Raw genomic sequence first — 56,998 nt, forward strand, 5'->3', positions numbered from 1 at the left:
AATCGAAATCGATTTTCGGAAAGCACGATGCGTAGATCAAAGAAGATAGAGCGTCCTTTGTGCGTCCAATAGGACGCACGGCGCTCTAGTCTGATCAGTTCGTCGGCATCGGTGCCGCAGGTGCATTCGGATCCGGCAGCGGGGCCGGATTGTCGGAAAGCGTGCGCAAATAGGCGATCAGATCGGCGCGCTCTGTTTCCTTCTTGATGCCTGCAAAGCCCATGGCCGTGCCAGGAACGTGCTTTTTCGGTGCTTCGATGAAGTAGCTCAAGTGATCGTAGTCCCACTTCTCAGAGCCACCCTTGGAGAAATCCTTCATGCCAGCGGAATAGCTGAAGCCTGCGTGGCTGGCGATCGGGCGGTTGACCACGTCGAAGAGGTTAGGGCCGACTTTATTGGGGCCGCCCTTGTCCCCGGTGTGACAGCTCGTGCATTTCTTGAACACGGTTTCGCCCTTGGCGGCATCGGCAGTTGCAAGAAGCTTGGCAATCGGTGTTGCAGGCGCCTCGGCTGCGCCTCCGGCGGCCTCACCTGCACCGGATGTCTCTGCAACGATCGTATAGCCTTCCTTTTCCGGGGCAGCGGAATGGAAAATTGCATCCGAGGCTATCGATACCGTCATAAGGACGAAGATCGTGCCAAGAAACGCACCGACCGCCATGTTAACCCGTGAATTCATTGATTTGCGCTCCCTCACAACCGTTTGCATGAAACGGGCATCTTGAAATTGCGTGAAAGCTATGGCTTTTGCACAGCCTGCGCAACTTGAATATGCTCTCCGCCCCCGTGACGTATTGCCACTTTTCCGGCGGAATTTGAAGGGTGTCGGATGAATAATCGAAATTTCGAAAAAGCTATCGTGCTTATTCCCGCACGAATGGCCTCGACCCGCCTTCCGGGCAAGCCTTTGGCCGACATTAACGGCAAGCCGATGATCGTTCAGGTTGCCTTGCGCGCCCGCGAAGCAGGTGCCGAACGCATCGTTGTCGCGGTGGATGACGAGCGCGTTTTCGACGCGGTCAAAGCGGCCGGTTTCGATGTCATCATGACCCGGAACGATCACCAATCCGGCTCCGACCGCATCTACGAAGCCTTGCAGAAGGCCGATCCGCAAGGCCGCGCCGAATTCGTCATCAATGTTCAAGGCGATCTTCCGACCATCGAGCCGGAAACGATTCGCGCCTCGCTGCTGCCGATGGACAATCCGCAGGTCGATATCGCCACTCTGACCGTGCCGATCACCGACGAGGACGAAAAGACCAATCCGAGCATCGTCAAGATCGTCGGCAGCCCGCTTTCGCAAACCCGTCTTCGTGCGCTCTATTTTACGCGCGCGACGGCGCCATATGGCAACGGACCGCTCTACCATCACATCGGGCTCTACACCTATCGGCGTGCCGCGCTGGAGAAATTCGTGTCGCTAAAGCCATCCGTGCTCGAGCTGCGCGAGAGCCTCGAACAGCTACGCGCGCTGGAAGCTGGCATGCGGATCGATGCGGAGATCGTGCGCTCCATTCCGCTCGGCGTCGATACCCAGCCGCAGCTTGAGACCGCCCGCAAGATCCTTGCCAACAGACAGAATTGAAGATCGCACCATGACCAGCAGCAATCGCATCGCCTTCCAGGGCGAATATGGCGCAAATTCCGACATGGCCTCCCGCGATGTCTTTCCAGATATGGACCCGCTGCCGTGCCCGACCTTCGAAGATGCGTTCAACGCGCTGGAAAATGGCGATGCCGATCTGGCGATGATCCCGATCGAAAACACGCTGGCCGGACGCGTGGCCGATATTCATCACCTGCTTCCGGAATCACGCCTGCACATAATCGGCGAGTATTTCATGCCGATCCGCTTCCAGCTGATGGTGCTGCCCGGTGTGCAGAAGGATGAGATCAAGACGGTCCACAGCCATATCCACGCGCTCGGCCAGTGCCGCAAGATCATCCGCTCCAACGGCTGGAAGGCGGTTGTCGCAGGCGATACCGCCGGCGCTGCAAAGCTGGTGTCGGAAAAGGGCGATCGCAGCATGGCAGCCCTTGCGCCCCGCTTGGCCTCGTCGCTCTACGGACTGGATATTCTTGCTGAGAATGTCGAGGACTCTGAAAACAACGTCACCCGATTCGTGGTCTTGTCGCGTGATGAGCAGTGGGTGAAGCGCACCACCCCACAGGACGTGATCGTCACCACCTTCGTCTTCAATGTCCGCAACATTCCGGCAGCGCTCTACAAGGCCATGGGCGGCTTTGCCACCAACGGCATCAACATGACGAAGCTCGAAAGCTACCAGATTGGCGGCAAATTCGTTGCAACGCAGTTTTACGCCGATATCGAAGGCCATCCTGAGGACGAGCCGGTTCGGCATGCGCTGGAGGAGCTGAAATTCTTCTCTGAGAAGGTCCGCATTCTCGGTGTCTATAAGGGCCACGCCATGCGCGGCAATTTCAACACCGTCTAACAGTCGATGCAAGGATGCCGTTGGCGCCTGCAAATGTCAGACCAGCGGCAATTCCTGAACAGACTGTAATCATCTTTGGTCGGGCGGAGAGCGCTTAAGCCGCGCCGTCCCATTCGATCCAGTCGCGCATCAGCCGATGGGCTATGGCACCTTTCGGTGGCGGCAACTGACCATTGGCTCCCGTCATCTGCAGAAGTTCCGCCACTTCCTCACGGGTAAACCAGCGGCAATCCTCCAGCTCCGCATCGTCACGGCTGATATCGAAGGACAGCGCTTCGGCAAAGGAGCCGATCATCAGCGTATGGGGCATCGGCCATGGCTGTGAGGCATGGTAGCGAACGCGCCCGACCTCAATGGCGGATTCTTCCCGCGTCTCGCGACGCACGGCGTTTTCGATCGTCTCGCCAGGCTCCACGAAGCCCGCGAGGCAGGAATACATGCCCGGCGGAAAATGCGCGCCGCGACCGAGCAGGCAAAGGTCCCGCTCCAGATCGATCGTCAGCATGATGACGACGGGATCGGTGCGTGGAAAGATCGTGTGGCCGCAGCCGGAACAGATGCGCTTATAGCCACCGATCCGAAGCTCCATCTGGTCGCCGCAGCGACCGCAGAATTTGTTGTCGGCGTTCCAGTTCACAAGGCTGACAGCTTGCGCCACTTCGCCCAGCAGTTCCTCGCCGATCAACTGGTCGCGATAGAGCGTGCGCGCATCCGCTGCCTTGTAGTGGCCGGCAAGCGCCTCTTCGGCAATCTTGACCGGAACGGCGACCCGCGGTTCGCCATTTTCTCTGTAGCCCAGCAAAATCGCCTGATCGAAATCGGGATCGAGCTCCGCCAGTTCGTAGGCGGCAAACAGGGGATCGAGAACCTGGTCGTCATGCTTGAGGATCAGCTTGTTGCCGGCAAAGGCCAGAAGATGGGCGCCTTCCACCTTCAAGGCATCGGCCACACAGGTCTCGTTGCGATTTTCGGCAAGGCGGTCAAGATCGTTTTGCGCAAAGGCCGTCAGAGCGGAGGGTTCGGGATGTGGCGAGGTCGTATCGAAAATGCGATTTGAAGTCATCAGAGTGCGCCAGCCAGTTTCTTTATGAAATCCTGTTTGTCGTGTTCGGCGTAAGGAACTGGGGTTCCCTGTCCCCAGATCGGCCCAGGCCAACACGGATCGCCTTCGTTGCGGGCAATGATATGCACATGGAGTTGGCGGACGATGTTGCCAAGCGCACCGACATTGATTTTGACAGCTCCCGTCAAATCCTTCAGCGCCGAAGCGACGAGGTTAGTCTCAAACGTCAGCACGGCCTGATCGAGTGGGGTGAGGTCGAACAATTCGCTGACATCGTTGCGTTGAGGGACCAGCACCACCCAGGGCCAGCGGCAATCGTTCTGCAGCCGCAACTGGCAAAGGCCAAGCGTGGTAATCAGGACGCTGTCGCGCGCCAGTCTTTCGTCCAGGTGGAATGGGCCCAAGGCATCCTCCCTAAAATGGTCCGCGGTCTTGCGCCGCAGTTCGCGCTTAATAACGAACTGTTTTCACAGAGATAGCAGTTTTTTCAAGGCCTGACTTGCATTTGCTTCTATTATTGCCGATATGTGGCGCCGGGAGGTTGGTGGTGGACGAGCCACTCGCCAACCGGGTCAGGTCCGGAAGGAAGCAGCCCTAACGAGCCAGGCACGGGTCGCCGTGCCAGCCTCCCACCCTTCTTTTTAAGACACGCTCTGCTTCGCCGGGCCAGTTGAGCCTGAAGCGGGCCCCACTTCGAAAACTGGCGAGGCGATGAGCGACACCGGAACCAATATGCCCCAGACAAAAGAGCAGGGTACAGGTTACCGGGTTTTGGCGCGCAAATACCGCCCCAAGGATTTCTCCGATCTGATGGTCGGGCAGGAGCCGATGGTTCGCACGCTGACCAATGCGTTCGAAACCGGCCGTATCGCCCAGGCCTATATGCTGACCGGTGTGCGCGGTGTCGGCAAGACCACCACTGCCCGCATTCTGGCGCGGGCTTTGAACTACAAGACGCCCGAAATCGACAAGCCCACCATTGATCTGCGCATCCCCGGCGAGCATTGCCAGGCGATCATGGAAGGTCGCCATGTCGACGTGATCGAGATGGACGCCGCCTCGCATACGGGTATCGACGATATTCGCGAGATCATCGAGCAGGTGCGTTATCGCCCGGTCTCGGCGCGCTACAAAGTTTACATCATCGACGAAGTGCACATGCTCTCAACGCAGGCGTTCAACGGCCTGTTGAAGACGCTCGAAGAGCCGCCGGAGCACGTGAAGTTCATCTTCGCCACCACCGAAATCCGTAAAGTTCCGATCACCGTTCTGTCGCGCTGCCAGCGTTTCGATCTTCGCCGCATCAGCGCCGCCGACCTTGTTGGACTGTTCACGGCGATCGCATCCAAGGAAGGTTTCGAGGCAGAGCCGCAGGCGCTGTCGATGATTGCGCGTGCAGCCGAAGGCTCGGCGCGTGACGGTCTGTCGCTGCTCGATCAGGCGATTGCCCATGGCAGCGGCCGCGTCGAGGCCGATGCGGTGCGTGGCATGCTCGGTCTTGCCGATCGCGCCCGCATCGTCGATCTCTTCCAGCACATCATCAAGGGCGATGTGGCGTCCGCGCTCTCCGAATTCAACGCGCAGTATGAAGCGGGCGCAAGCCCCGTGGTCGTCCTGAACGATCTCGCCGATTTCACCCATCTCGTGACGCGCATGAAATATGTGCCGGATGCGGTAGAAGATCCGTCGCTTTCGGAGGTCGAGCGGGTTCGCGGTGCCGAATTTGCCGAAAGTGTCGCCGTCTCCACGCTGTCGCGTATCTGGCAGATGTTGCTGAAGGGGATTCCGGAAGCGGAGAATGCCTCGCGCCCTGCCGGTGCTGCCGAAATGGTATTGATCCGCCTATCGCATGCCGCCAATCTGCCGGCGCCGGAAGACGCGGCCCGCCGTCTGGAAGAACTCTCAAACGGTGCTGGCGCCATGCCAAATGGCGGTCCCGCCGGTGGTGGCGGCAATGGGAATGGTGGCGGCGCGCGCGCCTATGGCACGACGCAGGCCGTCGCCTCGGCGCAGACATCGCCTCAGATGCAATCCGCACCCCAGCCGACGGCCGTGCTGCGCGCCGTGCCCGATAGCCGCCCGCAGGACATGCAGGTTGCAGCGCCTCGTACCGAAGAGCGGCCCGAGCCCAAGGTGCCGGTCACATCGGTGCAGGACATCGCCGATCTGGCGCAGAAAAATCGCGATCCCGTCATGCGCGCCAAGGTTCGCAACTTCGTGCGTCTGGTGAAGATCGAGCCTGGCCGTCTCGACATGCGCCTTGGCGAAGGTGCACCGGGCTCGCTTCCCGGCGAACTCGGCGTCAAGCTGAAGGAATGGACGGGCATCCACTGGATCGTCAGCCTCAGCAAGGACGAGGGCGAGCCGACGCTCGTGGAAGCGGAAGGCAATGCGCGTAATGCTCGCTTGGTCGACGCGCGGCAGGATCCGGATGTTGCGGCAATCCTCGCTCAGTTTCCTGGCGCGAAGATCACAGATGTGCGCATTCGCGCCCCCGTGCAGGAAGAGATCGAAGATACCGCGCCGCCTTCCGTGGCTGAATCCAGCGAAGGCGACATTCTTCCCGGCGACGATATCGAGTTTTGAACAAAGCGGCGAAGGTGACGAAGCCGACCGTGTTCGGATCATCCGCCCCAACAACAAAAAACAGGAGTTTCAGCCATGCGTGACATTATGGGCATGATGGGCAAGGTCAAGGAAATGCAGGCCAAGATGGAGAAGGTGCAGGAAGAAATTGCCGCACTCGAAGTCCATGGCACGTCCGGCGGTGGCCTCGTCACCGTGACCCTCAATGGCAAGGGCGAAATGCGCGGCTTGAAGATCGATCCGTCGCTCTTCAAGGAAGACGAAGTCGAAATCCTCGAAGACCTGATCGTCGCGGCCCACAAGGATGCCAAGGAAAAGGGCGAAGCCCAGGCACAGGAAAAGATGGCTGGGCTGACCGCTGGCCTGCCGATCCCGCCTGGCATGAAGTTCCCGTTCTAAAAACCTGCGTCGGCCTTGGGCGACGCAAGCCAATAAGACTTAGGCGATCATCTCGCGAAAGCGGCTGGCAAGGGGCGTGTCGAGAAAAGCGGCGCGCTCTTCCTGCGTCAGGCGGTTGGGCCGAAAACGCTGCAGGATGACCGGGATCGGCAGTTTCGTTCCATCATAGGGTGTGAATGTCACGCTCTCTCCGGCTTCCATCATGCCTGATTGGAGCACCCGGCAGTAAAATCCGGGATGGCCGGCATCGCGAAAGCGCCGGGCAAATTGCGGGTCGCCAACGCGCGCTGTGAGCGTGGCGCAGGGTATGCGCGCGGCGGTGACTACCAGCGTGACCTGTTGGAGCCCTAGCCGATCGCCGACGCAGAGCGTGGCGCTGTCGATGCCTTCGATCACAAGGTTCTCGCCGAAGAATCCGGGCTCGACGGCGTGGCCGAGATCATTTGCCCAGAAGTCGAGATCGCCCGAACCCATGGCATAGATCGCCTGGTCCGGCCCGCCGTGATGCTTGCGGTTACAAACGGCATCGCCAACGATCCCTTGCACATCGACCATCACAGGCCCACTTAGCGCGTGCTTGAAGATGCCGGTCTTGGATGTCTTGCCGGGGAGCGTTTGCGCATCCGCGCGACAAATCGCCTGAATTTTCATGAGATGCCTTTCGCGCTTCGCGATTCCCGTTCAACGATTAATGCAGTAGAAACGCTCCATGGCAAAACGAGTCACCGGTCCTGAAATCGAAAAACTGATCCAGCTTCTGGCAAAGGTGCCGGGACTTGGCCCCCGCTCTGCGCGCCGCGCGGCACTGCACCTTATCAAGAAGAAGGAGCAGTTGCTGGGTCCGCTTGGACATGCCATGGACGAAGCCTATCACAAGGTCAAGATCTGCTCCTGCTGCGGCAATGTCGATACGATCGATCCCTGCACGGTCTGTTCCGATGTGCAGCGCGACCAGGCGGTGATCATCGTGGTGGAAGACGTGTCCGACCTCTGGGCACTGGAGCGGGCAGGGGCGATGAACACGGCCTACCACGTGCTGGGCGGTACGCTCTCGCCGCTGGATGGCGTCGGCCCGGAAGATCTCAACATCAAGGGCCTGATCGACCGGGTCAGTGTCGGCGGCATTCGCGAGCTGATCATCGCCGTCAACGCCACCGTCGAGGGTCAGGCGACCGCGCACTACATCACCGACCGTTTGACGGATCTTGGCGTCAAGATCACCCGCCTTGCCCACGGCGTGCCGGTTGGTGGCGAGCTGGACTATCTCGACGAAGGTACGTTGACCGCGGCGCTTCGCGCCCGCACGGCAATTTGAACTCACATAAAGACTAAGGAGACCGAATGCGCGCTCACACCATCGGCCTTGCACTTGCCGCCGCTATTTCTCTTCTCTCATCTGGCACCGCCTCTGCGCAGGCTGTTCCGACGGGGGCTGCTGCCGCGAAATATGACGCGGAGTTCAATGCCTGGCTGAAGCGGGAAATCTGGCCGGAGGCGCGCAAAGCCGGCGTGTCGCAAAAAACGCTCGAGACAGCGCTCACCGGCCTGTCGATCAACTGGAAGCTGCCTGACGTCCTGGTGCCGGGTCAGAAGCCGCCGATGGAGCAGGCCCAGAGCCAGGCCGAGTTCTCTTCTCCCGGCGCATATTTTTCTGAAAAACGTCTGCAGGGTCTGGCAGCAACGGGTCGCTCGCTTGCTGCCACCCACGCGGCGACGCTTAAGCGCATCGAAGCCACCTATGGCGTTCCGGGCAACATCGTCGTTGCGATCTGGGGCCGCGAGTCCGGTTTCGGTCGCGCGAAGCTGCCAAATTCCGTCATCGATGTACTGGCGACCAAGGCCTACGCCTCGACTCGCAAAGAGATGTTTCGCGCCGAGCTGATCGACGCGCTGAAGATTGCCGAAAGCGGTGACGTGCCGCCCTCGCGGATGATGGGCTCATGGGCCGGCGCTCTCGGCCAGCCGCAATTCATGCCGTCGAGTTATCTGAAGTACGCGGTCGATTTCGATGGTGACGGTCATCGCGATATCTGGAATTCGGTACCCGACGCGCTGGCATCCATCGCCAACTATCTATCCAAGCGCGGATGGCAGAGAGATCGCGATTGGGGCTTTGAGGTTTCCATACCAGACAATGTTTCCTGCGCGCAGGAAGGCCCGGATCTGGCAAAGCCAGTCTCGCAATGGGCGAAGATGGGGATCACCCGCGTCTCTGGAAAAGGCTTCCCCGCCAATGACTTGAGCGCTGATGGAATGATGCTGGTGCCTGCCGGTCGCCATGGCCCGGAATTCGTCGTGACGCCGAATTTCTACGTCATCAAGGAATACAACAACTCCGACCTCTACGCGCTTTTCATCGGCAATCTCGCCGACCGTATCGCCTATGGCGCGGGCCCGTTCCAGGCGGAATGGGGCAATGTCGGCTCCATGCTACGCTCCGACGTGCTCGCCATGCAAAAGGCTCTGGTCGCCAAAGGCTATGATGTCGGCAAGGCGGATGGGCTTGCGGGCTTCAAGACCCGCCGTTCATTGGGCGACTGGCAGGCCAAGAACGGATTGAAGCCCACCTGCTTCCCGGACGCATCATTGAAGGGGCGTCTGCGTTAGGACGAAAAGTCGTTGGCGGACCTATCGTGTCGCCACGTATACAGCGCGTCCGGCAGCTTTTCCTCGCAGCCGGAGCCATCCGTTTCGCTCACTTTGACGAAGCCATTCCGCTCATAAAAACGAATGGCACGATCGTTTTGCTGAAACACCCACAGACTGAGTTCCGCTTGTCCTTCTTTTGCTTTGTTGAGCAGTTTGGTCCCTGCTCCACGACCGACATATCTGGGCAGGCAATAGAGGTGATCCAGCCACCGATCTCTAAACGCGCAGAAGCCAACAAGGGTGTTGTGCTGCTCGGCGCACCACACCTCGCTCTCTCTGAGAACGACATTGCTGAAATATGCGACGTCTTCCTCAATGCTGTGGAGGTCTGGAAGATAGGGTAGAAAGTGTTGACGCGATGCTCGTGACACTCTCGCGATTTGCTCGCACTCCGAGAGATCGGCCCTTCTCAGGATGATTTCAGGATTATCCACCGACAACTCCGAGATTTTCGTAAGCGGGCGTATCTCAATGCGGATCGATATGGGCCTTGTGGAAAATATCGTCCTGCGGCGGGATGGCCTGCCGTTCGATCATCCGGTGGACGCGCGGGCGGGTCTTGCCCTTGTGCAGCGTTAGAATGCGATCCCAGCTTTCCGCATCGGCCTGGGTTCGCCGGTGGTTGTGGCGGACATATTCCACCCATGTCGGCACGTGATAGATTTCCGTCCAGACATCCGGGTTTTCCAAATCCCGCATCAGGCTCCAGTTGCGCGCGCCATCCCGAATGCGGATGCGGCGGCGCTCGGCCATGATCGCCATGAACTCCGGCAGATCGGCATCGTCGATCTCGTAATCCACCATGATCGCGATCGGGCCGCTACGCGGCTTCACATCCAGTCGCAGCGGCGGCTCGACGAAGCGGTTCAGCGGATCGAGGTTCAGCGAGGCGAAGGCCGGCATGGTGAGCTTGAAGCCGACGACGACACCAAGCAGCATCAGCACGCAGGAACAGAGAAGAGAGAAGGTCAGCCCATGGTCTTCCGCAAGCGAACCCCAGAGCCAACTGCCGACGGCGATGCCGCCGAAGGTCAGTGTCTGGTAGAGCGAGAGTGCGCGACCCACCACCCAGCGCGGGGTCGAAAGCTGTACGATCGTGTTGAAGAGCGATAGCGCCAGAACCCAGCTTGCACCCGAGATCGTCAGGAAGATGCTGGTGATGATGGCGTTGGTGCTGATTGCCGTCACACCGGCACTCAGCGCGAAGCCGAGAAAGGCGACGCGGACGATCCACTCGCTGCTCAGCATTTCGCGCAGCCGCGCGCTGATCAGCGCGCCACCAATCGCGCCGACGCCGAAGGCACCGAGCATGATACCATAGGTCAACGGACCGCCTTCGACGAGATCGCGCGCCACAAGCGGCATCAGTGCGAGGATGGCACTCGCCGAAAGGCCAAAGAGAAAGCCGCGCACCAGCACCTTGCCGATATTGGGCGACATCGCCACATAACGCATGCCAGCGGAAATGGCGGCCAGGAGCTGCTCGCGCGGCAGCGTGGAATTGTTCTTCGGCGGCTGCCATTTGAAGAGCGCATAGATCAGCGTGAAGTAGCTGAGCGCATTGACGAGGAAGGCAGCGGCAGCACCCGCCGCCGCAACGATCACGCCGCCGATGGCGGGGCCGACGCTGCGGGTGATGTTGAAGCCGACGCTGTTGAGCGTCACCGCCGCTGGCAGGTCTTCCCGGGGAACCATCTCGCCGACCGATGCCTGCCAGGACGGGTTGTTCAGCGCCGTTCCGCAGCCGATCATGAAGGTAAAGAACAGGAGCAGCCAGGGTGTCAGCAGATCGGCCCAGGCAAAGACCGTCAGCATTATCGAGGCGATCAGCATCAGGAACTGCGCCGAAAGCATGATCCGGCGACGGTCGAAGCTATCGGCAAGCGCACCGGAGATGAGCGAGAACAGCATGATCGGCAGCGAGGTGGAGGCCTGCACCAGCGCGATCATGTTTTCCGAGGTCGAAAGCGCGGTCATCATCCACGCGGCCCCCACCGCCTGGATCAGTCCGCCGAAGTTGGACGCGATGCTGGCGAACCAGATGCGCTTGTAGGTCGGGTGCCGGAGTGGCGCGAGTGGCGATTGACGGTCGGGCACGAGCGATCCAATTGATTTCAACTGCTCTTCAGGCAGAAAGTACTATAAAGGTCGATGGTGGTGACACCACCCATTCAAACGCCGCAAAGGTAAAATTGTGGCGGAAAAAATCGAATATTCGGATTTGCGCCGCAAACCTTGCAATTCCGGCCCGAAGGGTTTATATCCCGGTTCAAATTCTTGATCGTCTGATGAAGAGTGGGGTCCCCAAGGCCCCGCTCTTTTTCGTTAGGCGGATTGTCAAACCGGAGCAGATGTTCCGCTTGAGGAAGACCGGAAGAGCATTATGGCAGCAGCCGAACCAAGACTGATAACCGAAACAGGCATCGACCAGCGGATCGCCGAAATCATCGAGCCGATTCTGACCGGAATGGGTTTCGTGCTTGTCAGGGTCCGGCTTTCCAGCCAGAATGGCTCGACACTGCAGATCATGGCCGAACGTGAAGACGGCACCATGACCGTGCAGGACTGCGAAGCCGTCTCGATGGCCATTTCGCCGGTTCTCGATGTGGAAGATCCCGTCGAAAAGGCGTATCATCTGGAAGTGTCCTCGCCCGGCATCGACCGTCCGATGGTTCGCAAGTCCGATTTCGTTCGCTGGCAGGGACATCTCGTCAAGGTCGAGACTTCGATCCTGGTGGACAACCGCAAGCGCTTCCGCGGCAAGATCGCGGAAGTCGACGCGGACAGCTTCAAGCTTGAGCGCGACCAGATCGGTTATGGCGAAGAGCCTGTGGTGACGATCCCGTTCAACACGCTGTCGGATGCCAAGCTGGTTTTGACCGACGACCTTATTCGTGACGCGCTGAAGGCGGACAAGCAGGCCAAGGCCGCTGCTGCCAATCAGAACGAAGAAGCAGACGAAGATTGATTTTTTGAGGGGCCCTTTGGGGCCTTACCCCACGCAAACATGCGACTTACGGAGACAAAAAAATGGCAGTGAGTGCTAACCGGCTTGAGCTTCTGCAGATCGCCGATGCTGTGGCGCGCGAAAAGGTCATCGACCGCGAAATCGTGCTTGCCGCAATGGCCGATGCCATTCAGAAGGCCGCCCGTTCGCGTTACGGTTCCGAGACCAACATCCGCGCCGACATCAACTCCAAGACCGGCGAAATCCGCCTTCAGCGTCTTCTGGAAGTGGTCGAGAAGGCCGAAGATTATTCGACCCAGATCCCGCTGGAACTGGCACGCGACCGCAACCCGGATGCCAAGCTCGGCGACTTCATTGCCGATCCGCTGCCGCCCATGGATTTCGGCCGTATCGCTGCCCAGTCCGCCAAGCAGGTCATCGTCCAGAAGGTGCGTGAAGCCGAGCGTGATCGCCAGTTCGACGAGTTCAAGGATCGCATCGGCGAAATCATCAACGGTACGGTCAAGCGCGTCGAATATGGCAACGTCATCGTCGATCTCGGCCGCGGCGAAGGCATCATCCGCCGTGACGAAATGATCCCGCGCGAAAACCTGCGCTACGGCGATCGCGTCCGCGCTTATGTCTATGACGTTCGTCGCGAACAGCGTGGCCCACAGATTTTCCTGTCGCGTACCCATCCGCAGTTCATGGTCAAGCTCTTCACCATGGAGGTGCCGGAAATCTACGACGGCATCATCCAGATCAAGTCGGTTGCCCGTGACCCGGGTTCGCGCGCCAAGATCGCCGTGATTTCCAACGACAGCTCGATCGATCCGGTCGGTGCCTGCGTCGGTATGCGCGGTTCGCGCGTTCAGGCCGTTGTCGGCGAGCTTCAGGGCGAAAAGATCGACATCATTCCGTGGAGCCAGGAGCCTGCAAGCTTCATCGTCAACGCTCTGCAGCCTGCGGAAGTGGCCAAGGTCGTTCTGGATGAAGAGTCCGAGCGTATCGAAGTGGTCGTTCCTGACGAGCAACTGTCGCTTGCGATTGGCCGCCGCGGTCAGAACGTTCGCCTCGCCTCGCAGCTGACCGGCTGGGATATCGACATTATGACGGAGCAGGAAGAGTCCGAGCGTCGTCAGAAGGAATTCAACGAGCGCACCAACCTCTTCATGGAAGCGCTCGACGTCGACGAAATGGTTGGCCAGGTTCTGGCATCGGAAGGCTTCGCTCAGGTCGAGGAACTGGCCTATGTCGAGCTGGATGAAATCTCCTCGATCGACGGCTTCGACGAAGACACCGCCGTCGAAATCCAGACGCGCGCCAAGGAATATCTCGACCGCGTCGAAGCGGAGATGGATGCCAAGCGCAAGGAACTCGGCGTTGCCGACGAACTGCGCCAGATCGACGGCCTGACATCGCAGATGATGGTGGCTCTCGGCGAAGACGGCATCAAGACGATCGAGGATTTTGCCGGCTGTGCGGCCGACGACCTCGTCGGCTGGACCGAGCGCAAGGATGGCGAAACCAAGAAGTTCGACGGCATCTTCTCCAAGCTCGACGTATCGCGCGTCGAAGCGGAGAACATGGTTCTGCAGGCCCGCCTTCTGGCTGGCTGGATCACCGAGGAAGAACTGGCTGCTGAACAGCAGGCTGCCGAGGAGGCGGATACCGCCGTTGAGGAATGATATCGCAGGCGCATGAACCCGATGCCGGCTCCGATGAGGATCTGGCAGAAGGCAACGTCAATGGACGGATGTGCATTGTAACACGACAGAGCGGATCGCCAGATGAGCTGATCCGCTTCGTCGCAGGCCCGGACGGCAGTGTGGTGCCGGACCTGAAACGCCAATTGCCGGGGCGCGGTTGCTGGGTAACAGCCGAACGCGCTCTGGTGGAAAAGGCGATCGCAAAGAAGCTCTTTGCGCGCGCCTTGAAAACGGACGTCAAGGCTGGGCCGGATCTCCTGGAGATGCTGGACCGGCTGATGACGCAGCAGGTAACGGGCATGATGACCATGGCGCGCAAGGCGGGCCAGTTCATCAGCGGCGCAATGAAGGTCGATGCGGCCGTCCGTTCGGGACAGGCGCTGGCAGTCTTCCACGCCACCGATGCTGCCGCCGATGGCGTCCGCAAACTGGATCAGGCTCGCAAGGCCTGGGCACTCGGTACGGGTGCCGACGAAATACCGTCCTTCAAGCTCTTCACCGGGGCCGAAATGGACGAACTAATGGGCCAGAATGCTTTTATCCATGCCTGCGCGCTTGCAGGACAGGCGGGTGAAGGTGTAGTGAAGCGCGCAAAGATGCTCGAGCGATATCGCCATGGCGAAAAAGCTCCAGCGGACATTGGCGCTGCCCGGACGGAACGACAATGACGCGGTTATCGGACAACACCGGCCGCCGCGTTCGGATGCAGCTATTGAAAGACAGGGCCTGATGGTGTCATCCGGCTCTCGTCTGTAGGAACGGGAACGGAATGACCGATAACAACGACGACAAGACACTCAACGCACAACCTAAAAAGACTCTTACCCTCAAGCCGGGCGGGTTGAACCAGGGTACCGTGCGTCAGGACATGGGTCGTGGTCGCACCAACGCAGTTGTCGTGGAGACACGCAAGCGTCGCCCCATGCGTCCTGAAGACGAGAAGCAAGCTGGTGCAGCCGCAGCCGCAGCACCGGTTGCGCAGCAGCCACGCGCAGCAGCACCGGCCGCCGCGCCAGCCCAGCCACGCCCACAGCAGGCGCAGCCCGCACCTCGTGTTCAGCAGAGCAATAACCAGCAGCGTCCGCAGCCATCGGCTCAGCCACGCCAGCAGGATCGTCCGCGCGGCAACGTGCTGCACGATCTCTCGGCCGGTGAAATGGAAGCGCGCCGCCGCGCTTTGATGGAAGCCCAGGCGCGTGACGTTGTCGAAGCCAAGCAGCGCGCCGAAGACGAAGCCCGCCGCAAGGTGGAGGAAGAGCGCCGCCTCGTCGCCGAGAAGGAAGAGGCCGTCCGTCGCGCCGCCGAAGAAGCGGCTGCTGCAAAGGCTGCTGAAAATGAAGCCCCTGCAAGAGCGGAACAGCCGGCAGCGCCGACAACGACAACCGCACAGCCAGTGCGCCGTGATGTTCGTCCGCAGTCCACGCGTCAGTCGCCCGTAGCAGCGGCTCCCGCGCCAGCACCGGAAATGCCCGGTCGTGGTGTTCCGGGCGTTCGCCGCACCGAGAAGGATGATGAGGACGATCGTGGTGCACGCCGTACCGGCATGCCGATGCGCGGCAAGGCGCCGGCACCGGCACCGGCAAAGCCTGCTGCCCGTTTGAAGACGGAAGAAGAGCGTCGCCGCGGCAAGCTGACGGTTACGTCGAACCTCGACGAAGAGGGTGCACAGCGCGGCCGTTCGCTGGCCTCCATGCGCCGTCGTCAGGAGAAGTTCCGTCGCAGCCAGATGCAGGAAACCCGCGAGAAGATTACCCGCGAAGTCATCCTGCCGGAAACCATCACCATCCAGGAACTGTCGCAGCGCATGTCCGAACGTGCGGTGGATGTCATCAAGTACCTGATGAAGGAAGGCCAGATGATGAAGCCGGGCGACGTCATCGACGCCGATCTGGCCGAACTGATTGCCGGCGAATTCGGCCACACCGTCAAGCGTGTGTCGGAATCCGATATTGAAGAAGGTATCTTCAACGTCGCTGACGTTGCTGGCGACATGGTTTCGCGTCCTCCGGTCGTCACCATCATGGGTCACGTCGACCACGGCAAGACCTCGCTGCTCGACGCCATCCGTCAGGCAAATGTGGTTGCTGGTGAAGCCGGTGGCATCACCCAGCATATCGGTGCCTATCAGGTTGAACAGAACGGCCAGAAGATCACCTTCATCGACACCCCCGGCCACGCCGCCTTCACGGCCATGCGTGCCCGTGGTGCGCAGGCAACCGACATCGCCATTCTGGTGGTTGCGGCTGACGACAGCGTGATGCCGCAGACGATTGAATCGATCAACCACGCCAAGGCGGCCGGCGTGCCGATCATCGTGGCGATCAACAAGATCGACAAGCATGAGGCCAATCCTGAAAAGGTTCGCCAGCAGCTGCTCCAGCACGAAGTCTTCGTGGAATCCATGGGCGGTGAAGTGCTCGACGTGGAAGTGTCGGCCAAGAAGAAGCTCGGTCTCGACAAGCTGCTCGAAGCCATCCTTCTTCAGTCCGAAATTCTCGACCTGAAGGCAGACCCGACCCGTACGGCCGAAGGCACGGTTATCGAAGCCGAGCTCGACCGTGGTCGCGGTGCGGTTGCAACCGTTCTCGTGCAGAAGGGTACGCTGAGGCCTGGCCAGATCATCGTTGCCGGTGATCAGTGGGGCCGTGTCCGCGCGCTCGTCAACGACAAGGGTGAACACGTCAAGGAAGCTGGTCCTGCCATGCCGGTCGAAATTCTCGGCCTGTCCGGCACGCCGTCTGCCGGTGACCGTTTTGCCGTCGTCGAAAGCGAAAGCCGCGCTCGCGAGATTTCCGAATATCGTCAGCGTCTCGCCCGTGACAAGGCCGTTGCCCGCCAGACAGGCCAGCGCGGTTCTCTCGAGCAGATGATGAGCCAGCTACAGACCTCCGGCATGAAGGAGTTCCCGCTGGTCATCAAGGCCGACGTCCAGGGCTCCGTCGAAGCGATCATCGCATCGCTCGACAAGCTGGGCACCGACGAAGTCCGCGCACGCATCGTCCATTCGGGCGCTGGTGCCATCACGGAATCGGATGTCTCTCTGGCAGAAGCGTCCAACGCCGCGATCATCGGCTTCAACGTTCGTGCCAATGCCCAGGCCCGTACGGCGTCTGAGCGTGCAGGCATCGAGATCCGCTACTACAACATCATCTACGATCTGGTGGATGACGTGAAGGCGGCCATGTCCGGTCTCCTGTCGCCGGAGCGTCGCGAGACCTTCCTCGGCAATGCGGAAATCCTCGAAGTCTTCAACATCACCAAGGTCGGCAAGGTTGCTGGTTGCCGTGTCGTCGAAGGCAAGGTGGAACGTGGTGCAGGCGTTCGTCTGGTTCGCGACAATGTCGTCATCCACGAAGGCAAGCTCAAGACGCTCAAGCGCTTCAAGGACGAAGTCAGCGAAGTGCCGGTCGGTCAGGAGTGCGGTATGGCCTTCGAGAACTACGAAGACATTCGCGCCGGCGACACCATCGAGTGCTTCCGCGTGGAGCATATTACCAGAACGCTCTAAGCGCTCTGCCTGATTGTATGATTTTAAGAGCGAGCGCTGGCTAACCGGCGCTCGCTGAATTTTAAGATACTCCGACAAGAGGGTCCAACATGGCCTTCCGCCGAGAGTGCTGGAATGAGAAATTGGGAAGCTGCAAAGCCGCCCGACGGTCTTCTTCCAATTTGCTGAGGCAAGAATAACAATGGCAAAAGCAACTTCATCAGCCCCTTCACAACGCATGCTGCGCGTCGGCGAGCAGGTTCGTGCGGCATTGACGCAAATCCTGCAGCGCGGCGAAGTGCGTGACGATCTTCTGGAAAAGACGGTCATTTCCATTTCGGAAGTGCGCATGTCTCCCGATCTCAAGATCGCGACCGCCTATGTAACACCGCTTGGCGTTGCCGATCATACCGAGAGCATCGAGGCCTTGAACCGGCATGCGAAGTTCATCCGCGGCAGGCTCGGACCGCAGCTGCGCCAGATGAAATACGTTCCGGAAGTGCGCTTCCGCGATGACACCAGCTTCGACAATTATCAGAAGATCGACGCCCTGCTGCGCTCTCCCGAAGTGCAGCGCGATCTTGGATCTTCCAACGAAAAAGACGACGAACAGAACTGAAGAATGTCCAAACCACGCAAACCCAAGGGTCGCCCGGTTTCCGGCTGGCTCATCCTCGACAAGCCGTTCGATTTCGGCTCCACCGAGGCCGTCTCCAAGATCAAATGGCTTTTTAACGCGCAGAAGGCTGGCCACGCCGGTACGCTCGACCCGCTCGCCTCGGGCATGCTGCCGATTGCGCTCGGCGACGCCACCAAGACCGTCCCTTATGTCATGGATGGCCGCAAGATCTATGAGTTCACCGTCAGCTGGGGTGAGGAGCGCACCACCGACGATATGGAAGGCGAGGTTCTCAACGCCTCCGACAACCGTCCAAGCGAGCAGGATATTCGCGATCTGCTGCCGAAATATACCGGCACGATCCTGCAGACGCCGCCACAGTTCTCCGCCATCAAGATTGCCGGCGAGCGCGCCTATGATCTGGCTCGCGAGGGCGAAGTTGTTGAAATTCCGGCACGTGAGGTTGAGGTTCATCGCCTGACATTGCTGGCCTGCCCGGATGAGAACACCGCACATTTCGAAGTGGAATGCGGCAAGGGCACCTATGTTCGTGCGCTGGCGCGCGACATGGGTCGTGATCTTGGCTGTTATGGCTTCATTTCCGAACTCCGACGCGCCATGGTCGCCCCCTTCGCGGAAGATGCGATGGTGCCTCTGGAAAAGCTCACTGAACTGGAAACGATCGAAGACCGCGACGAGCGCCTTGCGGCGCTTGACGCTTATCTCATCGATACGTCCGAAGCACTTTCGTCACTGCCGCATCTCATCATCAATGATGACCAGGCACACCGCCTGAAGATGGGTAACCCCATCCTGCTACGCGGGCGCGATGCCCCGACACAGGAATCGGAAGCCTACGCCACCGCGCGCGGCAGGCTGGTGGCGATCGGCGAGATCGGCCAGGGCGAATTCCGCCCCAAGCGCGTCTTCGGCTGATAGCACATAGGCTTCACCTTCTCTCTTGAGGAACGCTCAATCATCATGCCGACGGCCGCGCTGGTCGTCGGCATTTTCATGCGGCTGAAACAGGGTGAGCCGCAAGAAATCCCGTAGAATGTCAATCACTTTTCGAAGCACGACGCATCCTCCACGGACCAGTCATTGTGTGACCAAGCCCATGCCTCTCGTTTCAATCCGCTTTACTTTTTGACTCGACGCATCGTGCTTTCCGAAAATCGATCCCGATTTTCGGGCCGATGCGGTAAAGCGCGCCGGTCGCAATCGAGCCCGGCACATCTGAGCTGCATAAAACGCGGGTTGCGTCGCGCCTTCAAACGAGATTATCGTCGGCGTCCTATGACTTGAGGTTATGAATGAAGCGCAGTCGCCTTCCTTTAACAGCGCTCAGAAGTTTTGAAGCAGCGGGGCGGCTCATGAGCTTCACGCGCGCTGCAGAAGAGTTGTGCATCTCGCAGGCCGCCATCAGCCGTCAGGTGCGGGAGTTGGAAGTGCTGCTTGATCGACCGCTCTTCGATCGGGGTCATCGCTCCGTCAAGCTGACGCAGGAAGGGGCAAAGTTGCTCGACGTCGTGACGGCTTCCTTCGACGCGATGTCCGATGGCCTTGCAGACGTAGAGCGCGGCAAAGGCCCCGATACGGTGAACATCAACGCCGAGCCGTCTTTTGCTGCCTGCTTCCTCACCCCGCATCTGTCGGATTTCCAGCGCAGTCATCCTGATATCGACGTACGGGTGGAGTCGGAGTCCGGCCTTGCTGAGTTTCGCCACAACGAAGACGTCGTTGCCATCCGCCACGGTCTGACGAAAACGAGCTGGCCCCGATCGGAGAGCCGGCATTTGATGGATGTCCAGATGACTCCATGCCTCTCGCCGCGACTGCTGGAAGGAAGGGCGTTGCCGCAACGGCCTATCGATCTTCTGGACTTTCCACTTCTATATGAAGACAGCCGGGACATGTGGCGAAGCTGGTTCGAGCGGACAGGCGTTTCCTCGGACGTGTATCCGCGTGGACCAATCTATACCGACGAAGGCATGACGCTTCAGGCCGCCTTGCGCGGGCAGGGCGTGGCACTTCTGGAAGAACGGTTTGCAAGGGAGTATCTGGCCTCCGGGCTTCTCATTCGCCCCTTTCAGCAGACGCTCCCCTTTGGCGCCTTTTTTATCGTGGTGCGCGGTTTCGAAACCCTGGCGCCAGCCGCCCATGATTTTCTTGAGTGGCTTTCGGAAAGCGTGCGTTCGCGAGACGCGCATTAAAATGGACCGACTGTCCTCACCGACGCGTGGACATGATTTACAGCCTCGGCCCGAAAACCGGAATCGATTTTCGGAAAGCACCATGCGTCGATTCAAAAAGGTCAAGCGGCCTTTGCGCGTCCAATAGGACGCACGGCGCTTTAGCGCAGATCCCCATCGCCCCTTTCCTTTAGCCGCCAATTGGTTTATAGGCAGCGCCAGCTAGGCATTGCCTTTGCTATTGAATGGCCAGCGCTGGACGACATCCCGGCCCTTGGCGACCGATTTTTCCTTAAAATAGAAAGGATTTTACGATGTCGATTACTGCAGAGCGCAAAGCCGCCCTCATCAAGGAATATGCAACGAAGGAAGGCGACACCGGTTCGCCTGAAGTTCAGGTCGCAATCCTGACCGAGCGGATCAACAACCTGACCGAACACTTCAAGGGCCACAAGAAGGACAACCACTCTCGTCGTGGTCTTCTGACGCTGGTTTCCAGCCGCCGTTCGCTTCTCGACTATCTGAAGAAGAAGGACGAAGGCCGTTACTCGAAGCTGATCGGTACCTTGGGCATTCGCCGCTAACATCTTGACCGGCGGGTTTCCTTTGAAGGTGCCCGCCGGTTTTTCATCCGGCAACCCCGGATAACAAGACGGACCGGATGGGCCGGAACCGTCTGAACCAACCGAAGACCTGTCATGGGGCAGGATTGCAGGATGCTTGTGCCACCGTCCGTGGCACCAGGAAAAAGCCTCCCGCTGTCTTGCCCGTGATGTGTCGCAGCCGCTGCTTCAATGGTGGAGCCGCGGCGACAAGAAGGACAAGATATGTTCAATCAACATTCCGTGGAAATCGAATGGGCAGGCCGCCCGCTGAAGCTGGAAACGGGCAAAGTTGCTCGCCAGGCTGACGGCGCCGTCATCGCAACCTACGGCGAAACCATGGTTCTCGCGACCGTCGTTTCCGCAAAGTCCCCGAAGCCGGGTCAGGACTTCTTCCCGCTGACGGTCAACTATCAGGAAAAGACCTACGCAGCCGGCAAGATCCCCGGTGGCTACTTCAAGCGCGAAGGCCGTCCGAGCGAAAACGAAACCCTCGTTTCCCGCCTGATCGACCGTCCGATCCGCCCGCTCTTTCCTGAAGGCTACAAGAACGACACCCAGGTCGTCGTCACCGTGATCCAGCACGATCTGGAAAACAACCCGGACATCCTGTCCATGATCGCAACCTCTGCTGCTTTGACGCTGTCCGGCGTTCCCTTCATGGGCCCGGTCGGCGGCGCACGCGTCGGTTACATCAATGGCGAATATGTTCTGAACCCGCATCTCGACGAGATGGACGAGTCTGTTCTCGACCTCGTCGTCGCCGGTACCCAGGACGCCGTCCTGATGGTCGAGTCTGAAGCCAAGGAACTGAACGAAGAGGTCATGCTCGGCGCCGTCATGTTCGGCCACCGTGGCTTCCAGCCGGTTATCGACGCGATCATCAAGCTCGCTGAAGTGGCTGCCAAGGAACCACGCGAATTCGAGCCGGAAGATTTCTCTGCTCTCGAAACTGAGATGCTTGGGCTTGCCGAAGCTGAACTGCGCGATGCCTACAAGATCACCGAAAAGGCTGCTCGTTACGCGGCCGTCGACGCCGTCAAGGCGAAGGTAAAGGCGCACTTCCTGCCGGAAGATGGCGAAGCCAAGTACACGGCGGAAGAAATCGGCGCGATCTTCAAGCACCTTCAGGCCAAGATCGTTCGTTGGAACATTCTCGACACCAAGAGCCGTATCGACGGTCGCGATCTCTCCACGGTTCGCCCGATCGTTTCGGAAGTTGGCCTTCTGCCGCGTACCCACGGTTCGGCACTCTTCACCCGCGGTGAAACGCAGGCGATCGTCGTCGCCACGCTTGGCACTGGCGAAGACGAGCAGTATGTCGACAGCCTGACGGGCATGTACAAGGAACGCTTCCTGCTGCACTACAACTTCCCGCCCTACTCGGTCGGTGAAACGGGCCGCATGGGTTCCCCGGGCCGTCGCGAAATCGGTCACGGCAAGCTCGCCTGGCGCGCAATCCGTCCGATGCTGCCTTCTGCTGAGCAGTTCCCCTACACGCTGCGCGTCGTATCGGAAATCACCGAGTCCAACGGTTCGTCCTCCATGGCAACCGTCTGCGGCACGTCGCTTGCTCTGATGGATGCCGGCGTTCCGCTGGCAAAGCCGGTTGCCGGTATCGCCATGGGCCTGATCCTGGAAGGCGAGCGCTTTGCCGTTCTGTCGGACATCCTGGGTGATGAAGATCACCTCGGCGACATGGACTTCAAGGTTGCCGGTACGGCAGATGGCATCACCTCGCTGCAGATGGACATCAAGATCGCCGGTATCACCGAAGAGATCATGAAGGTCGCTCTTGACCAGGCGCAGGGTGGCCGCAAGCACATCCTCAACGAGATGGCCAATGCCATCACCGAAAGCCGTGGTCAGCTCGGCGAGTTCGCTCCGCGCATCGAAGTCATGAACATTCCGGTCGACAAGATCCGTGAAGTCATCGGTTCCGGCGGCAAGGTCATTCGCGAAATCGTCGAAAAGACCGGCGCGAAGATCAACATCGAAGATGACGGCACCGTCAAGATCGCTTCCTCTTCCGGCAAGGAAATCGAAGCGGCCCGCAAGTGGATCCACTCCATCGTGGCAGAGCCTGAAGTTGGCCAGATCTACGAAGGCACGGTCGTCAAGACCGCTGACTTCGGCGCATTCGTCAACTTCTTCGGTGCACGTGACGGCCTCGTCCACATCTCGCAGCTCGCTTCCGAGCGCGTTGCCAAGACCTCCGACGTCGTCAAGGAAGGCGACAAGGTCTGGGTCAAGCTGATGGGCTTCGATGAGCGTGGCAAGGTTCGCCTGTCGATGAAGATCGTCGATCAGGCAACCGGCAAGGAAATCGCTGCCGAGAAGAAGGCTGAGGGCGACGCTGCTGCCGAGTAAGGCGCTGTCGCTTATTCCTATCGGGGCGCGGGATCTCTCCCGCGCCTTTTTTCTATTTTCAGAGCGGCTCCGTTCCGGTTAGAACGTGAAGCTGCTCCATTGTTGTTGAACACATTGTCCCGACGCAAAGACGCCTGGCGCTTTTCCGGCACATGTTCTTGAGGATGCTCCCGATGAGCCGTGACGCAGTCAAAACCCTTTTCCATCCCTTCGCTGCCGATATGCTGCCAGCGCCGAAAGCCGGCGAGCGCGTGCTGTTCCTGGGCGCGGAGGCAGGTGCACCTCGCCTGGAGGGTTTCGAGGCTGAGATCGTCGCGGTTCAGAACCTGCGGCCGCTCTATCGTGCGCTGCAGGCGCATGGTTCCGAGGTCACGCCGGAAATCTCCGGCGAGGATTACGACGCCGCCATGATCCTGTGCGGCAAGCACCGCGGCGAAAACGAAAACCGCATGGCGGAAGCCTTGAAGCGGGTCAAGGCGGGCGGACTGATCCTGGCTGCTGGCGCCAAGGAGGACGGCATCGTCACCCTGCGCAAGACGCTCGCCAAGCTTGGTATCGAAGCTGAATCCACCCCGAAATACCACGGCGTCGCAATCTGGTTTGCACGGCCTGATGATGTCTCTGCCACCGTCGCCAAGCTGGAGCAGAAGCCGGTCACTATCGATAACCGCTTCACCGCCATGCCCGGCATGTTTTCCCATGACCGCGTGGATGACGGTTCCGAACTGCTCGTCTCGCGCATGCCGACGGACTTTGATGGCAATGCGGCAGACTTCGGCGCCGGATGGGGCTATCTCTCCGTCATGCTGGCGGAGAAGTCGCCGCGCACGGCGCGCATCGATCTTTTCGAGGCCGACTACAACGCGCTGGAATTTGCCAAGACCAATCTTCTGGAAAACTGCCCGCGACTGACCGCACGCTTCTTCTGGCAGGATCTGGCCGCCGAGCCGCCAAAGGAAAAATACGATCTGATCATCATGAACCCGCCATTCCATGCGGGTGGCCAGGCCGCCGAACCGGCTCTCGGTCAGGCGATGATCAAGGCGGCAGCGACAGCATTGCGCAGCGGCGGCAAGCTGCTGATGGTTGCCAATCGCGGCCTGCCTTACGAGCCGGTGCTCGGCAGCGAGTTCCGCAAGAGTGAGGAAGTCTGCCGCAACGCGCGCTTCAAGATCCTCAGCGCCCAGAAGTAATCAAGCGTAAGAAAGAGGCTGCGGTTCATCTGCAGCCTCAGCTCAGCAGCCAGGCCCAGAGCGATACCGTCAGGACGCCGAACAGCGTCGATATGCTGATGGTCGAGGCGGCGATGCTGTGTCCGATCCCGAAGCGGTTGGCGAGCAGCCAGGAATTGATGCCCGTCGGGACGCAGGATGTCAGTACCAATGCCGATGTCCAGGCGGGGTTGAGACCCAGCAGGTGCGCCGTCGCCCAGACGCAGGCCGGTAGAAGCAAGAGTTTGAATGCGGTGACGGTCGCAGCGATGTGCAGGTTTCCGCGCACCGGATATTTGGTCAGCGCCATCCCCAATGAGATCAAGGCCGCAGGTCCCGCCATGGCGGCGACCTGATCGATCACCGTTGTGAAGACGACGGGCATCGGCGCGCCGATCATGTTGAAGCAGAGCCCGAGAATGAGGGCGATCACCAACGGATTGGTCGCCAGATTGCGGCCCACCTGTCTCAATACGGTCAGGGTGCCTCTTCTTTCTCCGCCCACCACCTTATGCGTTGCATTTTCCATCAGAATGGTTCCGGCAATCATCATGATGGGAAGATGGATGGCGAGCAGAATGGAAATCGCCACGATCCCGTCATTGCCGACGGAGCGGCTGACGAGTGGCAGGCCGATGAAGATGTTATTGGCGAAGGCCGATGAGATGCCGGCAATGACGCTGACGCGAAGATCCTGCTTGAAGAAATAGGTCGTCACCATCTGACCCGCAGCCCAGGTGATCGCGACACCGGTAAAGTATGTGATCCAGAGCTTGAACGGCGAAGCGCCGTGAAAATCAGCTTCCGCCAGCGTACGAAAGATCAACGTCGGTACGGCAATCTTGAAGACGAAGTCGCTCAACACGTCGCTCGCGTCGGCCTTGAACAGCCTCGCCTTCACCGTCAGCCAACCGATCAGAATGAGCAGAAAGATCGGGGCGACATTGACGGCGACAGCATACATGGAGACGGGCTTTCACGGCGTTCTGCGGAAGAACTACCCTGTATAGGAAAGGCCAATGGTCTCAAACCATTTTCTATAGGGAGCCGGAACAGGAGCCGTCTCCCAGAAACAGAAAAAGAGGGGATCGTCCCCGCTTCAGCCTGTGGTCCCCGTCAGTACATCCGTGCCGGGAACGACTGATGATCTAGCAGCGCTTCATGACAGGCAAATGACGCCAAAGATCAGTCTGCCGAAGGTGCAGGCAGGCGAAGTCGCCTTTTCTCTTTTCTTGTCGGCAGAAATCTTTAAGACCGAGTTCCGGATAACGCACCGGGTCGGTGCGGCTCGGACAAGAGGCTCATGACAAAATTCGACGTACTGACCGTTGGCAACGCCATCGTGGATATTATTTCGCGCTGCGATGACAGTTTCCTCATCGATAACGCCATCACCAAGGGCGCGATGAACCTGATCGATGCGGAGCGCGCGGAACTGCTCTACTCGCTCATGGGTCCGGCCCTGGAAGCGTCCGGCGGAAGTGCAGGCAATACGGCAGCGGGCATTGCCAATTTTGGCGGACCGGCAGCCTATTTTGGCAAGGTCGCCGAAGATCAGCTCGGCGAGATCTTCCAGCACGATATCCGCGCTCAGGGCGTCCATTTCGAGACCCAGCCGCGCGGCACCTTTCCGCCCACCGCCCGCTCTATGATCTTTGTCACCGAAGACGGTGAGCGTTCCATGAATACCTATCTCGGTGCTTGCGTCGAGCTTGGGCCGGAAGACGTCGAGCCGGAAGTCGTTGCCCAGTCGAAAGTCACCTATTTCGAGGGCTATCTCTGGGATCCGCCGCGCGCCAAGGATGCGATCCGCGATTGCGCCCGCATCGCCCACGAGAATGGTCGCGAGGTTTCCATGACGCTCTCCGACAGCTTCTGTGTCGGCCGTTACCGCGACGAGTTCCTCGATCTGATGCGCTCGGGCACTGTCGACATCGTCTTCGCCAACAAGCAGGAAGCGCTGTCGCTCTACGAAACCGAAGACTTCGATCTGGCGCTGACCAGGATCGCTCAGGACTGCAAGATCGCCGCCGTGACGATGAGCGAAGAAGGTGCAATGATCGTACGCGGCACGGAGCGGGTAAAGGTCGATGCCTATCCGGTTTTCGATGTCGTCGACACGACGGGTGCCGGCGATCTCTTCGCCTCCGGCTTCCTCTTCGGCTACACGCAGGGCCGTTCTCTGGAAGATAGCGGCAAGCTCGGCTGCCTTGCGGCCGCCGCCGTCATTCAGCAGATCGGACCGCGCCCAATGTCGTCGCTAAAGGCGCTGGCTGAGAAGCACGGTCTTCTATAGGATTGTTTCCGATTATCCCGTGCGTCCATCAAGGGCGCACGGTCTCTCATTAGTCCTGATTACTTGAAGGCTTCGCCGGGATAGGCGCCCCAGATTTCGCCCTGCGACACCCAGCCGCCCACCTGACCGGCTTCCGCCTTGCACCAGTCACCATTGCACTCGCCGATCCGGATCTGCACGCCAGGCTCGAGCTTCGCCACGACCGAAGCACTCGATTGTGGCTCGCGGCGCATATTGACAAACACTTCCTTGCCCTTGCCGCGCATCCACGGTGCTGCCACCGCAGTTCTTTCACCCGAAAGCAGCGCCTGGTTTACCCAGCCCTCGGTGCCGTCGGCATCGCGAATCCGGCGCCAGTTTTCATATTCCTGGATGATCTCCACCGGCATGCCGGATTTCATATACATCCAGGAGACGGCGTAATCGGTGCTCGGTCCAATGCGCATATTGACGCGCTTGGATTTCAGGCTGACGAAGCGCGGCAGCGGCAGTCCGCTGGCACCCTTTGCGGCGCCCTGTGCGAAAGCCGGTGTAGCAGCGGCATGAAGAAAACCGAATGACAATGCAATGCAGAGGATGGAGACAAAGCTACGCATGTCGTTTGACCGTTTCCGTGAAACAAGAGAATGACGTTTAAGGGGCCCCCCAGTCCTGCCGCCGAAGACGCAACATGCGAGATTTGTTTGTCTTCGCCGGTGGGTCTGGTAGAAACGCCCTTGATGAACAAATTATCGCTCTTTCTGGTTAACGACCTCTGAACAAGGTGCCTGCAGACAATGACGAACAAGAAGAGACCGACCGTCTATTTGACCCGAAAACTGCCGGATCTGGTCGAGACCCGCATGCGCGAACTGTTCGAGGCTGAATTGAATATCGAAGACGCACCCCGCACGGAGGCAGAGCTTCTGGCCGCCATGCAGCGCGTCGACGTTCTGGTGCCCACTGTGACCGATCGCATCACCGCGTCGATGATCGAGCAGGCCGGTCCTCAACTGAAATTGATCGCAGGTTTTTCCAATGGCATCGACCATATCGATGTGGATGCGGCGGCACGCAAGGGCATTACCGTGACCAACACGCCGAACGTGTTGACCGAAGACAGCGCCGACATGACGATGGCGCTCGTGCTTGCCGTTCCGCGCCGCCTTGTCGAGGGCACGCGCGTGCTTGCCAATGGCTCGGAAGACTGGCGCGGCTGGTCTCCCACCTGGATGCTTGGCCGGCGTCTCTCGGGCAAGCGCATCGGCATCGTCGGCATGGGCCGCATCGGGACTGCCGTTGCCCGCCGCGCCAAGGCCTTTGGGCTGTCGATCCATTACCACAATCGCAAGCGCGTCAGTCCAGCCACGGAAGCGGAACTCGAGGCGACCTATTGGGACAGCCTCGACCAGATGCTGGCACGCGTCGATATCGTCTCTGTCAACTGCCCATCGACGCCGGCCACCTATCACCTGATCTCGGCCCGGCGTCTCGCGCTGATGCAGCCGACGAGCTACATCGTCAATACGGCGCGCGGCGACATCATCGATGAGGCAGCCATGATCGAGTGTCTGCGCCAGGGCAAGATCGCTGGTGCGGGTCTCGATGTGTTCGAGAACGAGCCGGCCGTCAATCCAAAGCTCATCAAGCTCGCCAAAGAGGGCAGGGTGGTGCTTCTGCCGCATATGAGTTCAGCCACGATCGAAGGCCGCATTGACATGGGTGACAAGGTGATCATCAACATTCGCGCCTTTTACGACGGCCACAGACCGCCGAACCGGGTGTTGCCGGGCAGGGCTTAACTGGGCAGGGCTTAACTGGGCAGACGCTTCGTCATTTCGATAGAGGTGACCCGCGCATATCCGGCATGGGAATTCTCAGCCGTCTTGACGAAGCCCCAGGACGAAAACTGCCGGTGATTGTTGACGAGTTCGATCCTGGTCTCCAGTCGCAGACTTGGGAGCGACAGCCTGTGTGCCGTCGCTTCGGCCGTCCTCAGCAACGCTTTTCCGATACCACGGCCTTGCGCCGCAGGTGAGACGGCAAGTTTGCCGACATAGAGCGAAGCGGCCTCGGGCTTGCAAAAAATACACCCGAGCATATCGCCGCCATCGAACGCGACAAAGACAATCTCGTCCCGGATCTTTTGACGCAGATTGTCTGGCGTCAGACGGTGGGCCGAGGAAGGCGGGTCGATGACGCCATCCATATAGGCGAAGGACGACATGATCAGCGCCAACAGTTCCTCGACGCGGTCGAAGGTCTCATCGATCTGAACACTCGTGATCATGCTGCCTGGCGCCTCTTATAGCGAATGGTCTCGAAGCGGGCGGCAAGCGCATCGTAAAGCATCAGCCGCCCGACCAACGGTTCTCCGGTGCCGGTGATGACCTTGATCGCCTCCATCGCCATCGTCGTGCCGATAACACCGGTCAGCGCGCCGATAATGCCGGTCTCGGCACAGGACGGGATCAGGCCTTCCGGCGGCGGGGCTGGAAACAGATCACGGTAGCGCGGCAGCAGCATGCCGTCCGGACCTTCCTCATAGGGCTTCAGAACCGTCACCGAGCCATCGAAACGGCCAACAGCACCTGTGACCAGCGGCACCTTTGCCGCCTCCGCAGCATCTGCCGCCGCATAGCGCGTATCGAAATTGTCCGATCCGTCGATCACCAGATCGAAGGCGCTCAGATGATCATGTGCCCAGACGGTGGAAAAACGCTCTTCGAAGTGCAGCGTGCGCACATGCGGGTTGAGGCGAGATATGCTGCGGCGCGCGCTTTCCGTCTTCTGCTCGCCGATCGTGCCCGTATCGTGAATGACCTGCCTCTGCAGGTTCGACAGCGAGACGATGTCGTCATCGATAATGCCGAGCGTCCCAACACCTGCAGCAGCGAGATAATAGAGCACCGGTGCACCAAGACCGCCGGCGCCGATCACCAGCACCTTGGCAGCCTTCAGCCGCTGTTGGCCCATGCCGCCGATCTCGGGCAGGAGAATATGCCGCTTGTAGCGTTCTATTTCCTCGGGGCTAAGAGCATCCATGATCCTGTCTCCGCTACCTCAATGGGCAGAAGCCCTATCATGACACGCTGCCATGCGACACGGTGAAAAACTGGGCGCGATCCTGCAATGCTGCAAACATCGATGCATCCGTCCCGGTCATGAAACTCTGGCCGCCAAGCGCATGGATGAGGTCGAAAAGTGCGGCACGTCTGCCCTCATCCAGATGGGCTGCGATCTCGTCCAGAAGCAGGATCGGCGCGTAACCCGTCATATTGGCGGTCAGCTGCGCATGGGCAAGGACGAGTCCGACAAGGAGCGCCTTCTGCTCACCGGTGGAGCAGCGTGCCGCGTCCATATCCTTTTCCGCATGCCGGACGAAAAGATCGGCGCGATGGGGGCCTTCGAGTGTGCGTCCGGCACCCGCATCGCGATAGCGGCTTTCCCGGAGCGTGGCGAAATATTCATCCTCAAGATCGACCGCCGGTCGATGATACTGATCGTCGAGGAAGCCGGACAGCGTGAGCGTAGCCTTTGGGAAGCTGGTATCGCCGGCACGACTTTCGATCAGCGTGCGCAGCAAACCCAGCATCTCGTGGCGCGCAACAGCCATGGCAATACCAAGCTCTGCCATCTGCTTCTCGATACCGTCGAGCCAAACAGGATCGAGACGACCATCGGAAAGCAGGCGGTTGCGCTGGCGCATCGCTTTTTCGAAATCGCTGGCACGCCGTCCATGCGATGGGTCGAGGGAAAGAACAAGGCGATCGAGGAAACGGCGACGATCAGACGACGACCCCGTGAAAAGCCCGTCCATGGACGGTGTCAGCCAAAGAACCCGCAAGTGATCGGTCAATTCGTCGACGGATTTGACCGACGTACCGTTGAGTCTCAGGCGCCGTGATGGCGTATCGCCGTCCCCATCGATGCCTGTTCCGATCGCAACCTCACCATCCATGCCCGATAGGTCGGCGAAGATCGAGAACCCTGTTTCTTCTGCGCCCACGCGGGTGACATCGGATAGAACAGCACGGCGCAAACCACGGCCAGGCGACAGGAAGGAGATCGCCTCCAGCAGGTTCGTCTTGCCGGAACCATTATCGCCCGTCAGCACGACATGGCGCTCATCCAGCCGCAAGGACACTTCCGCATAATTGCGGAAATCGGTAAGCTTCAGCCGTGAGAGGAAAACTTTGGCCGTCATGCCATATCCAGAATCGTCATGGCTTACGACCTACAACATCCCGCCCCAAATCGAAACGAACTTTCTCTGACACCGAGGCTGACAGCCGCGTCATGGACAGCGTCTTCCTTGCCTAACGATCTTACGTTTACGTCTGCGTTCATTCGATTGCCAGCCGCAGATTTTGCCGTTATCGGTGCTAGTCTAATTTAGCGGGTATTGCATGCTCAGAGTCACTTCCCTTTTGCTCACCCTCGTCCTCCTCGGATCCTGCGCCGGACGGCCGGGAGCCGACGTATTGCAGGCCGTCAATACGCGGGCGACGGCGGGCAAGAGCATAGCCGCCTACGTCGTCAGTACGCGTGAGAAGGAAGCGGGCAAGACACTGGCATTCGGTGCAGGGCGTGCCGATCAGCCCAACTATGCACGCTTCGATATCTCCATCCCGCCGGATCACAAGAAAGGCAAGATCGAGTGGCCGTCGGGTAAGCCGGACGCCAAGAAAGACTTCGCCGTGACCGATCGGGACATGCTCTCAAAAGACGCATTCAAGCACGATCTCGCCGGCATTCTTTCATCCGGAAAGGATGTTGGCCTTTTTGTTCACGGCTACAATTACAGCTATCAGGAGGCCCTGTTCCGCGCCGCGCAAATGGCTGCGGACGCCGATATCAATGGCGTGCCGGTGGTCTTTTCCTGGCCGTCCATGGCCGATGTCACGGGATATCTGGCCGACAAGGAAGCGGCAACCTTTTCTCGCGATGGGCTGGCGGACCTCCTGATCGATCTCGCACAAAAATCACCCCGCAAGAACGTCATCGTTTTCGGTCACAGCATGGGGGCTTGGCTGGTCATGGAAGCCTTGAGAGAGCTCAGGCTGAAGGGCCGTAACGACGTCATCGCCAAGCTCCAGGTCATTCTCGCGGCACCGGACATCGACACCGACGTGTTTCGAAAGCAGATCGAGGTAGTCGGTCGTCTGGATCCACCGCTTACCGTGCTGGTGTCGAAGGATGATCGCGCCCTGATGGCTGCTTCCCTTCTAGCGGGCGAACGAAGCAGAGTGGGCGCACTGGACGTTACAGATCCCGAAATCAGCAAGGCTGCGAAACGCGAAGGCGTTCAGTTTGTCGATATTTCGGAGCTCGATTCATCCGATGGCTTCAACCATGATCGCTACGCCGCACTTGCCGCATTGTTGCCGAAGCTCGATGAAAAGCGTCGCGGCGGCGGCAACGATCTGACCCGCGCGGGCGCATTCGTTCTGGACGCTGTCGGCGCAACGGTGTCCAGCCCGTTCAGACTGGCAAGCAAAGTCGTCAATCCGAACTGAGGTTGATGGATCCGCGGTGACAAAGGTTGAGCGCTTGTCCGAGCACACAGGTGGCGAGGCGTCAGGTCCAGGTGTCGAGATGAATATCGGCTGGTCGTGAATTTTCGACGACGCGCTTGCCGTTGGGCAGATCGTTCTCGTAAAGCTTGGCGTGGATGGCTTGCTCGTTCAGCCCATAGCCGATCCAGCGATCGCGAAGCCGGTGCTCGAGAACCGGATAGGAGGGCCCGACGAAAATGCTGAGGTCGAAGCTGTCTTTCAGCCGGTCCCACGGTGCTTCGTCCAGCAGCAGATAATTGCCCTCTGCAAGAATGAAGCGTGTATCTGCTGAAACTGCTCTTGCGGATGCGATGGCGATTTCCCGGGAGCGGTCGAAGACAGGAACGAGTACCTCTTCGTTACTCTGGCGTACGGCTTTGACGATATCGATAAAGCCACGGACATCGAATGTTTCCGGTGCCCCTTTGCGGGCGATCAGGCCCCGGCTTTCCAAAATCCCGTTGTCCATGTGAAAGCCGTCCATGGGTAGGACTTCGGCGGTCTCGCCACGGGCAATCAGGCTGTCTCTCAGGGCATCGGCGAGTGTGGATTTGCCGGCCCCTGGGGGACCGGCAATTGCAATCATGGAGCGACGGGAGTTGGACTTCTCTGCACGGGCAAGGACATCGTCCGTCAACGCCGCAAGCGTCGGTGTCATGCGGCGATATCCTGGCGTGGCGGTTCTTTCGCGCCCGTCATGAAGGCCACCGCGTCAGACATCGTATAGTCTTTCGGATTGATGACGCAGAGACGTTTGCCGAGGCGATGGATGTGAATGCGATCCGCCACTTCGAAGACATGCGGCATGTTGTGCGAAATGAGCACGATGGGCATGCCGCGTGAGCGCACGTCCTGAATGAGCTCCAGAACGCGACGGCTCTCCTTGACGCCAAGTGCCGCTGTCGGCTCGTCCAGAATGACGACCTTCGACCCGAAGGCTGCCGCTCTGGCAACCGCAACACCCTGCCGCTGGCCACCGGACAGCGTCTCGACCGCCTGGTTGATGTTCTGAATGGTCATCAAACCAAGTTCGGAAAGCTTCTCGCGGGCGAACTTGTCCATCGCTGCATGATCGAGCTTGCGAAACACCGAGCCGAGAATGCCGGGTTTGCGGAGTTCGCGTCCCAGAAACATGTTGTCGGTGATCGACAGGGCAGGGGAGAGCGCGAGGTTCTGGTACACGGTCTCGATGCCGGCATCGCGGGCTTCCAGCGGTGTCTTGAACTGGACCGGCTTGCCTTCAAGTCGGATCTCGCCTTCATCCGGGCGGATCGCGCCCGACAGTGCCTTGATGAGCGAGGACTTGCCCGCACCATTATCGCCGATCACCGCCAGGATTTCGCCCGGGTAGAGATCGAAGTCGGCATTGTCGAGTGCCGTCACACGGCCATAACGCTTGACGAGACTATGACCTGAAAGAATGGGTTGTCTGTTCATATCCTGGGCCATCAGACGGCTGCCTTTCTGATCCATTGATCCACTGCGACGGCGGCGATGATCAGCCAGCCGGTCAACATAACCTTCCACTGCGGGTCTGCACCGAGCATGTTGAGGCCCATGGAGACCACGCCGACCAGCATGGCGCCGAAGAGCGTTCCGAGAATGGAGCCACGTCCGCCGAAGAGCGAGATACCGCCGATAACGGTCGCCGTAATGGCCTGAAGGTTGTAGTCGGTCACGGCGGCAGAGGGAGAGATCGAACCGTTACGGCCGATGGCGACCCAGGCCGCGAAGGCTGCGATGACGCCAGCGATGGTGTATACGCTGAGCAAAACCTTACGGGTCTGAATGCCGGAGAGCTTCGCCGCTTCCGGATCGTCTCCCACGGCATAGACGTGGCGTCCCCAGGCGGTTTGGTTCAGGACGTACCAGAGCACGGCGACGAGCGCGACCATCGCGATGACGCCGAGTGTGAAAATGGCAGAACCGATACGGAAGTTGGTGGCGAAGAGCTGCAGAAGCGGTGCGGTCTGCTGCACGTCGGCATCGCGGATCGTTTCATTCGCCGAGTAGATGAAATTCGTCGCCATGACGATGTTCCACGAACCAAGCGTCACGATGAAGGGCGGAAGTTTGACCACTGCTACCAGGAAGCCGTTGAAGAAGCCACAAAGTCCGCCGACAACGAAACCCGCGAGAATGGCGATAGGGGTTGGCAGCCCGTAGGTGACCGCCACATTGCCCATGACGACGGATGAAATGACCATCACCACGCCGATCGAAAGATCGATACCGGCCGTCAGGATGATCAATGTCTGTGCCGAGCCGAGAATACCGACAACGGCGATCTGCTGCAGGATAAGGGTCAGTGTGTAGGATGAAAAGAACCGTCCGCCGATCGTCATGCCGAAGATCGCAACCGACAGGATCAGGACGATGAGTGGCACGGCTGCCGGTGTCGAGTGTAGAAAATGCTGCGCGCGTTTGAGCGCGGAAACGCTTTGCTGATCGAAAGAGGCGACTTTCTTGTCGCTCCCGTCCAGCACGCGTTCGAATTCTTGAATTCCGCTCATGTTTCCTCCTCCCGCTCGCCAAACATCTATGCGCGGCGCCGAAATGTCAGCCGGGTATTACGAAAGCGAATGGTTTTGAGTGAAGTTGGCCGGGACTGATCCCGGCCATGATCTTCAGATGGTGATTGAGGGCATCAGCCCCAGCACTTCGCCAGGCCTTCCTTGACGCTGATCGAAGGAACACCCTTGACCGGCTTGTCGGTGACCAGAGAAACGCCTGTGTCGAAGAAGGACTTGCCTTCCGTCGGCTTCGGCTTTTCACCCGTGTCGGCGAACTTCTTGATGGCCTCGACGCCGAGTGCTGCCATCATCAGCGGGTACTGCTGCGAGGTCGCGCCGATGACGCCTTCCTCAACCGACTTCACGCCTGGGCAACCGCCGTCCACGGAAACGATCAGAACGTTCTTCTCCATACCAACGGCCTTGAGGGCCTGATACGCGCCGACAGCAGCCGGTTCGTTGATGGTGTGAATGACGTTGATGCCTGGGTCTTTCTGCAGAAGGTTTTCCATGGCCTTACGGCCACCTTCTTCATTGCCGTTCGTCACGTCGTGGCCGACGATGCGCGGATCGGTTTCGTCACCGATCTTGTTCGGGTCTTTCGGATCGATACCGAAGCCGATCATAAAGCCCTGGTCGCGCAGAACGTCGACGCTCGGCTGGTCAGGCGTCAGGTCGAGGAAGCCGACCTTGGCATCCTTCGCGCCGTCGCCCATCGTGCCCTTGGCCCATTCACCGATCAGCTTGCCGGCCAGGAGGTTGTCGGTTGCGAATGTTGCATCGGCAGAGTTGATTGGATCAAGCGGGGTGTCGAGAGCGATGACGAGGAGGCCTGCATCGCGCGCCTTCTTGATCGTCGGGACGATGCCCTTGGTATCGGAAGCGGTGATCAGAATGCCCTTGGCGCCATCGGCAATGCAGGACTCGATGGCTGCAACTTGGCTTTCGGAGTCACCATCGACCTTACCGGCGTAAGACTTGAGCGTCACGCCCAGTTCCTTTGCCTTGGCGGTTGCGCCTTCTTTCATCTTGACGAAAAAGGGGTTGGTGTCGGTCTTGGTAATGAGGCATGCCGAAGTATCGGCGGCCGATGCAACCGAAGCGAAAGAAACGCCAAGCGCGAGCGCGCCCAAAAAGGCTGAAACAGTGGTCTTCATATGATCCTCCCAGTGGAAACAAGCAGCCATTTGGATGACTGGTCTGCGGCCCTTCTCCTCCTAGATCAGGCGCCACTGGAAGCGATGGAACCATCAAATTAACAGGCTGTCAATAAATAAATCCAATTGAATTATTAATTCGATCTGTCATGCTCTTTAGCGTGATGGCGGGAGTGGCCAGGAGGAGACCAGACACTTTTCGCACAGCATATGATGAGTAAAGCGGTTGCGCACTTGCCTGCGACGGCTGGGAGGAAGACAAGATGTCTCGTTCTTTGGAGATGTCGCAGACGCCACCTGCGACGGCTACAGATTTGAGCGGCGGTGCCAATCAGGTCCGCGTTCGCGCCTATAACGAACGGCTGGTGCTTTCTCTGGTGCGTCGTCACAATGCCTTGTCGAAGGCCGAGATCGCTCGGCGCAGCGGATTGTCAGCCCAGACGGTCTCCGTCATCATGCGTTCGCTGGAAAAGGACGGCTTGCTGATCAGGGGCGAGCTCCTTCGTGGGCGCGTCGGGCAACCCTCCACGCCGATGCGGCTCAATCCAGATTCGGTCTACTCTTTTGGCGTGAAAATCGGCCGCCGTAGCGTCGATCTGGTGCTGATGGATTTTGTCGGTCGGATCAGGATGCAATTGCGCAATACGTATCCGTACCCAATGCCGGAATGGATTTTACCCTTTGTCGCCAAAGGCATCGCCGAGTTGGAGGGCAGGCTCGATCCGTCAGAACGCGAGAAGATCGCAGGTATTGGGATCGCCGCGCCGTTTGAACTCTGGAGTTGGGCGAAAGAGGTCGGTGCGCCCGAGGGCCAAATGGACAGTTGGAAACTGGTCGATCTTCGCCAGGAGATTGCCGATGCTGTCGACCATCCCGTCTTTCTCCAAAACGATGCGACGAGTGCCTGTGGCGCGGAATTGGTGTTTGGCAACGGCCAGGCCTATCCGGACTTTCTCTACGTCTTTATCGGCTCATTCATCGGTGGCGGCGTCGTCCTGAATTCGGCCCTGTTCTCAGGACGGACCGGCGCGGCAGGTGCGATCGGTCCGCTGCCGGTTCAGGGTCGGGATGGCAAGACGGTGCAGTTGCTGAAGATCGCCTCGATCTTCGTGCTTGAAGACATGCTGCGTGAAAGAGGCATAGACCCCAAGCCGCTGTGGTTTTCTCCCGATGAATGGATCGATTTCGGCGAACCGCTGGAAGTATGGATCCGCAATACCGGTGCCGCACTTGCCCAGGCCGTCATTGCCGCTGCGTCCATCATTGATTTCTCCACCGTCATCATCGATGGCGGCTTCCCAGGCTGGGTGCGCTCGCGCATCGTTGAAGCAACGCGCGACGCCTTAATGCTGCACGATCTTCAAGGTGTGGGCGTACCCGATATCAGGGAGGGTGCGGTCGGAAGTCAGGCACGCGCTATTGGTGGCGCCAGCTTGCCGCTGTTCTCCCGTTATCTTCTCGACCAGAATGTATTGTTTAAGGAAACCTCGACCTGACAGGCCGCGCACCCTTTGTCACTTCTTAAAGCGCTTCGATCTGACGCAAAATATCGTCTTCGATTGTAATCCCGTTCTCCAGAGACTGCTTGCGAATGCCTTGGCTGCGGCGGCCTGGAAGCCTTGCATTGCCCTGAGACTCGATTTCGGCGGCCATCTGCGAAACCCTGTCCGCCAGAGCATCATTGCCGGCAATGGTCGGATCGATCGCAATGATCGTGTGCCCAAGAGAGGGCGCCGTTCCCATATCGTCCAGAAGAGAAGAGGCCTGGAAGCCGAAATTGCCTCCGGTGAGGCCCGCCGCCATGATCTCGACCATGAGCGCCAATGCCGCCCCCTTGGCCTCACCGGCCGGCACCATGGTGCCGTTGATCGCTTCATTTGGATCGGTGGTTGGACAACCCTGCGCGTCGAGAGCCCAATCACCTGGAATAGTGACGCCTTTTTGGCGGGCGGCCATGATCTTGCCCCGCGCGACCTTGGAAAGCGCGAGGTCGATCACCAGAGGGTCGGCGTCTTTCATCGGCGCGGCAAAGGCGATCGGGTTCGTCCCATAAAGCGGCCTGATGCCGCCCCATGGGGCCATGGAGGCGGGGGCATTGGCGACCATGAAGGCAACGAGACCCTGTTCTGCCAAACGCTCGACCGTCAAAGCCATGACACCAGCATGATGTGACCGACCGATCGCGGCAAGCGCGATGCCCTGGTCACGTGCAAGCGGCTCTAGCTCTTGAATTGCAAGATCGATAGCTGGATAGGCATATCCGTGTCCTGCGTCGATCGAGACCACCGCGGGTCGGACCTTTGTGGCTGTGGGCACAGCTTCGCCATTCACTTTTCCGGTATGAAGCTGGGCTACATAGACCGGTATCCGCCGAAATCCATGGCCGCCCTGGCCACAAGCCTCCGCGGCAACCAGTGCACGGGCAACGGAGCGCGCGCTTGACGCCAGAACGCCGTTCTTCTCGAAGATGGAAGAAACAAAGTCTTCCGCCTGTTCTATGCTAAATTTCATGACGCAATCTGGAAGGAAACAGAGTGAAATGATGCCCGACCGACATTTGGGCATTGGCAGGGACATGTGAGAAAAGCTGGCGAAAACCGTATCGCAACCTGATGGCTTGCGATGTTTCAGCAGCGTGTAGCGGACGGCCCTCGATCAAAAGATGGGAAGGCCGCCCTTATACGTGTCAATGCGCAGCAGACATGTCGCCCAGCACGTCCTTGGACGCGACGGTGGAGTCGGCATTCAGCTTGTAGACCATGGGCACGCCGGTCGCGAGATTGAGCTTCAGGATTTCTTCCTTGCTCAGCTTGTCGAGCACCATCACCAGCGAACGCAGCGAATTGCCGTGCGCGGCGACCAGAACCTTCTCTCCACGCAGAACGCGCGGCAGGATTTCCGTCAGATAGTAGGGCCAGACGCGAGCACCAGTGTCTCGCAGGCTTTCGCCGCCGGGCGGCGGGATGTCGTAGGAGCGGCGCCAGATATGCACTTGCTCCTCACCCCACTTCTCGCGGGCGTCATCCTTGTTGAGGCCGGAAAGATCGCCATAGTCACGCTCGTTGAGCGCCTCATCGCGGATGGTTTCTAGACCCGACTGGCCGACATTGTCGAGCACGATCTGGCAGGTTTTTTGCGCGCGAATCAGCGAAGACGTGTAAGCCACGTCAAATTTGATACCGTAATCGGCAAGCGCCTTGCCGCCAGCATTGGCTTCCTGAACGCCGAGTTCCGTCAGATCGGGGTCGCGCCATCCGGTGAAGAGGTTCTTGAGGTTCCAGTCGCTTTGACCGTGACGAACGAGGACGAGGGTTCCGCTCATAAATACTCTCCAGGTTGATTATGAATTGTCGGCCAGACCGAGAACGTCCAGCATGGAATAGAAGCCGGGCTTCTTGTCGAAAGCCCAAAGTGCGGCGGCGATGGCGCCACGCCCGAAAATGCTCCGGTCCGCCGCATGGTGCGAGAAGGTCAGTTGTTCTCCCTCACCAGCAAAGATCACGGAGTGATCGCCCACCACCGAACCGCCACGCAGCGTTGCAAAACCAATGGTGCCCGCCTGGCGTGCACCGGTATGCCCGTCGCGCACCCTGACGGAGTTTTCGGCAAGATCGATGTTACGTCCCTGTGCTGCGGCTTTGCCAAGCAGAAGGGCCGTACCGGATGGTGCGTCCACCTTGTGCTTATGATGCATTTCCAGCACCTCAATGTCCCACTGCTGCGGCCCGAGCGCTTTTGCCGCCTGGCGCGTCAGAACGGAAAGCAGATTGACGCCCAGGCTCATATTGCCGGACTTCACGACGCGTGCATGACGCGCAGCCGCCTTGAACTTTTCCTCGTCCTCGACCGAGCAGCCGGTCGTGCCGATGACGTGGACGATACGCGCTTGTGCGGCAAGACCGGAGAAGATCACACTCGCGGCCGGTGAGGTAAAGTCGACAACCCCTTCAGCGTTGACGAAGGCGGCAAGCGCATCGCTGGTGACGGGAACGCCGATGGGGCCAAGGCCCGCAAGCTCGCCTGCATCCCGCCCGACGAAGGGTGAGCCCTCCCGCTCGATCGCGGCATGGAGTTGGACGCCGGGCGTTTCATGAATGAGACGGATGAGGGTCTGTCCCATGCGGCCTGCAGCGCCAACCACCACCAGTTTCATGCCGTTGCCGCTCATGTCGTCACCCTATGCTTTCAAAGTCCGCGAACGCCCGTCGCCTGAAGATTGTTGAGGCGAGCGTAAAGCCCGTCCTCCTGCCGCGCAAGCGTCTCATGCGTTCCTTCTTCGACAACCTGCCCCTCATTCATCACCACGATCTTGTCTGCCTTGACGACGGTTGAGAGACGGTGGGCAATGACGATGACGGTGCGTCCTGACATGGCGGTATCGAGCGCCTTCTGCACGACGGCCTCCGACTCAGTATCGAGCGCAGACGTCGCTTCATCGAGTAGAAGGATCGGTGCATTGCGGACCAGAGCGCGCGCGATGGAAAGACGCTGACGTTGGCCGCCTGAAAGGGTCATGCCGTTTTCACCAACCTGGGTGTCATAACCCAACGGCTGCGCCAGAATGAAGTCATGGGCGAAAGCAAGCCTCGCGGCCTCTTCGATCTCGGCATCCGTCGCTTCTGGACGGCCATAGCGGATGTTGTCGCGGATCGTGCCTTCGAAGAGATAGGGCTGCTGCGAAACGTAAGCCAGATTGAGGCGCACCGAGCGCGTCGTCACGTCGGCAATGTTTTGCCCATCGATCAAGATCTCGCCGCCCGTCGGATCGTAAAACCGCGGCACGAGGTTGATGATCGTGGACTTTCCTGCTCCCGAGGGTCCGACGAGGGCGGTCGTCTTTCCACCTTCGGCAACAAAGCTTACGCCTTTGAGGATAGGACCGGAATCCTTGTAGGAGAAAACGACATTGCGAAGTTCCACGGTCGCGTCTTCGATCTTGAGCGGCACCGCATTCGGCTTTTCGCGCTGAACCGGCTCCATGTCGAGGATCTCATAGATCATGCGCGCATTCACCACGGCACGTTCCAGCGAGACCTGAAGACGGGCAAGACGGCGCGCGGGATCGTATGCGAGCAGGAGGGCGGTCACGAAAGCAAAGAAGGCGCCCGGGGGAACGTTGTCATAGATCGCGCGGTAAGCGGCATAAGCGAGCACGCTTGAGACGGCAATTCCGGCGATGGTTTCAGTCAGAGGTGCAGTTCGCTCGGACAACCGCGCGATACGATTGGAACGCCGTTCGGAAGCATCGATCGTCGCGAAGACCCGCTCCTCAAGTGGCTTTTCCATGGTGAAAGCCTTGACGATCGCGATGCCTTGAAGCGTTTCCTGCATGGACCCGAGAACACGACTTCCAAGGATGATGGCTTCTCTGGTCGTTTCCCGCAGTCTTTTGGAGATGTATCGAAGGCCGAGAACCAGCGGCGGCACGATGAAGACGATGATGATCGAGAGGAACGGGTCCTTGACAATCATCACGCCGATCAAGGCAATGAAGGTCAAAAGATCCCGTGCCACGGAGGTGACGGTCAAGTTCATGACGTCGCGGATGCCGCCGATGTTCTGGCTCACCTGGGCTGCGAGATGCGCGGAACGGGATTCGCTCAGATAACCAACCGAGAGTGTCATGAGATGCGAGTAAAGACGCTTCTGATAACGAGCAACGATGTTGTTGCCAATTTTCGAAAGCGCGACAGATTGGAAGTAGCTCGCAAGTCCCCGAAGGAAGAAAGCCATAAATATCGCACCGCAGATCATAAATGCGAGATCAGCGCGTCGGTTGACGAAGGCTTCGTTGATAATGGAATCCATGATCCAGGCGGTGAACGCCGTTGATCCTGCTACGATGAGCAGGCAGAAGACGACCAATACATAGCCCTTGATATGGTCGCGCGCATTCTCGGCAAAGACACGCTTAAGAACTGCAGCAATTGTATCGGTGTCCACAGGACCCCGTGACTTGGCGGTTTTCAATCGCTCATCCACCTTTTGATGTTCCGGCGGCTGCGCCGCCTTTTCAAGCGGCGTCTATATCCATTAGGGCAGGCTTTGACCAGCCTCAACTTGGAAGCTCACCTCTGCCAGCGGCGCCCTTCGAGCGTCACGCCGAAATTCTCAGGTGTTCTGGCGAAGGTGGACAGACCGGCAAGTGCCGCCTGCGGGTGGGTCACGACGTAGGTTGGAATGGAGCGCATCAGTGCGCTGTGCGGCGCCTTGTCCTCAAAGCCTGCGCGAAATTCTGGACGCTTCAGCGCCGGAATGATCTTTTGCGAAATGCCGCCGGCTAGATAGACCCCGCCACGCGCCATGAAGACGAGCGCCATGTCTCCGGCGACGCGCCCGAGATAGGTGCTGAACAGCGAGAGTGTTTCCTCAGCCTGCGCATTCGATCCGCCAAGACCATGTGCGGTGACATCCGCCGGATCGGAAAAGCTTGGCGCGATGCCATCCGCCGCACAGATGGCACGGTAGAGATTGACGAGGCCGCGTCCGCACAGAATCTGCTCGCCAGAAATGCGGCCCTCAATTGCTTCGAGATGCGGAAAAATCTGATGATCCCGTTCCGTCCGTGGCCCAAGATCGACGTGCCCACCTTCACCGGGCACTGGGAACCACATGTTTCTTGCACGAACGAGGCCGCCCACACCGAGTCCTGTGCCAGGACCTAGCACCACGCGCGACGCCATCATGTCCGGGCGGTTTGGTCCGATACGCTCGCGATTGTCGTCGTCAAGTGCGGCAATCGCCAGAGCCTGCGCTTCGAAGTCATTGACGACCACGACATCGCTCAAGCCGAGATTGCTCAGCATCTCCTTCGGTTTGACGATCCAGTGGCAATTGGTCAGCGGTATCTCGTCGGACTCGATCGGTCCGGCGACGGCAAGGAGCGCCGAGACCGGTTTGATCGCCCTGTTGCTCAAAACCGCGATCTTGATGGCATCATCAATCGAGGGATAGTCGGCGGTTTTGACGGTGGTCAGGTGCGCGGCTTCAGATGTGGCGTCCGGCAGGATGCAGAAACGGGCATTGGTGCCGCCGATATCTCCAATGAGGATCGGAAAGGAAAGATGATCGTTCTGATTGGGCATCACTGCTCCTGAAGCCGCCTGATTTTTGAAGATAGAACTCGCCGAATCAAAGAGCGCCTATCTGTTGATGTGAAAGTCGATCAGTCGCTCCGCCGTCGCGCGGTTGAGCGCCATCGGTATGTCGTAGACGGTCGCCAGCCGTGTCAAGGCTTTCACGTCCACATCATGCGGCATGGAGGTCAGCGGATCGACAAAGAAGATCAGCATGTCGACATCGCCGGTCGCAATCATCGCGCCGATCTGCTGATCGCCGCCGAGAGGCCCGCTTTTCAGACGGATCACGTCGAGCTTGGGACAGGCATCCTGCACACGACCACCCGTCGTTCCCGTGGCGACAATGCGGAAGGTCGACAGCGCATCCTGATGCTCGCGGGCAAACTCCGCCATGTCGTCCTTCTTCTGATCATGCGCGATCAGCGCAACGCAGCGTTTGCTATCCATCATCGTTCCACGCGTTTTTTAAATCGATTTGAAGCCTTCTATATCAACTCTTCCAAGTTTGAAAAGCGGGCCTCTTGGGATCAATTCATGGAAGGGCGTGTGGAGGGGCGCGGAACATCTGCCGGCGGAACCGGTCCGCCAGGCGAGGGGGAAACGGGGGCGGTTGCCGCCGGAGCCGCAGGGGTGGTGTAAGCACTTTGTACCGCAGTCTGTAACCTTCCTGCGGAAGGCGCAACCGCAATGGCGGCGCAGGCCTTTGGCAAGTCCGACACCATCATCGGTCTTGGCGGCTTCGGCGGTTTGGCGTTCGGATCCTTCTTCGGCGCCGCCCATGGTTCCTTGGTAAACCACCAGGCAAGCGACTTGTCGCAGCCATCGCCCCGACCCACTGCCGCCTGCGGCTTGCAGTCTGTCGCACCGGCCGGGCAGGACAGACGGACGTGGAAATGCTCGTCATGGCCGTAAATCGGACGGATCTTGCCCATGAAAGTGCGGTCGCCGGTCCAGCTTTGGCAAAGCTTCTGCTTGATGGCCGGGTTGACGAAGATGCGCTCCACCTGTGGATAGCTCGCCGCCATCATCACCAGCCGTGCATTGAGTGGAGACCATTTGCGGTCGTCAACGGTCAGAAACTTGCTCTTGTCGAGCATCGAGATGAAGGGCGTATCCTCACGCTCCTGCGCGCTCATGATGTGGTCGGGCATCTTGCGCCACCAGATATCGACATCTAGCCCGATCTGATGCGAGGCGTGACCGGTCAGCATGGGACCGCCGCGCGGCTGGGAGATGTCGCCAATCAGGAGGCCTGGCCAGCCGATTTTCTGGGAGTCTTGAGCGAAACGTTCGATGAAGGAAACGAGCTGCGGCTGGCCCCAGCGCCGGTTGCGTGAAAGGCGCATGGCCTGAAAACCTTCGCCTTCCGTCGGCAGGGCAACCGCACCGGACTGGCATCCTTTTGCATAGGAGCCATAAGACTTAGAGGGTCCGGCGGAGGGAAGATCGATATGGCCAAAAACCTGCTTTGCGGGCTGGTCTTGCGCAAAGGCTGGCGCGAGATCTGCGCCAATCATCGAGACGACCGAAAAAGCGATAAGCGAAAGCCTGTGCGCTGCCATTGTCTTTAATATCATTCGTCGCCGCCTGCGATCCGGTTGATTCTATGGTCCGATATTACGCTGGATCGCGAATTTGGTGAAAGCATGTTTGCGGATAAACCGCTTGTGAGCCGGCGCCTCTATTTTTTGACATTGTTTGGCTTATGCTTCGCCGCAACAAGCATCAAAAAGGAACATCCGCCCATGGCTTTGGCAAGCGCAAAATCCCTCCTGCTCTTAGGCATGGCAGTGTCGCTTTTGGCATCCTCGACAGGGGCAAAAGCGCAGGAGGAGGGGCAATGGCGTGTGGGCATTGCGACCGTCGGGGAGTTGAAGCACCCGAAGGGCTTCGAGCGCTTTGATTATGTCAACCCGAACGCACCGAAGGGCGGCACCTTGCGCCTGTCGACAGCAGGTACCTATGACACCCTCAACCCCTTGCTTGCCAAGGGAGAGGCCGCGACGGGTCTTGGGGTCGTGTTCGATACGTTGATGAGGTCATCCGAAGAGGAGCTTTCGGCGTCCTACGGCCTCCTTGCGGAAGGCTTGACCTATCCAGCTGATATGTCCAGCGCGACGTTTAGATTGCGCGCCGAAGCCAAATTCGCGGACGGAAAACCTGTGACTCCGGAAGATGTGGTTTTCAGCTTCAACAAAGCTAAAGAGCTCAATCCGCAACTCGCAACCTACTACACGCACGTCACCAAAGCCGAAAAGACCGGCGACCGAGAGGTGACCTTCACCTTCGACGAGAAAAACAACCGCGAACTTCCGCAGATCGTCGGACAGTTGCTTGTTGTTCCCAAACACTGGTGGGAGGCCAACGGTCCGGATGGAAAGCCACGCGACATTTCGCGCGGAACGTTGGAGCCAGTCATGGGATCCGGCCCCTATAAGATTGCCTCGGTGGCTCCGGGCTCCACGATTACTTACGAGTTGCGCGACGATTATTGGGGCAAAAACCTCAACGTCAATGTCGGAATGAACAACTTCAAGACGATCAGCTACACCTTCTACACCGATCGCGATGTGGAGTTTCAGGCCTTCAAAGCAGGCAACACCGATTTCTGGCAGGAAAACTCTGCCGGTCGCTGGGCAACCGGCTATGACTTTCCAGCCGTCAAGGACGGACGGATCAAGCGCGAGGAACTCCCCAACATCTACCGCTCCGTCGGTATTATGCAGGCTTTCGTGCCGAACGCACGCCGCGACAAGTTCAAGGATCCGAGAGTCCGCAAAGCGCTGAACCTGGCCTATGACTTTGAGGATATGAACAAGACACTGTTTTTCGGCCAGTATCAGCGGATCAACAGCTTCTTCATGGGCAGCGACCTTGCCTCATCCGGTTTGCCTCAGGGCAAAGAGTTGGAAATTCTGACCGAAGTGAAAGATGAGGTGCCGCCGGAGGTCTTTACCACCGAGTATCGCAATCCCGTTGGCGGGGATCCGGCCAAGCAGCGCGACAATCTGCGTGAAGCTGTCAAGCTTATGAAGGAGGCAGGCTACGAGTTGCGGGGCAACCGAATGGTCAACGCGAAAACGGGCCAACCATTCGATTTCGAAATTCTTGTCGATTCGCCCGCCATGGAGCGCGTCGTTCTGGCCTACACACAAAACCTCAAGAAAATCGGCATCAACGCGACGGTTCGAAACGTCGATTCATCGCAATATACCAATCGCACACGCGCCTTCGATTATGACATGATCGTCAATCTCTGGGCTCAGACCTCCAATCCTGGCAATGAACAGGCCGATTACTGGGGTTCTGCCGCCGCAAACCGCCAAGGCTCGAAGAACTTTGCCGGGATCAGCAATCCTGCGATCGACAAGATCGTCCGCAAGATCATCTTCGCTCCCAGCCGTGAGGACCAGGTTGCTGCCGTTAAGGCGCTGGATCGGGTTCTGCTGGCCGGAAATTACGTCATCCCGCAATTCTACCGTGGCGAGATGACGGTTGCCTACTGGAACACCATCGTTCGCCCAACGGAACTGCCCTATTACGGCATCGGCTTCCCCGAGGCCTGGTGGTCGGCCAGTGCGGCAAAATGAGCTTGGTCTTGCTTTATAGGCCAAGCCTTGATTCACATGACTAAAGACGAATCATTAGGCGGGCAAAAGCTGCCGCTCGCCGGGAAAGGAAACGGTTTGACAGTAAGGATGACAGCCGAGCGCGCTTGCCTGGAGCGTGACCTCTAATGGGAGCCTATATTCTCCGGCGTCTGGCGCTCATGATCCCGACGATTATCGGCATCATGGGCATTTCCTTTCTCGTCATTCAGTTTGCACCCGGCGGCCCGGTCGAACAGGTCATCGCCCAGCTGTCCGGTTCAGGTGACAGCGCTGCCGACCGCCTGTCCGGCGGCGGCGACCTCATGGGCGGCGGTGGTGTGGATGAAAGCGGATCGAAATATCGCGGCGCTCAGGGCCTCGATCCGGAGTTGATCGCCAAGCTCGAAAAGCAGTTCGGTTTCGACAAGCCGCCGCTGACGCGCTTTCTGGAGATGATGTGGAACTACATCCGCTTCGACTTCGGCGACAGCTTCTTCAGAAACTCTTCTGTCATCGATCTCATCATCGACAAAATGCCTGTGTCGATTTCGCTCGGCTTCTGGATTCTGATCATTTCCTACGCCATATCCATTCCGCTCGGCATCAAGAAGGCGGTAGAGGACGGCTCGAAATTCGACGTCTGGACGTCCGGCATTGTCATTATCGGTTATGCCGTGCCGAGCTTCCTCTTTGGCATTCTGCTGATCGTGCTGTTCGCTGGCGGTTCCTTCTTCGACTGGTTCCCGTTGCGTGGTCTCACCTCGGACAATTTTGCCGACCTGACATGGTGGCAGAAGATCATCGACTATTTCTGGCATCTGACATTGCCGCTGACAGCGCTCGTCCTGTCGGCCTTTGCCACCACGACGCTGCTCACCAAGAACTCCTTCATCGATGAGATCAAGAAGCAATATGTGGTCACCGCGCGCGCCAAGGGTCTTTCCGAGCGGAAAGTTCTCTACGGCCACGTCTTCCGCAACGCCATGCTGATCGTCATTGCCGGTTTTCCCGGTGCCTTCATCTCCGCCTTTTTCACCGGTTCGCTGTTGATTGAGAACATCTTCTCGCTGGATGGCCTCGGCCGGCTTGGCTATCTCTCCGTCGTCAATCGTGATTATCCGATCGTGTTCGGTACTCTCTTCATCTTCTCGCTCATGGGTCTCGTCGTCGGTCTGGTTTCCGACCTGATCTACACCTGGATCGATCCGCGCATCGACTTTGAGCGGAGGGACGTGTGATGACTGTCTCCACGCCTGTTACGGACACGATGCCACCGCAGAAACGTCCTTTTTTCTCGCCGACGAGCATTCGCCGTTGGCAGAACTTCAAGGCGAACCGCCGCGGCTACTGGTCCTTCTGGATATTCCTCGCGCTTTTCGGCCTCAGCCTTTGCGCCGAGTTCATCGCCAATGATAAGCCGATCCTGGCGTCCTACAAGGGCGAGTTGCTGGTTCCTGTTCTGGTGGATTACCCGGAAGAAAAGTTCGGCGGCTTCCTGGCTCAGACCGATTATAAGTCCTCCTATATTCAGGACGAGATCAACGCCAATGGTTGGATGATCTGGCCGCCGATTCGCTATTCCTATCAGACGGTAAATTCCAATATTCCCCATTCCGCACCCACGCCGCCCTTCTGGTTGATGACCAAGGAGGAGCGTTGCTCCGGCTATCCGCAAGGGGCGGCTGATCCCGGCTGCACGCTTGGCAATCTCAATTGGCTCGGTACCGATAACCAGGCGCGCGACGTCACGTCGCGTATTATCTACGGCTTCCGCATATCGGTCCTTTTCGGCCTGGCGCTCACCATCTGCTCGGCCGTCGTTGGTGTGACGGCCGGTGCGGTCCAAGGTTATTTCGGCGGCTGGACCGATCTTCTGATGCAGCGCTTCATCGAGATCTGGTCGTCCATGCCGGTGCTCTACATCCTGCTTATCATCGCGGCCATCCTGCCGCCCGGCTTCTTCGTGCTGCTCGGCATCATGTTGTTGTTCTCTTGGGTCGGCTTCGTCGGGGTGGTGCGTGCCGAATTCCTGAGGGCGCGCAATTTCGAATATGTGAATGCCGCGCGTGCACTTGGTGTCGGTAATGCCACCATCATGCTCCGGCACCTGCTGCCGAACGCCATGGTCGCAACACTCACCTTCCTGCCTTTCATCCTCTCCGGCTCGATCACGACGCTGACATCGCTCGACTTCCTCGGCTTCGGCATGCCACCCGGCTCGCCATCGCTGGGTGAACTGATTGCCCAGGGCAAGAACAATCTCCAGGCGCCGTGGCTTGGGCTGACAGCCTTCTTCACCATGTCGATCATGCTCTCGCTGCTGATCTTTACCGGAGAAGCGGTGCGCGATGCTTTCGATCCGCGCAAGACGTTCCGGTGATGGCTATGTCTCCAACAAATGCAGGCACAATGACCGCACCCCTCCTCTCCGTCCGAGACCTCTCCGTCGCCTTCCATCAGGGCGGCAAGGAAAGTCTCGCCGTCGACCGGGTTTCCTTCGAGATCATGCCCGGCGAAGTGCTGGCGCTGGTCGGCGAATCCGGCTCTGGCAAGTCTGTGACGGCCAACTCCATCCTGAAGCTTTTGCCCTATCCCGCCGCAAGCCATCCATCGGGCCAAATCCTGTTCGAGAGCAAGGATCTGCTGACGCTGCCGATGCGCGAGCTGCGATCGGTGCGCGGCAATGATATTACCATGATCTTCCAGGAGCCGATGACCTCGCTCAATCCGCTTCACAGCATCGAGCGGCAGATCGGTGAAATTCTGGAACTGCACCAGGCTCTCACCGGTGCGCCTGCGCGTGCCCGGATTCTGGAGCTACTCAATCAGGTGGGCATTCGCGATCCGGAAAAGCGGCTGAAGGCGTTTCCGCACGAGCTTTCCGGCGGGCAACGCCAGCGCGTGATGATCGCCATGGCGCTCGCCAATCGCCCCAAGCTCCTGATTGCCGACGAGCCGACGACGGCGCTTGACGTGACGGTGCAGGCGCAAATTCTCGAGTTGCTGGCCGGGCTGAAGAATCAGCACCACATGTCGATGCTGTTCATCACCCACGATCTCGGCATCGTGCGTAAATTTGCCGATCGTGTCTGCGTCATGACAAAGGGCAAGATCGTCGAGACGGGCACCGTCGAGCAGGTCTTCACCAATCCCCAACATGCCTACACCCGCCATCTTCTGGCCGCCGAACCGAAGGGCGAGCCGCCACCTGCCGACGACAAGAAGCCGGTGGTCATGCAGGGTGCCGACATCAAGGTCTGGTTCCCGATCAAGGCTGGCCTGATGCGCAAGGTCGTGGACCACGTCAAGGCGGTGGACGGTATAGACATCACTCTTCGCGAGGGCCAGACGGTCGGTGTGGTCGGCGAATCCGGCTCCGGCAAGACGACGCTCGGGCTGGCGCTCTCGCGGCTGATCTCCTCGAAGGGCCGGATCAGCTTCATCGGCCAATCCATCGACGCCTATTCCTATGCCATGATGAAGCCGCTGAGAAACCGGCTTCAAGTGGTGTTCCAGGACCCCTATGGGTCGCTGAGCCCTCGCATGTCTGTCGGAGACATCATTGCCGAAGGTCTGAAGGTGCATGAAACCTCGCTCTCCTATGAAGAGCGCGACCGGCGTGTCGCGACCGCACTGGAAGAAGTGGGGCTCGATCCTGCCACGCGCTGGCGCTACCCGCATGAATTTTCCGGCGGCCAGCGGCAGCGTATCGCCATTGCCCGCGCCATGGTGCTGAAACCGCGCTTTGTCATGCTGGATGAGCCCACATCGGCGCTGGACATGAGCGTGCAGGCGCAGGTGGTCGATCTCTTGCGCGATCTCCAGTCTAAACATGATCTCGCCTATCTCTTCATTAGCCACGACCTCAAGGTGGTGAAGGCGCTCGCCAACGAGGTGATCGTCATGCGCCACGGAAAGATCGTCGAAAGCGGCCCCGCCAAGTCGATCTTCGAGGCGCCGAAAGAAGATTACACCCGTGCGCTGATGGCCGCTGCTTTCAACATCGAAGCGGTCAAGACCGCTGCCGTCAGCGAGTAAAGACCTCCACGCGAATGGCGGTGAGGCGGTTTTGCTGTTGCGTTCGACGATGGGGAACGCCATCTTTCTCAAACGTCTGATGACGGCAGAGGAAGAAGAGAATGGCAGCGGATGTGATCGTATTGGGTGCCGGGATCATTGGGGTCTCGGTGGCGGTTCAACTGGCAAGACGCGGAAAATCCGTCGTGCTGCTCGATCGCCGCGGGCCTGGCGAGGAAACATCCTTCGGCAATGCCGGGCTCATTCAGCGTGAGGGCGTCGTGCCCTATGGCTTCCCGCAGGATCTGGGACTGCTGGCGCGCTACTCGCTCAACAACCGCATCGACGCCCATTATCACATGGCCGCCATGCCAAAGATCGCACCGTTTCTGGCGCGCTACTGGTATCACTCGCAACCGGCACGGCATGCCGCTATTTCCCGTTCCTACGCGCCGCTGATCGAACATTCGGTTACCGAGCATTCGATCCTGATCGATGAGGCGAAGGCCGGCGATCTTATCGTCAAGAATGGCTGGATGGAGGCTTACCGAACGGAGGCCAAGCGGGACGACGATTTTGCCTTTGCCGAGCGCCTCGCGCGTGATCACGGCATTTCTCATACCAAGCTGACCCAACAGGAATTGGCACAAGCAGAGCCGCATCTGTCGCACGATTTCGTCGGTGGCCTGAAGTGGGACGACCCGTGGTCGGTACTCGACCCGCATAGTCTCACCATGGCCTATCTGCGCCTGTTCGAAAGTCTCGGCGGCACCTTCGTCAAAGGCGATGCGGCGGCTCTCTCTCAGACGCCGACCGGCTGGAAAATCCAGACGGAGAATGGCCTGATTGAGGCTGAGAGCGTCGTGGTTGCCTTGGGTCCGTGGTCCGATACCGTGACGACACGGCTCGGCTATCGCTTCCTGATGGGAGTGAAGCGCGGCTACCACATGCACTACGCACCCCAGGATGGAACGAAGCTCAACAACTGGCTGATCGATGCCGAGCGCGGCTATTTCCTGGCACCGATGAAGAAGGGCATCCGCCTGACGACGGGTGCGGAATTTGCCGATCGCGATGCGCCGAAATCGCCTGTCCAGCTTTATCGGGCGGAGCGCGTGGCCCGCACCATCTTTCCGCTCGGTGGCAGGCTGGATGCCGAACCGTGGATGGGTGCACGTCCCTGCACGCCGGATATGATGCCGGTCATTGGCATAGCGCCGCGCCACAAAAGCCTGTGGTTTGCCTTCGGTCACGCCCATCATGGCCTGACGCTGGGGCCGATCACAGGGCGGATTTTGGCTGAAGCAATGCTTGGCGAAACACCCGCCGTTCCCATCGCACCCTACGCCGCGGAGCGCTTCAACCCCTGACACACCGATTAGGGGTGGTCTTCCTGCAAAAGCCCGCTTAACATGCAAGCTAGGGAGGAAAAGGGTATGCAGCGGGGCACAAAGTCACGATGACGGCGCGATATATGATCTACCAGAAGCAGGATGACTTTCGTTAGCGTCGGCTTTCCGTAGCCGATCGAAAGAGCAACGACATCCTGGTGAATGATGGCTGATATCGAATACGCAAAGACCTTTTTCCAACAGAACCCCGACATCGAAATTCTCGAGGCCTTCGTCATTGACGCCAATGGCATTCCACGGGGCAAGTGGATCCCGCGAGAGCGGGCGCTCGACGTGCTGGAAAAGGGCATGGCCGTTCCCCGCTCGGTCTATGCCCTGGATATCTGGGGCCGCGACGTGAACGCCGCCGGACTGGCGGAAGGAACCGGCGATCCTGACGGCTTGTGTGTTGCGGTGCCAGGAACCCTGTCGCGCGTCACTTGGCTTGGGCGACCCACGGCGCAAGTGCTACTGGCCATGACCGAGCCGGATGGTGCCGGTTTCTTTGCGGATTCGCGGCATGTTCTGGCGCAGGTTCTGTCTGGCTTTACCAAGCGTGGCTTGACCCCGGTCGTTGCGACCGAACTTGAATTCTATCTGATCGACCCGGTCCGTTCCGCGCTTGATCCTGTGCGCCCGCCCAATAGCCGGGAAGGGCGCTGGCATACGGGTCAGACGCAGGTTCTCTCCATTTCCGAGCTTCAGGATTTCGAAGACGTCTTTCACGACATCGCCACCGCCTGCCGCGCGCAGAATGTGCTGGCCGATACGACGCTTCGGGAAAATGGTCCCGGGCAATATGAAATCAACCTCAACCACGTGCCGGATGCGCTGCGGGCGGCGGATTTCGCAGTTTTCCTCAAGCGCATCGTCAAAGGGGTAGCGCGCAAGCACGGGCTGGACGCCACCTTCATGGCCAAGCCCTATGGTACCCAGGCTGGCAATGGCATGCATGTGCATTTCTCCGTCCTCGATAAGGATGGACGAAACATCTACATGGGCGAGGACGGCCCCTCGGAAGCCTTAATGTACAGCGTCGGCGGGCTTCTGGAGAATATGGGAGAAAGCATGGCAGTGTTTGCTCCCCATGCCAATTCCTACCGGCGGCTGCGCCCCAGCGAACATGCGCCGACCTATGCCTCATGGGGCTTCGACAACCGCTCTGCCGCGGTGCGGGTGATCACCGCCAGCAAGCCTGCCACCCGGATCGAGCATCGTGTGGCCGGTGCCGATACCAACCCTTATCTCGTGCTTGCCATGATCCTGAATGCCGCGCTCTCCGGCATGCGGGAGAAGCGCCAGCCGGGTGGGGCGATTGCAGGCGATAGCCACGCCATCAATCACGAGCCCTTGCCGACGAACTGGGATTATGCGGTCCAGCGCTTTGCCCGTTCGAGCTTTGCCTATGCCACGCTCGGTCAGCGCTACAGAACGCTCTATGCCGCCTGCAAGCAGCAGGAAATTTCCGAATTCTCGCTTCGCGTCACCGATGTGGAATATGACGCCTATATCAGGACGGTGTGAAACATGGCTCACGTAACCGCGCTCCCCAACCCCGGTCACACAACCTCCTGGTATGCGGCCTCCGCCCATGACAAGAGCGTGCGCCCCACGCTCGAAGGCGAGATGCATGCGGATATCTGCGTGATCGGCGCGGGGTTCACCGGCATGTCCGCCGCACTGGAACTTGCGGAAAAAGGTTTCTCCGTCATCGTTCTGGAAGGCACGCGCATCGGCTTTGGCGCGTCCGGGCGCAATGGCGGGCAGATCGTCAACGGCTATAGCCGCGATCTCGAAACCATTGCGGGGCGCTATGGGCAGGAGAAAGCGGTCAAGCTCGGTGAGATGTCGCTCGAGGGTGGTGAGATCATTCGCGAGCGTGTGGCGAAATACGGTATCGACTGCGATCTGGTGGATGGCGGTTTCTTTGCCGCCTTCACGCAAAAGCAGATCCAGGAAATGGAAGCCAACAAGACCCATTGGGAGAAGCACGGGCATTCCGGGCTGGAAATGGTCTCCAAGGCAGAGGTCGGCCACTATGTGAAGTCCGATCGTTATGCCGGCGGGATGATCGACCGTTTCGGCGGGCATATCCATCCGTTGAATTATGTGCTGGGGGAGGCGGCGGCTGTCGAGAAACTCGGTGGGCGAATCTTCGAAAATTCCAAGGTCATCGGCGTTGAGAAGGGAACGAGCCCGACGGTCAGAACCGCGCATGGCAAGGTCACGGCGAAATATGTGCTGGTCTGCGGCAATGCCTATCTTGGCAAGCTCTTGCCGGAAATCGGCGATCGCATGATGCCGGTGTCGAGCCAGGTCATGGCGACGGAACCGCTCGATGCGGGCCTGATCGAAAGCCTGCTTCCGGCAAACTACTGCGTCGAGGATGCCAATTACATTCTCGACTATTATCGGCGCACCTCCGACAACCGCCTGCTTTATGGCGGCGGTATCGGTTATGGCGGCAGCGATCCGGCCGATCTGACCAGCGTTATCCGCCCCAACATGCTGAAAACATTTCCGCAGTTGAAGGACATCAAGATCGATTTTGCCTGGAGCGGCAATTTTGCGCTGACGCTGACGCGCATTCCGCACATGGGACGGCTATCGGAGAACATCTATTTCTCCCACGGTGACAGCGGCCACGGTGTCACCACCACACAATTGCTTGGCCGCATTCTGGCGGAAGTCGTGTCCGGACAGGCAGGTCGCTTCGATGTCTGGTCGTCGCTGCCGAACTTCCCGTTTCCTGGCGGCAAGACGTTCCGCGTGCCGCTCACCGTCCTGGGGGCTTGGTGGTACGGCCTGCGCGATAAGCTCGGCCTATAGGGCCTTCAAGCCTTTCAGCGCGGTTTCGACGATCTCATCGGGCGTGGCATCTATGTTGACAGTCACGACGCCCGGCTCGCCGGTCGGCACTTCCAGCGTGTCGAGCTGGGTCTTCAACAGCGATAGCGGCATGAAATGGCCTTTGCGTGCACCCATCCGCCGTGTCAAAAGCTCAACGCTGCCTTCCAGAAAAACAAAGGCCAAGGGTCCGCCACAGGCGGTCCGCAGCCGGTCGCGATAGGACTTCTTCAGAGCCGAGCAGGAAATCACAACGCCACCGGCCTCATAGCCCTGGCGAAGCTCAGCACCCACGAGATCGAGCCAGGGCCAGCGATCCTCGTCGGTAAGTGGCGTGCCAGCGCTCATCTTCTCGACATTGGCCTTGGGGTGCAGCCTGTCGCCCTCCTGAAATGGCATGCCAAGCTCTTCCGCCAGCTCAGCGCCGACCGTGGATTTGCCGCAGCCGCTGACGCCCATCACAATGATTGCCTGTTTCATGCAAAAAACCTTTCATGCCTGCAGCACCGGCCCATAAATCAGCGTTGATTATCGGGAAATCACGATGCGTTGCTCTGTCTCGTCGTGGCCTAGCAAGAAGGCGAGGAGAAGAAAATGGTTTTTATCAGAGGCGACTTAACAAGTGGCTGGATGGATGCCGGAGCAAACGTCACCATAGATTTTCCCGCAGCCGCCGCGCTCCAACCCGTCCTGTTGGAGGTTGAGATTTTGCTCTCCCGTTGAAAACTCGCATGGAGCCTATCAACATGACCGCTCCCCAGTTCATGTAAACTTAGACGGCAGGAGTTTATCGGCTATAGTTTCTGCACGGGTATTTACAAAATTTGGCAGTTGTTTCGGGATTTTCAGGATTGGCCTTGCGGCGTCGCATCAAACCGGGATCATCTGGACCAGATGTGACCGGTAGCCACAATCGTAGTGACAAGCCGAGTGGGTAAGCGCAAAACCTCCGTCAGTTCGGGCACAGACGTAGCTGGTCGATATGAGAGGATTGAAAATGGTCGAAGATGCTGGCGTAATCGCTGTGGACCATATGGGATTCTCGGTCGCCTCGTTGGAGGAGGCGATCCAGTTTTGGACTGAGGCGATGGGTTTCGACCTTGCTCGCCGAGGAGAGATGGGTGGGGAGTTCCTACGGGAGGCCACGGGGGTTGACGATCCGCACTGCCGAATGGCGCTGGTGACGGCTCCAAACGGCTACCCTATAGAACTCCTCGAATATTCAACAGGCCGTACGCTGGGACAGACACCTCGCAGCGCAGGTGCGATCGGCGCCGCGCACATCGCCATCACGGTTGCGGATATCCGCGCGGCGATCGCGCGGGTTGAGATGGCGGGGTGGGCAGTGAAGGGTTCGCCGCAGCCTATACCAGCCGGCCCCCGAAGCGGAACGATGGTCGCGTACATCTCCGGTCCGGATGGTATCACCATCGAGCTGATGCAGCCGCCCGTTCAACATTCCCGCGTCGTGTGACGCCCCCTCGATCCGGGAAAGCTCCTTTGTGTAGGTTTTCTGTTCCGTTGTTAGCCAACCCCCAACTCTTTGAAGCTATGCATCGTGTTAATCCGAAAATCGAGTTCGATTTTCGGATTAACACGATGCAGTAAGTCTCTGCACGCCGAGGCACCATGACCAGACAAAGACGCCGTAACATCATCAAGGCAAGGCGCACCGGAATGGGGCTTGCGCTCGTGGCGGCCATCTCCTTCGTCGCAGGGATGACGGATGCGATCGGGCTGATGATGTCGGGAGACTTCGTGTCCTTCATGACGGGCAACACCACCCGCGCGGCGATCTCGCTGGAGGCCGGTCAGTACGATCACGCGCTGAAGCTCTTTCTCGCCATCATCACCTTCGTCGCCGGCAACGCCGCGGGCATTATCGTCGCGCACAGCTCGCAACGGCGCATCTTCACCGTGCTGTGCTCGGTTGCCATCCTGCTGGCGCTAGCCGCCCTGATGCAGACATCTGCTCTTCGACCTTTTGACTTTTACCTGATCGTCTTTGCCATGGGCATGATCAATGCGGCGGTCGAGCATATCGAGGGTCTGCCGATCGGGCTGACCTATGTGACGGGGGCTCTCTCGCGCTTCGGTCGCGGCGTTGGCCGCTTCATTTTAGGCGAGCGAAAGGTCGATTGGTCCATCCAGCTTGTTCCGTGGATTGGCATGGTGTCGGGTGCAATCTCTGGCGCAATCCTTGCAAGCTTTTTTCCAGGCGGCGCGCTGCTTGTCGTCAGTCTCACGGTCTTTGCGGTGGCACTTGCGAGCATACTGATGC

At 59.2% G+C, this 56,998-nt stretch carries 52 protein-coding genes and 1 other RNA gene (1 of these 53 cut by a window edge); 30 read left to right on the forward strand and 23 right to left on the reverse strand.

What is annotated here, in order from left to right:
* Positions 1–94: 94 nt before the first annotated feature.
* Positions 95–679 (reverse strand): c-type cytochrome, encoded by a 585-nt coding sequence (locus tag EYC79_RS03070; RefSeq protein ID WP_112955423.1) that lies wholly within the window; start codon positions 677–679, stop codon positions 95–97.
* A 150-nt stretch (positions 680–829) separates the two neighbouring features.
* On the opposite strand from EYC79_RS03070, the gene EYC79_RS03075 reads away from it, so the two are divergent.
* A complete protein-coding gene (locus EYC79_RS03075) occupies positions 830–1,585 on the forward strand; it encodes a 3-deoxy-manno-octulosonate cytidylyltransferase (RefSeq protein WP_112955425.1) in 756 nt (251 codons plus the stop codon).
* 10 nt (positions 1,586–1,595) lie between these two features.
* The gene (locus EYC79_RS03080; RefSeq protein ID WP_062599145.1) at positions 1,596–2,456 is read left to right on the forward strand and encodes a prephenate dehydratase; all 861 of its coding nucleotides are present in this window, start codon (positions 1,596–1,598) and stop codon (positions 2,454–2,456) included.
* 94 nt (positions 2,457–2,550) lie between these two features.
* Here the strand turns inward: EYC79_RS03080 and nudC are convergent, their stop codons facing one another.
* Both nudC and EYC79_RS03090 read right to left on the reverse strand, forming a co-directional pair.
* The gene (gene nudC / locus EYC79_RS03085; protein WP_130977123.1) at positions 2,551–3,519 is read right to left on the reverse strand and encodes an NAD(+) diphosphatase; all 969 of its coding nucleotides are present in this window, start codon (positions 3,517–3,519) and stop codon (positions 2,551–2,553) included.
* Positions 3,519–3,923 (reverse strand): HIT domain-containing protein, encoded by a 405-nt coding sequence (locus tag EYC79_RS03090; protein ID WP_112358173.1) that lies wholly within the window; start codon positions 3,921–3,923, stop codon positions 3,519–3,521. The genes nudC and EYC79_RS03090 overlap by 1 nt, the downstream gene beginning before the upstream one ends.
* Positions 3,924–4,055: 132 nt before the next feature.
* On the opposite strand from EYC79_RS03090, the gene ffs reads away from it, so the two are divergent.
* The 3 genes from ffs (at position 4,056) to EYC79_RS03105 (ending at position 6,504) form a co-directional block, all read left to right on the forward strand.
* An RNA gene (ffs, locus tag EYC79_RS03095) (signal recognition particle sRNA small type) lies at positions 4,056–4,152 on the forward strand.
* Between the two features lie 78 nt (positions 4,153–4,230).
* Positions 4,231–6,105, forward strand: a complete 1,875-nt coding sequence (locus tag EYC79_RS03100) for a DNA polymerase III subunit gamma/tau (RefSeq protein ID WP_130977124.1) — start codon at positions 4,231–4,233, stop codon at positions 6,103–6,105.
* 75 nt (positions 6,106–6,180) lie between these two features.
* A complete protein-coding gene (locus EYC79_RS03105; protein ID WP_062427189.1) occupies positions 6,181–6,504 on the forward strand; it encodes a YbaB/EbfC family nucleoid-associated protein in 324 nt (107 codons plus the stop codon).
* A gap of 39 nt (positions 6,505–6,543) precedes the next feature.
* On the opposite strand, the gene EYC79_RS03110 is transcribed toward EYC79_RS03105, so the two are convergent.
* Positions 6,544–7,155 (reverse strand): MOSC domain-containing protein, encoded by a 612-nt coding sequence (locus EYC79_RS03110; protein ID WP_130977125.1) that lies wholly within the window; start codon positions 7,153–7,155, stop codon positions 6,544–6,546.
* 58 nt (positions 7,156–7,213) lie between these two features.
* On the opposite strand from EYC79_RS03110, the gene recR reads away from it, so the two are divergent.
* Both recR and EYC79_RS03120 read left to right on the forward strand, forming a co-directional pair.
* Positions 7,214–7,819, forward strand: a complete 606-nt coding sequence (gene recR / locus EYC79_RS03115; protein ID WP_062427187.1) for a recombination mediator RecR — start codon at positions 7,214–7,216, stop codon at positions 7,817–7,819.
* Between the two features lie 26 nt (positions 7,820–7,845).
* Positions 7,846–9,111 (forward strand): lytic murein transglycosylase, encoded by a 1,266-nt coding sequence (locus EYC79_RS03120; RefSeq protein WP_130977126.1) that lies wholly within the window; start codon positions 7,846–7,848, stop codon positions 9,109–9,111.
* Here EYC79_RS03120 and EYC79_RS03125 read toward each other — a convergent pair.
* Both EYC79_RS03125 and EYC79_RS03130 read right to left on the reverse strand, forming a co-directional pair.
* Positions 9,108–9,587 carry a GNAT family N-acetyltransferase gene (locus EYC79_RS03125; RefSeq protein WP_165456950.1) on the reverse strand — a complete coding sequence of 160 codons (480 nt, stop codon included), beginning with the start codon at positions 9,585–9,587 and terminating at the stop codon, positions 9,108–9,110. The two genes, EYC79_RS03120 and EYC79_RS03125, sit on opposite strands and share 4 nt — an antisense overlap.
* Before the next feature lie 34 nt (positions 9,588–9,621).
* Positions 9,622–11,250 carry an MFS transporter gene (locus EYC79_RS03130; protein ID WP_062427320.1) on the reverse strand — a complete coding sequence of 543 codons (1,629 nt, stop codon included), beginning with the start codon at positions 11,248–11,250 and terminating at the stop codon, positions 9,622–9,624.
* 286 nt (positions 11,251–11,536) lie between these two features.
* Here EYC79_RS03130 and rimP point away from each other — a divergent pair, with 286 nt between their 5' ends.
* From rimP to EYC79_RS03180, 10 genes are all read left to right on the forward strand, one after another.
* On the forward strand, positions 11,537–12,121 hold the full coding sequence (gene rimP, locus EYC79_RS03135; RefSeq protein WP_062443144.1) for a ribosome maturation factor RimP: 585 nt from the start codon (positions 11,537–11,539) through the stop codon (positions 12,119–12,121).
* Positions 12,122–12,183: 62 nt separating this feature from the next.
* The gene (gene nusA, locus EYC79_RS03140; protein ID WP_062443141.1) at positions 12,184–13,788 is read left to right on the forward strand and encodes a transcription termination factor NusA; all 1,605 of its coding nucleotides are present in this window, start codon (positions 12,184–12,186) and stop codon (positions 13,786–13,788) included.
* Positions 13,785–14,477 carry an RNA-binding protein gene (locus tag EYC79_RS03145; RefSeq protein ID WP_062427182.1) on the forward strand — a complete coding sequence of 231 codons (693 nt, stop codon included), beginning with the start codon at positions 13,785–13,787 and terminating at the stop codon, positions 14,475–14,477. Before nusA ends, EYC79_RS03145 begins: the two co-directional genes overlap by 4 nt.
* A 101-nt stretch (positions 14,478–14,578) precedes the next feature.
* Positions 14,579–17,317 (forward strand): translation initiation factor IF-2, encoded by a 2,739-nt coding sequence (gene infB, locus EYC79_RS03150; protein ID WP_130977127.1) that lies wholly within the window; start codon positions 14,579–14,581, stop codon positions 17,315–17,317.
* Positions 17,318–17,498: 181 nt separating this feature from the next.
* Positions 17,499–17,915, forward strand: coding sequence for a 30S ribosome-binding factor RbfA (gene rbfA / locus EYC79_RS03155; protein ID WP_112520040.1), 417 nt, complete (start codon positions 17,499–17,501; stop codon positions 17,913–17,915).
* A gap of 3 nt (positions 17,916–17,918) precedes the next feature.
* Complete coding sequence (gene truB, locus EYC79_RS03160; protein WP_112955444.1) at positions 17,919–18,851, forward strand: tRNA pseudouridine(55) synthase TruB; 933 nt, start codon at positions 17,919–17,921, stop codon at positions 18,849–18,851.
* A 377-nt stretch (positions 18,852–19,228) separates the two neighbouring features.
* Positions 19,229–20,128, forward strand: coding sequence for a LysR substrate-binding domain-containing protein (locus EYC79_RS03165; RefSeq protein WP_130977128.1), 900 nt, complete (start codon positions 19,229–19,231; stop codon positions 20,126–20,128).
* Between the two features lie 293 nt (positions 20,129–20,421).
* Positions 20,422–20,691: a 30S ribosomal protein S15 gene (gene rpsO / locus EYC79_RS03170; protein ID WP_062427177.1), complete on the forward strand. Its 270-nt coding sequence runs from the start codon at positions 20,422–20,424 to the stop codon at positions 20,689–20,691.
* 243 nt (positions 20,692–20,934) lie between these two features.
* Positions 20,935–23,079 carry a polyribonucleotide nucleotidyltransferase gene (gene pnp / locus EYC79_RS03175; RefSeq protein ID WP_062443127.1) on the forward strand — a complete coding sequence of 715 codons (2,145 nt, stop codon included), beginning with the start codon at positions 20,935–20,937 and terminating at the stop codon, positions 23,077–23,079.
* Positions 23,080–23,252: 173 nt separating this feature from the next.
* Complete coding sequence (locus EYC79_RS03180; protein ID WP_130977129.1) at positions 23,253–24,272, forward strand: class I SAM-dependent methyltransferase; 1,020 nt, start codon at positions 23,253–23,255, stop codon at positions 24,270–24,272.
* Positions 24,273–24,309: 37 nt separating this feature from the next.
* Here EYC79_RS03180 and EYC79_RS03185 read toward each other — a convergent pair whose 3' ends face one another.
* Positions 24,310–25,254, reverse strand: a complete 945-nt coding sequence (locus EYC79_RS03185) for an AEC family transporter (protein ID WP_062427174.1) — start codon at positions 25,252–25,254, stop codon at positions 24,310–24,312.
* Positions 25,255–25,593: 339 nt separating this feature from the next.
* Between EYC79_RS03185 and EYC79_RS03190 the strand changes: the two genes are divergently transcribed.
* The gene (locus EYC79_RS03190; RefSeq protein WP_130977130.1) at positions 25,594–26,586 is read left to right on the forward strand and encodes an adenosine kinase; all 993 of its coding nucleotides are present in this window, start codon (positions 25,594–25,596) and stop codon (positions 26,584–26,586) included.
* Positions 26,587–26,645: 59 nt separating this feature from the next.
* On the opposite strand, the gene EYC79_RS03195 is transcribed toward EYC79_RS03190, so the two are convergent.
* Positions 26,646–27,182: an SH3 domain-containing protein gene (locus EYC79_RS03195; protein WP_062427172.1), complete on the reverse strand. Its 537-nt coding sequence runs from the start codon at positions 27,180–27,182 to the stop codon at positions 26,646–26,648.
* A gap of 180 nt (positions 27,183–27,362) precedes the next feature.
* Between EYC79_RS03195 and EYC79_RS03200 the strand changes: the two genes are divergently transcribed.
* Positions 27,363–28,367, forward strand: a complete 1,005-nt coding sequence (locus EYC79_RS03200; protein WP_062427171.1) for a 2-hydroxyacid dehydrogenase — start codon at positions 27,363–27,365, stop codon at positions 28,365–28,367.
* Positions 28,368–28,378: 11 nt separating this feature from the next.
* On the opposite strand, the gene EYC79_RS03205 is transcribed toward EYC79_RS03200, so the two are convergent.
* From EYC79_RS03205 to recF, 3 genes are read right to left on the reverse strand one after another with little or no spacing between them, the layout of a single operon-like run.
* Positions 28,379–28,855 carry a GNAT family N-acetyltransferase gene (locus tag EYC79_RS03205; protein ID WP_130977131.1) on the reverse strand — a complete coding sequence of 159 codons (477 nt, stop codon included), beginning with the start codon at positions 28,853–28,855 and terminating at the stop codon, positions 28,379–28,381.
* Positions 28,852–29,610, reverse strand: a complete 759-nt coding sequence (locus EYC79_RS03210; RefSeq protein ID WP_113272914.1) for a molybdopterin-synthase adenylyltransferase MoeB — start codon at positions 29,608–29,610, stop codon at positions 28,852–28,854. Before EYC79_RS03210 ends, EYC79_RS03205 begins: the two co-directional genes overlap by 4 nt.
* 37 nt (positions 29,611–29,647) lie before the next feature.
* Positions 29,648–30,772 (reverse strand): DNA replication/repair protein RecF, encoded by a 1,125-nt coding sequence (recF, locus tag EYC79_RS03215; RefSeq protein ID WP_062599163.1) that lies wholly within the window; start codon positions 30,770–30,772, stop codon positions 29,648–29,650.
* 202 nt (positions 30,773–30,974) lie between these two features.
* Between recF and EYC79_RS03220 the strand changes: the two genes are divergently transcribed.
* Positions 30,975–32,084 carry an alpha/beta hydrolase gene (locus EYC79_RS03220; RefSeq protein WP_130977132.1) on the forward strand — a complete coding sequence of 370 codons (1,110 nt, stop codon included), beginning with the start codon at positions 30,975–30,977 and terminating at the stop codon, positions 32,082–32,084.
* 61 nt (positions 32,085–32,145) lie between these two features.
* Here EYC79_RS03220 and EYC79_RS03225 read toward each other — a convergent pair whose 3' ends face one another.
* From EYC79_RS03225 to EYC79_RS03240, 4 genes are all read right to left on the reverse strand, one after another.
* Positions 32,146–32,781: a nucleoside triphosphate hydrolase gene (locus EYC79_RS03225; RefSeq protein WP_130977133.1), complete on the reverse strand. Its 636-nt coding sequence runs from the start codon at positions 32,779–32,781 to the stop codon at positions 32,146–32,148.
* Positions 32,778–33,560, reverse strand: coding sequence for an ATP-binding cassette domain-containing protein (locus EYC79_RS03230; protein WP_062599625.1), 783 nt, complete (start codon positions 33,558–33,560; stop codon positions 32,778–32,780). The genes EYC79_RS03225 and EYC79_RS03230 overlap by 4 nt, the downstream gene beginning before the upstream one ends.
* 11 nt (positions 33,561–33,571) lie before the next feature.
* Positions 33,572–34,636, reverse strand: coding sequence for an ABC transporter permease (locus EYC79_RS03235; RefSeq protein ID WP_062427165.1), 1,065 nt, complete (start codon positions 34,634–34,636; stop codon positions 33,572–33,574).
* A gap of 134 nt (positions 34,637–34,770) precedes the next feature.
* Positions 34,771–35,793 carry a sugar ABC transporter substrate-binding protein gene (locus EYC79_RS03240; RefSeq protein ID WP_062427164.1) on the reverse strand — a complete coding sequence of 341 codons (1,023 nt, stop codon included), beginning with the start codon at positions 35,791–35,793 and terminating at the stop codon, positions 34,771–34,773.
* A 263-nt stretch (positions 35,794–36,056) separates the two neighbouring features.
* On the opposite strand from EYC79_RS03240, the gene EYC79_RS03250 reads away from it, so the two are divergent.
* Entirely contained in the window at positions 36,057–37,289 is a 1,233-nt protein-coding gene (locus EYC79_RS03250) for an ROK family transcriptional regulator (RefSeq protein WP_130977135.1), read from the forward strand.
* Between the two features lie 25 nt (positions 37,290–37,314).
* Here EYC79_RS03250 and EYC79_RS03255 read toward each other — a convergent pair whose 3' ends face one another.
* From EYC79_RS03255 to mepA, 7 genes are all read right to left on the reverse strand, one after another.
* Positions 37,315–38,304 (reverse strand): Ldh family oxidoreductase, encoded by a 990-nt coding sequence (locus EYC79_RS03255; RefSeq protein WP_130977136.1) that lies wholly within the window; start codon positions 38,302–38,304, stop codon positions 37,315–37,317.
* A 175-nt stretch (positions 38,305–38,479) separates the two neighbouring features.
* Positions 38,480–39,115 (reverse strand): 2,3-bisphosphoglycerate-dependent phosphoglycerate mutase, encoded by a 636-nt coding sequence (locus EYC79_RS03260; RefSeq protein WP_062427161.1) that lies wholly within the window; start codon positions 39,113–39,115, stop codon positions 38,480–38,482.
* Positions 39,116–39,133: 18 nt separating this feature from the next.
* Entirely contained in the window at positions 39,134–39,961 is an 828-nt protein-coding gene (gene dapB / locus EYC79_RS03265) for a 4-hydroxy-tetrahydrodipicolinate reductase (protein WP_113266355.1), read from the reverse strand.
* A gap of 17 nt (positions 39,962–39,978) precedes the next feature.
* Positions 39,979–41,763 carry an ABC transporter ATP-binding protein gene (locus EYC79_RS03270; RefSeq protein WP_130977137.1) on the reverse strand — a complete coding sequence of 595 codons (1,785 nt, stop codon included), beginning with the start codon at positions 41,761–41,763 and terminating at the stop codon, positions 39,979–39,981.
* A gap of 98 nt (positions 41,764–41,861) precedes the next feature.
* Positions 41,862–42,878, reverse strand: a complete 1,017-nt coding sequence (locus EYC79_RS03275; RefSeq protein WP_130977138.1) for a glucokinase — start codon at positions 42,876–42,878, stop codon at positions 41,862–41,864.
* A 57-nt stretch (positions 42,879–42,935) separates the two neighbouring features.
* A complete protein-coding gene (locus EYC79_RS03280; protein ID WP_062443089.1) occupies positions 42,936–43,319 on the reverse strand; it encodes a methylglyoxal synthase in 384 nt (127 codons plus the stop codon).
* An 80-nt stretch (positions 43,320–43,399) separates the two neighbouring features.
* Positions 43,400–44,449, reverse strand: a complete 1,050-nt coding sequence (gene mepA / locus EYC79_RS03285; RefSeq protein WP_130977139.1) for a penicillin-insensitive murein endopeptidase — start codon at positions 44,447–44,449, stop codon at positions 43,400–43,402.
* Between the two features lie 168 nt (positions 44,450–44,617).
* Between mepA and EYC79_RS03290 the strand changes: the two genes are divergently transcribed.
* The 7 genes from EYC79_RS03290 to EYC79_RS03320 all read left to right on the forward strand — a co-directional run bounded on the left by EYC79_RS03290 (position 44,618) and on the right by EYC79_RS03320 (position 54,699).
* Complete coding sequence (locus tag EYC79_RS03290) at positions 44,618–46,462, forward strand: extracellular solute-binding protein (RefSeq protein ID WP_130977140.1); 1,845 nt, start codon at positions 44,618–44,620, stop codon at positions 46,460–46,462.
* A gap of 146 nt (positions 46,463–46,608) precedes the next feature.
* Positions 46,609–47,700, forward strand: coding sequence for a microcin C ABC transporter permease YejB (locus EYC79_RS03295; protein ID WP_130977141.1), 1,092 nt, complete (start codon positions 46,609–46,611; stop codon positions 47,698–47,700).
* A gap of 29 nt (positions 47,701–47,729) precedes the next feature.
* Positions 47,730–48,842 (forward strand): ABC transporter permease, encoded by a 1,113-nt coding sequence (locus EYC79_RS03300; protein WP_245495191.1) that lies wholly within the window; start codon positions 47,730–47,732, stop codon positions 48,840–48,842.
* 29 nt (positions 48,843–48,871) lie between these two features.
* Positions 48,872–50,500: an ABC transporter ATP-binding protein gene (locus EYC79_RS03305; RefSeq protein ID WP_130977142.1), complete on the forward strand. Its 1,629-nt coding sequence runs from the start codon at positions 48,872–48,874 to the stop codon at positions 50,498–50,500.
* A gap of 101 nt (positions 50,501–50,601) precedes the next feature.
* Complete coding sequence (locus tag EYC79_RS03310) at positions 50,602–51,849, forward strand: NAD(P)/FAD-dependent oxidoreductase (RefSeq protein ID WP_130977143.1); 1,248 nt, start codon at positions 50,602–50,604, stop codon at positions 51,847–51,849.
* Positions 51,850–52,032: 183 nt separating this feature from the next.
* Positions 52,033–53,394: a glutamine synthetase family protein gene (locus EYC79_RS03315; RefSeq protein ID WP_162692997.1), complete on the forward strand. Its 1,362-nt coding sequence runs from the start codon at positions 52,033–52,035 to the stop codon at positions 53,392–53,394.
* A 3-nt stretch (positions 53,395–53,397) separates the two neighbouring features.
* Complete coding sequence (locus EYC79_RS03320; protein ID WP_112520022.1) at positions 53,398–54,699, forward strand: NAD(P)/FAD-dependent oxidoreductase; 1,302 nt, start codon at positions 53,398–53,400, stop codon at positions 54,697–54,699.
* Here EYC79_RS03320 and EYC79_RS03325 read toward each other — a convergent pair.
* Positions 54,694–55,197 carry a gluconokinase gene (locus EYC79_RS03325; RefSeq protein ID WP_205654305.1) on the reverse strand — a complete coding sequence of 168 codons (504 nt, stop codon included), beginning with the start codon at positions 55,195–55,197 and terminating at the stop codon, positions 54,694–54,696. The genes EYC79_RS03320 and EYC79_RS03325 overlap by 6 nt on opposite strands.
* 502 nt (positions 55,198–55,699) lie before the next feature.
* Between EYC79_RS03325 and EYC79_RS03335 the strand changes: the two genes are divergently transcribed.
* Together EYC79_RS03335 and EYC79_RS03340 are read left to right on the forward strand one after the other, a co-directional pair.
* Positions 55,700–56,191 (forward strand): VOC family protein, encoded by a 492-nt coding sequence (locus EYC79_RS03335; RefSeq protein ID WP_245495180.1) that lies wholly within the window; start codon positions 55,700–55,702, stop codon positions 56,189–56,191.
* Between the two features lie 155 nt (positions 56,192–56,346).
* Positions 56,347–56,998, forward strand: partial view of a YoaK family protein gene (locus EYC79_RS03340; protein ID WP_112520021.1) — the 5' portion only. It continues 65 nt past the right edge of the window; the window shows 652 of its 717 coding nt (coding positions 1–652); the start codon lies at positions 56,347–56,349; the stop codon falls past the right edge of the window.

It is taken from the genome of Agrobacterium cavarae (assembly GCF_004310285.1).
Classification (GTDB): Bacteria; Pseudomonadota; Alphaproteobacteria; order Rhizobiales; family Rhizobiaceae; genus Agrobacterium; species Agrobacterium cavarae.

Bases quoted from the DNA above. Each gene is read 5' to 3' on its own strand.
- EYC79_RS03070 (WP_112955423.1), bottom strand. From the start codon at position 679: ATGAATTCACGGGTTAACATGGCGGTCGGTGCGTTTCTTGGCACGATC.
- EYC79_RS03075 (WP_112955425.1), top strand. From the start codon at position 830: ATGAATAATCGAAATTTCGAAAAAGCTATCGTGCTTATTCCCGCACGA.
- EYC79_RS03080 (WP_062599145.1), top strand. From the start codon at position 1,596: ATGACCAGCAGCAATCGCATCGCCTTCCAGGGCGAATATGGCGCAAAT.
- nudC (WP_130977123.1), bottom strand. From the start codon at position 3,519: ATGACTTCAAATCGCATTTTCGATACGACCTCGCCACATCCCGAACCC.
- EYC79_RS03100 (WP_130977124.1), top strand. From the start codon at position 4,231: ATGAGCGACACCGGAACCAATATGCCCCAGACAAAAGAGCAGGGTACA.
- EYC79_RS03105 (WP_062427189.1), top strand. From the start codon at position 6,181: ATGCGTGACATTATGGGCATGATGGGCAAGGTCAAGGAAATGCAGGCC.
- EYC79_RS03110 (WP_130977125.1), bottom strand. From the start codon at position 7,155: ATGAAAATTCAGGCGATTTGTCGCGCGGATGCGCAAACGCTCCCCGGC.
- recR (WP_062427187.1), top strand. From the start codon at position 7,214: ATGGCAAAACGAGTCACCGGTCCTGAAATCGAAAAACTGATCCAGCTT.
- EYC79_RS03120 (WP_130977126.1), top strand. From the start codon at position 7,846: ATGCGCGCTCACACCATCGGCCTTGCACTTGCCGCCGCTATTTCTCTT.
- rimP (WP_062443144.1), top strand. From the start codon at position 11,537: ATGGCAGCAGCCGAACCAAGACTGATAACCGAAACAGGCATCGACCAG.
- nusA (WP_062443141.1), top strand. From the start codon at position 12,184: ATGGCAGTGAGTGCTAACCGGCTTGAGCTTCTGCAGATCGCCGATGCT.
- EYC79_RS03145 (WP_062427182.1), top strand. From the start codon at position 13,785: ATGATATCGCAGGCGCATGAACCCGATGCCGGCTCCGATGAGGATCTG.
- infB (WP_130977127.1), top strand. From the start codon at position 14,579: ATGACCGATAACAACGACGACAAGACACTCAACGCACAACCTAAAAAG.
- rbfA (WP_112520040.1), top strand. From the start codon at position 17,499: ATGGCAAAAGCAACTTCATCAGCCCCTTCACAACGCATGCTGCGCGTC.
- truB (WP_112955444.1), top strand. From the start codon at position 17,919: ATGTCCAAACCACGCAAACCCAAGGGTCGCCCGGTTTCCGGCTGGCTC.
- EYC79_RS03165 (WP_130977128.1), top strand. From the start codon at position 19,229: ATGAAGCGCAGTCGCCTTCCTTTAACAGCGCTCAGAAGTTTTGAAGCA.
- rpsO (WP_062427177.1), top strand. From the start codon at position 20,422: ATGTCGATTACTGCAGAGCGCAAAGCCGCCCTCATCAAGGAATATGCA.
- pnp (WP_062443127.1), top strand. From the start codon at position 20,935: ATGTTCAATCAACATTCCGTGGAAATCGAATGGGCAGGCCGCCCGCTG.
- EYC79_RS03180 (WP_130977129.1), top strand. From the start codon at position 23,253: ATGAGCCGTGACGCAGTCAAAACCCTTTTCCATCCCTTCGCTGCCGAT.
- EYC79_RS03185 (WP_062427174.1), bottom strand. From the start codon at position 25,254: ATGTATGCTGTCGCCGTCAATGTCGCCCCGATCTTTCTGCTCATTCTG.
- EYC79_RS03190 (WP_130977130.1), top strand. From the start codon at position 25,594: ATGACAAAATTCGACGTACTGACCGTTGGCAACGCCATCGTGGATATT.
- EYC79_RS03195 (WP_062427172.1), bottom strand. From the start codon at position 27,182: ATGCGTAGCTTTGTCTCCATCCTCTGCATTGCATTGTCATTCGGTTTT.
- EYC79_RS03200 (WP_062427171.1), top strand. From the start codon at position 27,363: ATGACGAACAAGAAGAGACCGACCGTCTATTTGACCCGAAAACTGCCG.
- EYC79_RS03205 (WP_130977131.1), bottom strand. From the start codon at position 28,855: ATGATCACGAGTGTTCAGATCGATGAGACCTTCGACCGCGTCGAGGAA.
- EYC79_RS03210 (WP_113272914.1), bottom strand. From the start codon at position 29,610: ATGGATGCTCTTAGCCCCGAGGAAATAGAACGCTACAAGCGGCATATT.
- recF (WP_062599163.1), bottom strand. From the start codon at position 30,772: ATGACGGCCAAAGTTTTCCTCTCACGGCTGAAGCTTACCGATTTCCGC.
- EYC79_RS03220 (WP_130977132.1), top strand. From the start codon at position 30,975: ATGCTCAGAGTCACTTCCCTTTTGCTCACCCTCGTCCTCCTCGGATCC.
- EYC79_RS03225 (WP_130977133.1), bottom strand. From the start codon at position 32,781: ATGACACCGACGCTTGCGGCGTTGACGGACGATGTCCTTGCCCGTGCA.
- EYC79_RS03230 (WP_062599625.1), bottom strand. From the start codon at position 33,560: ATGAACAGACAACCCATTCTTTCAGGTCATAGTCTCGTCAAGCGTTAT.
- EYC79_RS03235 (WP_062427165.1), bottom strand. From the start codon at position 34,636: ATGAGCGGAATTCAAGAATTCGAACGCGTGCTGGACGGGAGCGACAAG.
- EYC79_RS03240 (WP_062427164.1), bottom strand. From the start codon at position 35,793: ATGAAGACCACTGTTTCAGCCTTTTTGGGCGCGCTCGCGCTTGGCGTT.
- EYC79_RS03250 (WP_130977135.1), top strand. From the start codon at position 36,057: ATGTCTCGTTCTTTGGAGATGTCGCAGACGCCACCTGCGACGGCTACA.
- EYC79_RS03255 (WP_130977136.1), bottom strand. From the start codon at position 38,304: ATGAAATTTAGCATAGAACAGGCGGAAGACTTTGTTTCTTCCATCTTC.
- EYC79_RS03260 (WP_062427161.1), bottom strand. From the start codon at position 39,115: ATGAGCGGAACCCTCGTCCTCGTTCGTCACGGTCAAAGCGACTGGAAC.
- dapB (WP_113266355.1), bottom strand. From the start codon at position 39,961: ATGAGCGGCAACGGCATGAAACTGGTGGTGGTTGGCGCTGCAGGCCGC.
- EYC79_RS03275 (WP_130977138.1), bottom strand. From the start codon at position 42,878: ATGCCCAATCAGAACGATCATCTTTCCTTTCCGATCCTCATTGGAGAT.
- EYC79_RS03280 (WP_062443089.1), bottom strand. From the start codon at position 43,319: ATGGATAGCAAACGCTGCGTTGCGCTGATCGCGCATGATCAGAAGAAG.
- mepA (WP_130977139.1), bottom strand. From the start codon at position 44,449: ATGATATTAAAGACAATGGCAGCGCACAGGCTTTCGCTTATCGCTTTT.
- EYC79_RS03290 (WP_130977140.1), top strand. From the start codon at position 44,618: ATGGCTTTGGCAAGCGCAAAATCCCTCCTGCTCTTAGGCATGGCAGTG.
- EYC79_RS03295 (WP_130977141.1), top strand. From the start codon at position 46,609: ATGGGAGCCTATATTCTCCGGCGTCTGGCGCTCATGATCCCGACGATT.
- EYC79_RS03300 (WP_245495191.1), top strand. From the start codon at position 47,730: ATGCCACCGCAGAAACGTCCTTTTTTCTCGCCGACGAGCATTCGCCGT.
- EYC79_RS03305 (WP_130977142.1), top strand. From the start codon at position 48,872: ATGACCGCACCCCTCCTCTCCGTCCGAGACCTCTCCGTCGCCTTCCAT.
- EYC79_RS03310 (WP_130977143.1), top strand. From the start codon at position 50,602: ATGGCAGCGGATGTGATCGTATTGGGTGCCGGGATCATTGGGGTCTCG.
- EYC79_RS03315 (WP_162692997.1), top strand. From the start codon at position 52,033: ATGATGGCTGATATCGAATACGCAAAGACCTTTTTCCAACAGAACCCC.
- EYC79_RS03320 (WP_112520022.1), top strand. From the start codon at position 53,398: ATGGCTCACGTAACCGCGCTCCCCAACCCCGGTCACACAACCTCCTGG.
- EYC79_RS03325 (WP_205654305.1), bottom strand. From the start codon at position 55,197: ATGAAACAGGCAATCATTGTGATGGGCGTCAGCGGCTGCGGCAAATCC.
- EYC79_RS03335 (WP_245495180.1), top strand. From the start codon at position 55,700: ATGAGAGGATTGAAAATGGTCGAAGATGCTGGCGTAATCGCTGTGGAC.